Source organism: Pseudomonas sp. GW823-FHT06B06 (assembly GCF_058795195.1).
The window spans coordinates 169,042-226,712 of the sequence record NZ_JBXAHO010000005.1 but is presented as its reverse complement, the minus strand read 5'-3'; the positions used below and the strand labels follow the sequence as shown (position 1 = coordinate 226,712).

General features: G+C 60.0%; 47 protein-coding genes (2 of these 47 only partly in view). 25 read left to right on the top strand and 22 right to left on the bottom strand.

Annotation, left to right across the window (positions count from 1 at the left end):
• The 4 genes from AC1Q8Q_RS06830 to metG form a co-directional block, all read right to left on the bottom strand.
• A protein-coding gene (locus AC1Q8Q_RS06830; protein ID WP_083349730.1) for an RnfABCDGE type electron transport complex subunit D crosses the window boundary here: on the bottom strand, positions 1-807 show its 5' portion. 180 nt of this gene lie to the left of the window's left edge; only the first 807 of its 987 coding nucleotides appear in the window; the start codon lies at positions 805-807; its stop codon lies beyond the left edge, outside the window.
• Positions 794-1,804: an electron transport complex subunit RsxB gene (rsxB, locus tag AC1Q8Q_RS06825; protein ID WP_033044492.1), complete on the bottom strand. Its 1,011-nt coding sequence runs from the start codon at positions 1,802-1,804 to the stop codon at positions 794-796. The genes AC1Q8Q_RS06830 and rsxB overlap by 14 nt, the downstream gene beginning before the upstream one ends.
• Positions 1,801-2,370 (bottom strand): Rnf-Nqr domain containing protein, encoded by a 570-nt coding sequence (locus AC1Q8Q_RS06820; protein WP_020799902.1) that lies wholly within the window; start codon positions 2,368-2,370, stop codon positions 1,801-1,803. Before AC1Q8Q_RS06820 ends, rsxB begins: the two co-directional genes overlap by 4 nt.
• Before the next feature lie 325 nt (positions 2,371-2,695).
• Positions 2,696-4,747 (bottom strand): methionine--tRNA ligase, encoded by a 2,052-nt coding sequence (metG, locus tag AC1Q8Q_RS06815; RefSeq protein ID WP_033044251.1) that lies wholly within the window; start codon positions 4,745-4,747, stop codon positions 2,696-2,698.
• Between the two features lie 153 nt (positions 4,748-4,900).
• Here metG and apbC point away from each other — a divergent pair, with 153 nt between their 5' ends.
• On the top strand, positions 4,901-5,995 hold the full coding sequence (gene apbC, locus AC1Q8Q_RS06810; RefSeq protein WP_020799904.1) for an iron-sulfur cluster carrier protein ApbC: 1,095 nt from the start codon (positions 4,901-4,903) through the stop codon (positions 5,993-5,995).
• 145 nt (positions 5,996-6,140) lie between these two features.
• Here apbC and AC1Q8Q_RS06805 read toward each other — a convergent pair whose 3' ends face one another.
• A complete protein-coding gene (locus AC1Q8Q_RS06805; RefSeq protein ID WP_033044250.1) occupies positions 6,141-6,899 on the bottom strand; it encodes an SDR family oxidoreductase in 759 nt (252 codons plus the stop codon).
• Between the two features lie 166 nt (positions 6,900-7,065).
• Between AC1Q8Q_RS06805 and AC1Q8Q_RS06800 the strand changes: the two genes are divergently transcribed.
• The 4 genes from AC1Q8Q_RS06800 (at position 7,066) to groL (ending at position 10,578) form a co-directional block, all read left to right on the top strand.
• Positions 7,066-7,797 carry a HugZ family pyridoxamine 5'-phosphate oxidase gene (locus AC1Q8Q_RS06800; RefSeq protein ID WP_492614915.1) on the top strand — a complete coding sequence of 244 codons (732 nt, stop codon included), beginning with the start codon at positions 7,066-7,068 and terminating at the stop codon, positions 7,795-7,797.
• Between the two features lie 66 nt (positions 7,798-7,863).
• Positions 7,864-8,340, top strand: a complete 477-nt coding sequence (locus AC1Q8Q_RS06795) for an FxsA family protein (RefSeq protein WP_020799907.1) — start codon at positions 7,864-7,866, stop codon at positions 8,338-8,340.
• Between the two features lie 248 nt (positions 8,341-8,588).
• Positions 8,589-8,882 carry a co-chaperone GroES gene (locus AC1Q8Q_RS06790; RefSeq protein WP_020799908.1) on the top strand — a complete coding sequence of 98 codons (294 nt, stop codon included), beginning with the start codon at positions 8,589-8,591 and terminating at the stop codon, positions 8,880-8,882.
• A 49-nt stretch (positions 8,883-8,931) separates the two neighbouring features.
• Positions 8,932-10,578 (top strand): chaperonin GroEL, encoded by a 1,647-nt coding sequence (gene groL / locus AC1Q8Q_RS06785; RefSeq protein WP_020799909.1) that lies wholly within the window; start codon positions 8,932-8,934, stop codon positions 10,576-10,578.
• Positions 10,579-10,769: 191 nt separating this feature from the next.
• Here groL and AC1Q8Q_RS06780 read toward each other — a convergent pair whose 3' ends face one another.
• Positions 10,770-11,513 (bottom strand): phosphatase PAP2 family protein, encoded by a 744-nt coding sequence (locus tag AC1Q8Q_RS06780; protein WP_020799910.1) that lies wholly within the window; start codon positions 11,511-11,513, stop codon positions 10,770-10,772.
• Positions 11,514-11,732: 219 nt separating this feature from the next.
• On the opposite strand from AC1Q8Q_RS06780, the gene colR reads away from it, so the two are divergent.
• From colR to AC1Q8Q_RS06755, 5 genes are all read left to right on the top strand, one after another.
• Positions 11,733-12,416 carry a two-component system response regulator ColR gene (colR, locus tag AC1Q8Q_RS06775; protein ID WP_020799911.1) on the top strand — a complete coding sequence of 228 codons (684 nt, stop codon included), beginning with the start codon at positions 11,733-11,735 and terminating at the stop codon, positions 12,414-12,416.
• The gene (locus tag AC1Q8Q_RS06770; protein ID WP_020799912.1) at positions 12,406-13,689 is read left to right on the top strand and encodes a sensor histidine kinase; all 1,284 of its coding nucleotides are present in this window, start codon (positions 12,406-12,408) and stop codon (positions 13,687-13,689) included. The genes colR and AC1Q8Q_RS06770 overlap by 11 nt, the downstream gene beginning before the upstream one ends.
• Before the next feature lie 151 nt (positions 13,690-13,840).
• Positions 13,841-14,509 carry a class I SAM-dependent methyltransferase gene (locus AC1Q8Q_RS06765; protein WP_033044253.1) on the top strand — a complete coding sequence of 223 codons (669 nt, stop codon included), beginning with the start codon at positions 13,841-13,843 and terminating at the stop codon, positions 14,507-14,509.
• 3 nt (positions 14,510-14,512) lie between these two features.
• The gene (locus tag AC1Q8Q_RS06760) at positions 14,513-15,226 is read left to right on the top strand and encodes a lipopolysaccharide kinase InaA family protein (RefSeq protein WP_042955730.1); all 714 of its coding nucleotides are present in this window, start codon (positions 14,513-14,515) and stop codon (positions 15,224-15,226) included.
• Between the two features lie 2 nt (positions 15,227-15,228).
• Positions 15,229-15,456, top strand: a complete 228-nt coding sequence (locus AC1Q8Q_RS06755; protein ID WP_020799915.1) for a hypothetical protein — start codon at positions 15,229-15,231, stop codon at positions 15,454-15,456.
• A gap of 174 nt (positions 15,457-15,630) precedes the next feature.
• On the opposite strand, the gene AC1Q8Q_RS06750 is transcribed toward AC1Q8Q_RS06755, so the two are convergent.
• The 9 genes from AC1Q8Q_RS06750 to AC1Q8Q_RS06710 form a co-directional block, all read right to left on the bottom strand.
• Positions 15,631-18,654: a multidrug efflux RND transporter permease subunit gene (locus AC1Q8Q_RS06750; RefSeq protein WP_168758905.1), complete on the bottom strand. Its 3,024-nt coding sequence runs from the start codon at positions 18,652-18,654 to the stop codon at positions 15,631-15,633.
• A gap of 14 nt (positions 18,655-18,668) precedes the next feature.
• Positions 18,669-19,817, bottom strand: a complete 1,149-nt coding sequence (locus AC1Q8Q_RS06745) for an efflux RND transporter periplasmic adaptor subunit (RefSeq protein ID WP_168758904.1) — start codon at positions 19,815-19,817, stop codon at positions 18,669-18,671.
• A 179-nt stretch (positions 19,818-19,996) separates the two neighbouring features.
• Positions 19,997-21,097: a DUF1513 domain-containing protein gene (locus AC1Q8Q_RS06740; protein ID WP_492614914.1), complete on the bottom strand. Its 1,101-nt coding sequence runs from the start codon at positions 21,095-21,097 to the stop codon at positions 19,997-19,999.
• 14 nt (positions 21,098-21,111) lie between these two features.
• On the bottom strand, positions 21,112-22,176 hold the full coding sequence (locus AC1Q8Q_RS06735; RefSeq protein WP_168758903.1) for an imelysin family protein: 1,065 nt from the start codon (positions 22,174-22,176) through the stop codon (positions 21,112-21,114).
• Between the two features lie 26 nt (positions 22,177-22,202).
• Complete coding sequence (locus AC1Q8Q_RS06730; RefSeq protein WP_492614913.1) at positions 22,203-23,630, bottom strand: di-heme oxidoreductase family protein; 1,428 nt, start codon at positions 23,628-23,630, stop codon at positions 22,203-22,205.
• Positions 23,631-23,858: 228 nt separating this feature from the next.
• Positions 23,859-25,214 (bottom strand): imelysin family protein, encoded by a 1,356-nt coding sequence (locus tag AC1Q8Q_RS06725; protein ID WP_168758901.1) that lies wholly within the window; start codon positions 25,212-25,214, stop codon positions 23,859-23,861.
• Positions 25,215-25,370: 156 nt separating this feature from the next.
• On the bottom strand, positions 25,371-27,422 hold the full coding sequence (locus AC1Q8Q_RS06720; RefSeq protein WP_020797458.1) for a putative bifunctional diguanylate cyclase/phosphodiesterase: 2,052 nt from the start codon (positions 27,420-27,422) through the stop codon (positions 25,371-25,373).
• Positions 27,423-27,749: 327 nt separating this feature from the next.
• Positions 27,750-30,158, bottom strand: coding sequence for a glucose/quinate/shikimate family membrane-bound PQQ-dependent dehydrogenase (locus tag AC1Q8Q_RS06715; protein ID WP_168758900.1), 2,409 nt, complete (start codon positions 30,156-30,158; stop codon positions 27,750-27,752).
• A 213-nt stretch (positions 30,159-30,371) separates the two neighbouring features.
• Positions 30,372-31,739, bottom strand: a complete 1,368-nt coding sequence (locus AC1Q8Q_RS06710) for a carbohydrate porin (protein WP_492614912.1) — start codon at positions 31,737-31,739, stop codon at positions 30,372-30,374.
• A 260-nt stretch (positions 31,740-31,999) separates the two neighbouring features.
• On the opposite strand from AC1Q8Q_RS06710, the gene AC1Q8Q_RS06705 reads away from it, so the two are divergent.
• Both AC1Q8Q_RS06705 and AC1Q8Q_RS06700 read left to right on the top strand, forming a co-directional pair.
• A complete protein-coding gene (locus tag AC1Q8Q_RS06705) occupies positions 32,000-32,230 on the top strand; it encodes a VF530 family protein (protein WP_020797453.1) in 231 nt (76 codons plus the stop codon).
• 1 nt (position 32,231) lies between these two features.
• Complete coding sequence (locus AC1Q8Q_RS06700; protein WP_020797452.1) at positions 32,232-32,867, top strand: Pr6Pr family membrane protein; 636 nt, start codon at positions 32,232-32,234, stop codon at positions 32,865-32,867.
• 156 nt (positions 32,868-33,023) lie between these two features.
• On the opposite strand, the gene AC1Q8Q_RS06695 is transcribed toward AC1Q8Q_RS06700, so the two are convergent.
• Both AC1Q8Q_RS06695 and AC1Q8Q_RS06690 read right to left on the bottom strand, forming a co-directional pair.
• Positions 33,024-33,815 carry a siderophore-interacting protein gene (locus AC1Q8Q_RS06695; protein ID WP_168758898.1) on the bottom strand — a complete coding sequence of 264 codons (792 nt, stop codon included), beginning with the start codon at positions 33,813-33,815 and terminating at the stop codon, positions 33,024-33,026.
• Entirely contained in the window at positions 33,812-34,387 is a 576-nt protein-coding gene (locus tag AC1Q8Q_RS06690; protein WP_020797450.1) for a PadR family transcriptional regulator, read from the bottom strand. The genes AC1Q8Q_RS06695 and AC1Q8Q_RS06690 overlap by 4 nt, the downstream gene beginning before the upstream one ends.
• An 804-nt stretch (positions 34,388-35,191) precedes the next feature.
• On the opposite strand from AC1Q8Q_RS06690, the gene AC1Q8Q_RS06685 reads away from it, so the two are divergent.
• From AC1Q8Q_RS06685 to AC1Q8Q_RS06665, 5 genes are all read left to right on the top strand, one after another.
• Positions 35,192-35,680, top strand: coding sequence for a CS1 type fimbrial major subunit (locus AC1Q8Q_RS06685; RefSeq protein WP_492614911.1), 489 nt, complete (start codon positions 35,192-35,194; stop codon positions 35,678-35,680).
• A 109-nt stretch (positions 35,681-35,789) separates the two neighbouring features.
• Complete coding sequence (locus AC1Q8Q_RS06680; RefSeq protein WP_492614910.1) at positions 35,790-38,312, top strand: TcfC E-set like domain-containing protein; 2,523 nt, start codon at positions 35,790-35,792, stop codon at positions 38,310-38,312.
• Positions 38,313-38,349: 37 nt separating this feature from the next.
• Positions 38,350-39,090: a hypothetical protein gene (locus tag AC1Q8Q_RS06675; protein ID WP_020797447.1), complete on the top strand. Its 741-nt coding sequence runs from the start codon at positions 38,350-38,352 to the stop codon at positions 39,088-39,090.
• 3 nt (positions 39,091-39,093) lie between these two features.
• Positions 39,094-39,594 (top strand): CS1 type fimbrial major subunit, encoded by a 501-nt coding sequence (locus AC1Q8Q_RS06670; protein WP_168758896.1) that lies wholly within the window; start codon positions 39,094-39,096, stop codon positions 39,592-39,594.
• 30 nt (positions 39,595-39,624) lie between these two features.
• Positions 39,625-40,842 (top strand): hypothetical protein, encoded by a 1,218-nt coding sequence (locus AC1Q8Q_RS06665; RefSeq protein WP_492614909.1) that lies wholly within the window; start codon positions 39,625-39,627, stop codon positions 40,840-40,842.
• A 73-nt stretch (positions 40,843-40,915) separates the two neighbouring features.
• Here the strand turns inward: AC1Q8Q_RS06665 and AC1Q8Q_RS06660 are convergent, their stop codons facing one another.
• Positions 40,916-44,041 (bottom strand): transglycosylase domain-containing protein, encoded by a 3,126-nt coding sequence (locus tag AC1Q8Q_RS06660; protein ID WP_492614908.1) that lies wholly within the window; start codon positions 44,039-44,041, stop codon positions 40,916-40,918.
• Between the two features lie 471 nt (positions 44,042-44,512).
• Here AC1Q8Q_RS06660 and AC1Q8Q_RS06655 point away from each other — a divergent pair, with 471 nt between their 5' ends.
• The gene (locus AC1Q8Q_RS06655; protein ID WP_083349714.1) at positions 44,513-45,934 is read left to right on the top strand and encodes an amino acid permease; all 1,422 of its coding nucleotides are present in this window, start codon (positions 44,513-44,515) and stop codon (positions 45,932-45,934) included.
• A gap of 137 nt (positions 45,935-46,071) precedes the next feature.
• Here AC1Q8Q_RS06655 and AC1Q8Q_RS06650 read toward each other — a convergent pair whose 3' ends face one another.
• The gene (locus AC1Q8Q_RS06650) at positions 46,072-47,199 is read right to left on the bottom strand and encodes an OpgC family protein (RefSeq protein WP_033045130.1); all 1,128 of its coding nucleotides are present in this window, start codon (positions 47,197-47,199) and stop codon (positions 46,072-46,074) included.
• Between the two features lie 248 nt (positions 47,200-47,447).
• On the opposite strand from AC1Q8Q_RS06650, the gene AC1Q8Q_RS06645 reads away from it, so the two are divergent.
• The 3 genes from AC1Q8Q_RS06645 to AC1Q8Q_RS06635 are packed head-to-tail and all read left to right on the top strand — an operon-like array spanning position 47,448 to position 50,269.
• Complete coding sequence (locus AC1Q8Q_RS06645) at positions 47,448-47,822, top strand: GtrA family protein (protein WP_020800893.1); 375 nt, start codon at positions 47,448-47,450, stop codon at positions 47,820-47,822.
• Positions 47,819-48,760: a glycosyltransferase family 2 protein gene (locus AC1Q8Q_RS06640; protein ID WP_168758892.1), complete on the top strand. Its 942-nt coding sequence runs from the start codon at positions 47,819-47,821 to the stop codon at positions 48,758-48,760. The genes AC1Q8Q_RS06645 and AC1Q8Q_RS06640 overlap by 4 nt, the downstream gene beginning before the upstream one ends.
• Positions 48,761-50,269, top strand: a complete 1,509-nt coding sequence (locus AC1Q8Q_RS06635) for a glucosyltransferase domain-containing protein (RefSeq protein ID WP_492614907.1) — start codon at positions 48,761-48,763, stop codon at positions 50,267-50,269.
• A 24-nt stretch (positions 50,270-50,293) separates the two neighbouring features.
• Here the strand turns inward: AC1Q8Q_RS06635 and AC1Q8Q_RS06630 are convergent, their stop codons facing one another.
• Both AC1Q8Q_RS06630 and AC1Q8Q_RS06625 read right to left on the bottom strand, forming a co-directional pair.
• Positions 50,294-51,913: an FMN-binding glutamate synthase family protein gene (locus AC1Q8Q_RS06630; protein WP_033045133.1), complete on the bottom strand. Its 1,620-nt coding sequence runs from the start codon at positions 51,911-51,913 to the stop codon at positions 50,294-50,296.
• A gap of 109 nt (positions 51,914-52,022) precedes the next feature.
• Positions 52,023-52,826, bottom strand: a complete 804-nt coding sequence (locus AC1Q8Q_RS06625; RefSeq protein WP_033045134.1) for a helix-turn-helix transcriptional regulator — start codon at positions 52,824-52,826, stop codon at positions 52,023-52,025.
• A gap of 118 nt (positions 52,827-52,944) precedes the next feature.
• Here AC1Q8Q_RS06625 and AC1Q8Q_RS06620 point away from each other — a divergent pair, with 118 nt between their 5' ends.
• From AC1Q8Q_RS06620 to AC1Q8Q_RS06610, 3 genes are all read left to right on the top strand, one after another.
• Positions 52,945-53,766 (top strand): carbon-nitrogen hydrolase family protein, encoded by an 822-nt coding sequence (locus AC1Q8Q_RS06620; protein WP_492614906.1) that lies wholly within the window; start codon positions 52,945-52,947, stop codon positions 53,764-53,766.
• A gap of 183 nt (positions 53,767-53,949) precedes the next feature.
• Positions 53,950-54,384 (top strand): NUDIX hydrolase, encoded by a 435-nt coding sequence (locus AC1Q8Q_RS06615; protein ID WP_168758887.1) that lies wholly within the window; start codon positions 53,950-53,952, stop codon positions 54,382-54,384.
• A 24-nt stretch (positions 54,385-54,408) separates the two neighbouring features.
• Entirely contained in the window at positions 54,409-55,047 is a 639-nt protein-coding gene (locus AC1Q8Q_RS06610) for a LysE family translocator (protein WP_033043244.1), read from the top strand.
• Positions 55,048-55,183: 136 nt separating this feature from the next.
• Here AC1Q8Q_RS06610 and metR read toward each other — a convergent pair whose 3' ends face one another.
• Complete coding sequence (gene metR / locus AC1Q8Q_RS06605) at positions 55,184-56,101, bottom strand: transcriptional regulator MetR (protein ID WP_020800752.1); 918 nt, start codon at positions 56,099-56,101, stop codon at positions 55,184-55,186.
• Between the two features lie 109 nt (positions 56,102-56,210).
• On the opposite strand from metR, the gene metE reads away from it, so the two are divergent.
• On the top strand, positions 56,211-57,671 hold the 5' portion of the coding sequence (metE, locus tag AC1Q8Q_RS06600) for a 5-methyltetrahydropteroyltriglutamate--homocysteine S-methyltransferase (RefSeq protein WP_492614905.1). The gene runs 852 nt beyond the window's last position; 1,461 of the gene's 2,313 nt are visible here — the first part of the coding sequence; it begins with the start codon at positions 56,211-56,213; its stop codon lies beyond the right edge, outside the window.

The following is a 57,671-nucleotide window of genomic DNA, read 5'->3' as shown; positions in this document are numbered from 1 at the left end:
GGACACCGGTTCAGTGACGATGAAGAAAGCGCCGAGCATGCTGGCACCGGTGAGCAGATGAAACAGCGGTGATCCGTGGGAGTCTGAGCCCGAACCGTTCCAGCACAACAGGCTGATGATGAACAGGCTGGCGAGCATGCCAACCGGTGCATGCCAGCTGAATACGCGGCGTTGCAGCAAGAACGCGCCCCCGGCGAGAAAGGCCAGGTTGACCCATTCCACGCCATGGCCACCGAACTGACCAAAGGCCGGATTCGCCGCGAACAGTTCATCCATGGTCAGGCTTTTGTTGATCCGCAGGCTGTCCAATGCCGTGGCCCGGACCCAGGCGTCCGGGTCTTGGCCTGCGCCGAACACTTGCTGCACGCCACCCCACAGGTCCATGCCGTGGGAGGCTGGCCAATGGGTCATCTGCTGTGGAAAGGTCACCATCACCAGGGCGAAACCCAGCATTGCCGGGTTGAACGGGTTGCTGCCGACCCCGCCATACAGGTGCTTGCCCAGCAACATCGCAAACGCCGCAGCACTGATCGTCAGCCACCAGGGACAATAGGGTGGCAAGGCCAGGGCCAGTAGCGTGGCACTGACCAGGGCGCTGCCATCGCTCAAGGTCGGCTTGAGCGCGCGCTTGCGCAATCGCAGCACCGCCGCTTCAAAGGCTAAGGCACTGACACCAGCGAGCGTCAAGTTGATCAACACCCCCCAGCCATAGAACCAGAACAACGCCAACACGCCTGGCAGCGTCGCCAGCAGAACCAGTTTCATCGCCTGCTGCAGACGTTCGTCCGCCGATTCAAGGGGCGGCATGTGCATCCACCTGGCGTTCGGCTTCGCTCAGGGCTCGCTCCAGGGCTTCGATCTGCTCGATGGGAGCCGCACTCGCCTGGGCTTTCTTCAGCTCGGCACGACGCATGGCTAGCTGGATCTTTGCGCGTTTCAGGTCGGCGTCGTTCGCCACAGCGGCGACAGGCGCTACGGCTGGCGGCGCAACGCGTTCCAGTTGGGCCAAGGCTTGCTCGGCGGCTTCGAACTGCTGTTGCAGCACAATCAACTGCGATTGCTGTTCGAAGGTCGGCGGATGACCGAAGGCCTTGAGCGACTTGTTCAGTTGCGCCCGGCTCATCGCCAGGTCGACCTTGGCTTTTTTCAAGGCGGCATCGGCGTTCGCGGCCTTCTGCGCGCGCACGCGTTCGAGGGCTGCCTGCACCGGGTCGAGCGCCACTTCACTGGGTTGGACGGCCCGTTGCGCACGGGCTTCTCGCTCGGCAATTTTTTGTTGCTCTTCACGCTGCAAACGGGCGTTGCGCTGCTCGAAACGGCGCCGTGCATGATTGCGCTTGGCGGCTCGCGCCCGTTGTTCTTCCAGGCTGGAGGCCAGGCCACCGACAATCGGCAGCACGCCGCTCAAGGGCAGCGGATGCATTTCGATGCAGTCCACCGGGCATGGCGCCACGCACAGGTCGCAACCGGTACATTCATCGATGATGACTGTGTGCATCAACTTGGCCGCGCCGACGATGGCGTCAACCGGACAGGCCTGAATGCATTTCGTACAACCAATGCATTCCGCTTCACGAATATAGGCGATCTGCGCCGGAGCCGAGCCGCGACTGGTGTCCAGTTCCAGCACCGGCACGTTCAACAGTTCGGCCAGGGCAATAATGGTTTCACTGCCACCAGGCGGGCATTTGTTGATCGGCTCACCGCTGGCGATGCCTGCGGCGTACGGCTTGCATCCGGGGTGGCCACACTTGCCGCATTGGGTCTGCGGCAAAAGGGCGTCGATGCGTTGAATCAGACTCATGTTTTGATTAGCCCGCTGAATCCGAGAAAGGCCACTGCAATCAGGCCGGCGCCGATCAGGTCGATCGGCAGGCCGCGAAAGGGCAGGGGCACATCGTTGTCGAGTGTGCGCTGGCGCAGGTCCTGGAACAGACTCAGTACCAGCCAAAAGCCCAGCCCGGCACCGATGCTCAAGGCTGAGGCGTGAAAAAATCCGTTGTTCTCCCGGGCGTTGAGCAATGCCACGCCGAGCACCCCGGCATTGCACAGCAGCAACGGCCAAAGACCTTCGAAGGACAGTGTCGAAAACACCCGTGCAAGCAACTTCAACAACGGGCCGATCAGCAGCGCACTCAATGGCAGGAACACGAACAGGTGCAGCGCGGTCAACGCCAACGGTACCAGCAGCCATTGATAGATCACATAGCCAAGCACCCCGGTAACCAGCATCAGGCAAGTCGTCGCGATGCCCAGGGCATGCACCTGGCGACGTTCGCTGCCCAACAGGGGATCTACACCCAGCGGCCAGTGCAACACGAGGTTGTTGAGCAGGGCGGTACTGATGAGCGTAAGCAGGGTTTCGGTCATGATAGTGCTTTGTGGCGAGGGGATTTATCCCCGTTCGGCTGCGAAGCAGTCGTAAATCCGAACAACTCGGTCTGTTTGAACGGTTGCTGAGGGCTGCTTCGCGGCCCAACGGGGCGGTGCGACGTCTCGATGAATCCCCTCACCACATATTTCTTGCTCGCCTTAAAATTGTCTTAAGTGAACAGCATTACGGCAAGAACGGGGCTTTTTCAACGCAGCCGTCTAAAAAGTTTATGCATTATCCGGCAAGGACGGAGGGTGGGCCAGACATGAAAATCCCACAGTCGCGCCAGGCACGACTGTGGGATCGGTTTACCGCAGTGCCTTACTTGATCCGCTGACCAGGCTTGGCGCCGCTGTCAGGGCTCAGCAGGTAGATTTCTTCACCGCCGGGACCTGCCGCCATCACCATGCCTTCGGAAATGCCGAACTTCATTTTGCGCGGCTTGAGGTTGGCGATCATCATCGTCAGTCGGCCATTGAGTTTGGACGGGTCCGGATAAGCGCTCTTGATCCCGGAGAATACATTGCGCTGCTCGTCACCGATATCCAGGGTCAGGCGCAACAGCTTGTCTGCGCCTTCCACGTGCTCGGCCTTGACGATCAGGGCGACGCGCAGGTCAACCGCGGCAAAGGTGTCGAACTCGATCTCCGGCGACAACGGATCCTTCGCCAATTCGCCATTGCCCGCAGGTAAAGCCTCGCCGGTGTCGGTCTGGCTGGCGGTCAGGTCTTCTTTCGAAGCGTCGGTCATGGCCTGCACTTTTACCGGGTCGATACGGGTCATCAGCGGCTTGAACTCGTTCAGCTGATGGTTGGCGAGCAAGGTCGCGTGGTCGTTCCAGGTCAGCGGCGCGACGTTGAGGAACGCCTCGGCATCGGCGGCCAGCAGCGGCAGCACCGGCTTGAGGAAGATCACCAGTTGACGGAACAGGTTGACGCCGGTGGCGCAGATGGCCTGGACTTCTTCCTGCTTGCCTTCCTGTTTGTTCAGCGACCAAGGTGCCTTGTCGGCGATCCAGGCGTTGGCGCGGTCGGCCAGGCCCATGATCTCGCGCATGGCGCGTGCAAAGTCGCGGGCTTCATAGGCGTCGGCAATGCTTGGTGCGGCAGCCAGGAACGCTTCGGTCAGCTCCGGCGCGGCGTTGGTCTCGACCATCACCCCGGCATTGCCCTTGTTGATGAACCCGGCGCAACGGCTGGCGATGTTGACAACTTTGCCGACCAGGTCGGAATTGACCTTCTGCACGAAGTCTTCGAGGTTCAGGTCGAGGTCGTCGACGCCACGGCTCAGCTTGGCTGCGTAGTAGTAACGCAGGTATTCCGGCGACAGGTGATCCAGGTAGGTCCGGGCCTTGATGAAGGTGCCACGGGACTTGGACATTTTCTGGCCGTTGACGGTCAGGTAGCCGTGCACGTTGATGCCGGTCGGCTTGCGGTAGCCCGCGCCTTCGAGCATCGCTGGCCAGAACAGGGCATGGAAGTTGACGATGTCCTTGCCGATGAAGTGGTACAGCTCGGCGGTGGAGTCCTTGCCCCAGAACGCGTCGAAGTCCAGCTCCGGCGTGCGGTCGCAAAGGTTCTTGAAGCTCGCCATGTAGCCGATTGGTGCGTCCAGCCACACGTAGAAGTACTTGCCCGGCTCATCGGGGATTTCAAAACCGAAGTACGGCGCATCGCGGGAGATGTCCCACTGTTGCAGGCCCGCATCCAGCCATTCGGCGATCTTGTTGGCCACGGCGTCTTGCAGGGTGCCGCTGCGGGTCCAGGCCTGCAGCATTTCCTGGAAGTCCGGCAGCTTGAAGAAGAAGTGCTGGGAATCCTTGAGCACCGGAGTGGCCCCGGAAATCGCCGACTTCGGATCCTTCAGGTCGGTCGGTGCGTAGGTCGCGCCGCACTTTTCGCAGTTGTCGCCGTACTGGTCCTCGGTGCCGCATTTCGGGCAGGTGCCCTTGATGAAGCGGTCGGCCAGGAACATTTTCTTTTCCGGGTCGAAATACTGCGTGATCGAACGCGTGGCGATGTGCCCGGCGTCGCGCAGCTTCAGATAGATCTGGCTCGACAGCTCACGGTTTTCTTCGGCGTGAGTGGAGTGGAAGTTGTCGAAGTCCACCAGGAACTCGGCAAAGTCGGCGCTGTGTTCAGCCTGGACGTTGGCGATCAGTTGTTCCGGTGTAATGCCTTCCTTTTCCGCGCGCAGCATGATCGCCGAACCGTGGGCGTCGTCGGCGCAGACATAGATGCATTGGTTGCCGCGGTGCTTCTGGAAACGCACCCACATATCGGTCTGGATGTATTCCAGCATGTGGCCAAGATGGATCGAACCATTGGCATAGGGCAGGGCACTGGTGACGAGGATCTTGCGTGGCTCGGACATGGGGCTCGGCTACTTGATGAAACGGAGGTCGGCCACTATAAAGCGCCGGCAAAGATATTTCACCCCTGCAAATCGTTGCCAGGCATGCCGTCCGGAAGACAGAAGGGGTAGGATACCCGCCATCTATTCCCAGTCTTGTTTTCGGAGTTGCCCATGAGCGCCGTCAATCGCGCAGCGGTGGAAGCCGTCCTTCGCCAATACACCGACCCCTATCTGAACCAGGATCCGGTCAGCGCCGGCTGCGTGCGCCACATCGAGATCCAGGGTGAGCGCGTCAGCGTGCAGCTGGAACTGGGTTATGCCGCCGGCTTGTTCAAGAGCGGTTGGGCGCAGATGCTGCAAATGGCCATTGAAGGCCTTGACGGGGTCAGCGCCGCCCGCGTCGATATCACCAGCGTGATCGCCGCGCACAAGGCCCAGGCACAGATCCCGGGCCTGGCCAACGTCAAGAACGTCGTGGCCGTAGCGTCCGGCAAGGGTGGCGTGGGCAAATCCACCACCGCGGCCAACCTCGCGCTGGCCCTGGCCCGCGAAGGCGCCAAGGTCGGGATCCTCGACGCGGACATCTACGGGCCGAGCCAGGGCATCATGTTCGGTATCGCCGAAGGCACCCGGCCGCAGATCAAGGATCAGAAATGGTTCGTGCCGATTCAGTCCCATGGTGTCGAAGTGATGTCCATGGCGTTCCTCACCGACGACAACACGCCGATGGTCTGGCGCGGGCCGATGGTCTCCGGCGCCTTGCTGCAACTGGTGACACAAACCGCGTGGGGCGACCTGGATTACCTGGTCATCGACATGCCGCCAGGCACCGGTGACATCCAGCTGACCCTGGCACAGAAAGTCCCGGTGGCCGGCGCGGTGATCGTGACCACGCCACAGGACCTGGCATTGCTGGACGCACGCAAGGGCGTGGAGATGTTCCGCAAGGTCAACATCCCCGTACTGGGCGTGGTGGAAAACATGGCCGTACACATCTGCTCGAACTGCGGGCATGCCGAACATCTGTTCGGTGAGGGTGGCGGTGTGAAACTGGCCAATCAGTATGGCGTCGAGCTGCTGGCGTCGCTGCCGCTGGCGATGGCTATCCGCGAACAGGCCGATGGCGGCAAGCCAACGGTCATCGCCGAACCGGACAGCCCGATTGCACTGGTTTACCAGGAACTGGCCCGCCATGTCGGTGCGCGGATCGTGTTGCAGGAAGCCGCCACGCCGGCGATGCCGAATATCACCATCAGCGACGATTGATATCTGCCGGATAACGCCGGTACCTGTGGGAGCGGGCTTGCTCGCGAATGCGGATTAACATTCAACAGTATTGTTGACTGAACCACCGCTTTCGCGAGCAAGTCGAATCGTCGCACCGCCGCTCCCACATTGGTTTAGGGGGGCTCTAGATGCGCAACCCGCCATCCAACTCCAGAATCCGACCGGTGTAATAGTCGTTCTCAAAGATGTAGGCCGCCGAATGGGCGATTTCCTCAGGCTTGCCCATGCGCTTGAGCGGAATCCCCGACGTCATTTTCTCCAGTGCTTCAGGTTTCATGCCCAGCGTCATTTCGGTTTCGATGAAGCCCGGTGCAATGCCGGCCACCCGGATGCCATAGCGCGCCAGTTCCTTGGCCCAGGTCACGGTAGCTGCCGCGACACCGGCCTTGGCGGCGGAGTAGTTGGTCTGGCCAACATTGCCGGCGCGGGAAATCGACGAGATATTGATGATCGCGCCGCTGTTGTCGAGCTCGACCATTTTCGCCGCGACTTCACGGGTGCACAGGAATACGCCGGTCAGGTTGACGTCGATGACCGCCTGCCATTGAGCCAGGGTCATCTTGGTCATTTCGCCATCCTTGACCTTGAGCAGCAGGCCATCACGCAAGATCCCGGCATTGTTGATCAGGCCATGAATAGCACCAAAGTCGCTGGCGACCTGGGCGACCATATGGCTCACTTGCTCTTCATTGGCGACGTTGCACAGATAGGCGCGGGCTTCGACGCCCAAGGCCGTGCAGGCAGCGACGGTGTCGTCGAGCTTTTCCTGGTTCAGGTCGACGAGCGCCAGTTTTGCGCCCCTGGCGGCCAAATACTCGGCCATGGAGCGGCCTAAACCCTGGCAACCGCCCGTGATAATGATTACTTTGTCAGTGAGTTTCATTCGCATGCCCCCGGTGGCAGGTCTGGTTGGTTTTGCTTCTTGAGTGCCTCTCGATCTGCGCCCGAACTGGCCACGGCTGCACATGAGAACTACCCCGACGGCATGCTGGAACTTTCATCAGCAGCCTGTCCGTTTTTGCGACGGATTCTTAATAAGGAGTCATAAATTGAGCGTTGAAGCGGCTAAGCATGCACGAGAATTGCTCCTCAAGGAATACCGTGGGGTGCTCTCCACACACTCCAAGTCAATGCCTGGTTTCCCGTTCGGTTCCGTGGTTCCGTACTGCCTGGACGAGCTCGGCCGGCCGCTGATCCTGATCAGCCGCATCGCCCAGCACACCCACAATCTGCAAAAAGATCCGAAATGCTCACTGTTCGTGGGCGAGCGTGGGGCCGAAGACGTCCAGGCCGTTGGTCGCCTGACCTACCTGGCCGAAGCGCAACAGGTCGAAGACGTTGCCGCCATCGAAGCGGCCGCCGAACGGTACTACCGCTATTTCCCGGATTCGCAGAACTATCATCAGGCCCACGATTTCGACTTCTGGGTGCTCAAGCCGGTGCGCCATCGCTACATTGGCGGGTTTGGCGCGATCCACTGGGTCAACGAGCTGCCCCTGGCCAACCCGTTTGCCGGCAAGGCCGAGGCGAGCATGATCGAACACATGAACGCCGATCACGCCAAAGCCATTGCGCATTACGTCGAACTGGCCGGCTTGCCGAAAACTTCGCCGGCGACCCTGGTGGGCATCGACAGCGAAGGCATGCACCTGCTCATCGGCCAGGGGCTGCACTGGCTGCCGTTTCCAGCGCCTTGTAATACGCCGACACAAGTGCGCGAGGCCTTGGTTTTCCTGGCTCATGCCGAACATTGGCCGAAAAAGGCAGTGGCTGACGCTTGAATTCACGAAATGGCGACGTCATCTAAGGATTACTGGCAAGGCATTCTTGCGTTGAGGAACCATTTGATGCGCCCTTTTTTGTTGCTCTTTCTGCTGTTCCCGGTGTTGGAGCTGTTCGTATTCGTCAAGGTGGCAGGGTCGATCGGGTTTTTCCCGGCCCTGCTGCTGATCATTCTCGGCTCGATGTTCGGTGTGTTCGTGTTGCGCGTTGCCGGGTTGGCCACCGCACTGCGTGCCCGTGAAAGCCTGAATCGTGGCGAATTGCCAGCCCAGACCATGCTGGAAGGCCTGATGTTGGCGTTGGCCGGTGGCTTGTTGATTCTTCCGGGTTTCATCAGCGACGTGATCGGCCTGGTCATGCTGATGCCGATCAGCCGTCGCCTCCTGGCCAATAAAATGCGCCAGCGTGCCGAGGAACAAGCGATCCGCCAGCGTGCGTTCGCCGACGACCTCCAGCCCCGTGGGGGCCCTGCGCCGCGCGAGCCTCTGGGCCGCGAGCCGAACGTGATCGAAGGCGAGTTCGAACACCGCGATACCAAGTAACAGCAATATCGACACGGCACCTTCGGGTGCCGTGTTCGTTTTCGGGCGATCACCGTAAAAATTTTTCGATCTGCGCCCTTGTAATAAGCTTGTGCGCCCTTATGTAACGGTCACCGCAAGGTTTCTGGTGATCACGCCAGACAGACTTCCGCGGTTCGCTCGACGAACCGCACCCGGCACCGCCGGACTTTGTTAAACCCGCCGGGACTACACCGGCCGATGAAAACCACAATTAGGAGAGATCGACAATGAAGCTTCGTCCTCTGCATGACCGCGTCGTCATCCGTCGCAGCGAAGAAGAAAAGAAAACCGCTGGCGGTATCGTCCTGCCAGGTTCGGCTGCTGAAAAAGCCAACAGCGGCGAAATCCTCGCTGTCGGCACCGGCCGCGTACTGGAAAACGGTGAAGTGCGTGCACTGTCCGTGAAAGTGGGCGACAAGGTTGTGTTCGGTCCTTACTCCGGCAGCAACACTGTGAAAGTCGACGGCGAAGACCTGCTGGTAATGAGCGAGAACGAAATCCTCGCTGTTGTCGAAGGCTGATTCCCCGCTCATTTTCCCGTTACTACAAAGTATTTAAGGAATATCGATCATGGCTGCTAAAGAAGTTAAATTCGGCGATTCCGCCCGCAAGAAAATGCTCACCGGTGTCAACGTCCTGGCTGACGCAGTAAAAGCGACCCTGGGCCCGAAAGGCCGTAACGTGATCATCGAGAAGAGCTTCGGCGCTCCGACCATCACCAAGGACGGCGTTTCCGTAGCCAAAGAAATCGAACTGGAAGACCGTTTCGAAAACATGGGCGCGCAGCTGGTCAAAGACGTTGCCTCCCGTGCCAACGATGACGCAGGCGACGGCACCACCACCGCTACCGTTCTGGCTCAATCGATCGTCAACGAAGGCCTGAAAGCCGTCGCTGCCGGCATGAACCCGATGGATCTGAAGCGCGGTATCGACAAAGCGACCATCGCTATCGTCAAAGAGCTGAAGGCCCTGTCCAAGCCATGCGCTGACACCAAGGCTATCGCTCAGGTAGGTACCATCTCCGCCAACTCCGACAACTCCATCGGCGACATCATTGCTGAAGCCATGGAAAAAGTCGGTAAAGAAGGCGTGATCACCGTCGAAGAAGGCTCGGGCCTGGAAAACGAACTGTCGGTTGTTGAAGGCATGCAGTTCGACCGTGGCTACCTGTCCCCGTACTTCGTCAACAAGCCAGAGACCATGGTCGCTGAGCTGGACGGCCCGCTGATCCTGCTGGTCGACAAGAAGATCTCGAACATCCGCGAAATGCTGCCAGTACTGGAAGCCGTTGCCAAAGCCGGCCGTCCACTGCTGATCGTGGCCGAAGACGTTGAAGGCGAAGCCCTGGCGACTCTGGTTGTGAACAACATGCGCGGTATCGTCAAAGTCGCAGCCGTCAAGGCGCCTGGCTTCGGCGACCGTCGCAAGGCCATGCTGCAGGACATCGCCGTTCTGACCGGTGGTACCGTTATCTCCGAAGAGATCGGCCTGAGCCTGGAAAGCACCACCCTGGAGCACCTGGGTAACGCCAAGCGCGTAACCCTGTCCAAGGAAAACACCATCATCGTTGACGGTGCTGGCGTTCAAGGCGACATCGAAGCACGCATCAACCAGATCCGTGCCCAGGTTGCCGAGACTTCCTCGGACTACGACCGTGAAAAACTGCAGGAGCGTCTGGCCAAGTTGTCCGGCGGCGTTGCAGTGATCAAGGTTGGCGCTGGTTCCGAAGTTGAAATGAAAGAGAAGAAAGCCCGCGTTGAAGACGCCCTGCACGCTACCCGTGCAGCCGTTGAAGAAGGCGTGGTGCCTGGCGGTGGCGTGGCCCTGATCCGTGCTCTGGAAGCACTGACTCAACTGAAAGGCGACAACGCCGATCAGGACGTGGGTATCGCTGTACTGCGTCGCGCTGTTGAAGCGCCGCTGCGCCAGATCGTTGCCAACTCCGGCGACGAGCCAAGCGTAGTGGTCGACAAGGTCAAGAACGGCGAAGGCAGCTTCGGCTACAACGCTGCGACTGGCGAATACGGCGACATGATCGAAATGGGTATCCTGGACCCAACCAAGGTCACCCGTTCGGCTCTGCAAGCTGCAGCGTCCATCGGCGGCCTGATCCTGACCACCGAAGCTGCGGTAGCTGACGCACCGAAGAAAGACAGCGGTGCTGGCGGCGGCATGCCAGACATGGGCGGTATGGGCGGCATGGGCGGCATGATGTAAGCCAGCCTTACCCCTGTATAAAAAAACCCCGCCTGCGTAAGTAGGCGGGGTTTTTTATTGCCCGGATTTTGAAGTGCAAGCGATTCAGTGTGGGAGCGGGCTTGCTCGCTAAGACGGTGTGTCAATCACCGGGGAGGTTGACTGATCTACCGCCTTCGCGAGCAAGCCCGCTCCCACATTTGATCTGTATTTCAGGCACTGACCGGCTGTGCTTCGAGCTCTCTCTCGGCCTTGGAAGTGGGTCGATAAAGGATGTAGTAATACGACCCCAGGCAAATCAGCCAGCAGAATACCGCCGTCCACACGTTGTGCGAGAAGAAGTGTGCTCCCTGCAGCATCCGGCCGATGGAAAAAACCGAGCCCAGGGCGAAGGCGAAAACAAAGGCCGCACGCGCCATGCGCGGACGGCGATCACGCAACACGAAGAACAGTGCAAACAGGGTGAAACCGGTCGCGGCGTGACCGCCAGGCCAGCAACGCCCCGGTTTTTCTGTAGCCGGACGCGGGCTCAACAATTCGCTGTAGGTCTCGTGACCGCCGAATTGCTCCAGGCTCCACGGGCATTGCACCGCCGTCACCGCTTTCATCGGCGTGACAAAGGACGTCGCCAGCCCCAGGGACAGCACCAGGCAGCCCAGTTCCCGCTTGAACGGCTTGAGCCGGGGCAGAAAGAACGAACCGGCAAAACCGAGGATAGCCAGCACCGAGAAGGCGATAACCACTTGCTTGGCCCGATCATGCAGGACGGTTTCCAGGAAATAACTGTGCCGGCCGATGAAGTCCCCGGCGACCGGATCGTAGAACAGCCTGGCCAGGTCCATGTCCAGGGTCGTCAGTTCAAGCAACACCAGAATGATTGCCGCAACGGCGGGAACACCCAGGCACACCCAGAAGTTGAGCGGGCGAGAAGCGGGGCGTGCAGAGATCGAAACCATGGTCAATCCTTGGTCAGTGAAATGTTCTTGAATACGCAGCCGCGCGGAGTCTGGGCTCGACCCTGTCGTCAACCCGTGAACCGATAGTGAAAAAAACGTTGGGGCTTGATCCGACGATTTCGCCCAACCGACGACTGCACGCAACCCTGGCCCTGAATCACGCTTGGCCTTAAGCTGCGCGGGCCGAGACGGCCGTTATTGTGTACGGAGAAGATGCCCATGCGAATTTTATTGGTTGAAGACAACCGCGATATCCTGGCTAATCTGGCCGATTACCTGGGACTCAAGGGCTATACCGTGGATTGCGCACAGGACGGTTTGTCGGGCCTGCATCTGGCAGCTACGGAGCATTACGACTTGATCGTACTCGATATCATGTTGCCTGGCATCGACGGCTACACGCTGTGCAAACGCCTGCGCGAAGATGCCCGGCGCGACACGCCGGTGATCATGCTCACTGCCCGTGATCAACTGGACGACCGGCTGCAAGGCTTCAAGTCCGGTGCCGATGACTACCTGATCAAACCCTTCGCCTTGTCTGAACTGGCGGCGCGGATCGAAGCAGTGATGCGTCGCACCCAAGGTGGAGGTCGCCGGACCTTGCAGGTGGGTGACCTGAGCTATGACCTCGATACGCTGGAGGTCACCCGCGAAGGCCGATTGCTCAAGCTCAACCCGGTGGGCCTGAAGTTGCTGGCGGTCCTGATGCAGAAAAGCCCGCATGTACTGCGCCGCGAAATTCTCGAAGAGGCCCTGTGGGGCGATGACTGCCCAGACAGCGACAGCCTGCGCAGCCATGTCCATCAATTGCGCCAGGTGATCGACAAGCCGTTCGCCAAACCGCTGCTGCAAACCGTGCACGGTGTGGGTTACCGCCTGGCCGAGGGGCGTGATGGAGTTTAAACAGAGCCTCGCTCAACGGATCATCATTGCCTTTGCGCTGATGAGCGCACTGGTGGCGGGCGCCTTTGCCATGGGCATCGTTGCCACCGTGCACCTGGTGGAAGAAAAATTGATCTCGGCGGGCCTGGGTGGCGATTTGCAGCGCCTGTTGCTGATGGACAGCGTTTCGGACTGGAGCCATCGCCCGGAACCGGACCAGTTGTTTTATTTCAGCGGCGGGCGGGGCGATTTCGAGTTGCCCAAGGATTTGCGGCACCTGGATCCAGGGTTTCACGAGGTTTTTCGCGAGCAGCTGTCGTACCACGCGATGGTCGAGGTGGTCGATGGTCGGCGCTATGTGCTGTTGCAGGACCAGAGTGACTTCGAAGAGCGCGAGCGAGTGCTGTTTGCCGTGGTGCTGGTGGGCTTCGTGCTGAGCCTGGCGCTGGCGGTGTTTCTCGGCTGGGTGCTGGCGCGCAAGGTAATGGCACCGGTAGTAAGGCTGGCGCGTCAGGTACGTCATCGCGATCAGCTACTGGGTCTGGCACCGCCACTGGCGCCGGATTATGCGGCCGATGAAGTGGGTGAGCTGGCCGTGGCCTTCGACGCTACCCTCGGCCGGTTGCGCCAGGCGCTGACCCGTGAGCGCATGTTCACCAGTGACGTCAGCCATGAACTGCGCACGCCCTTGATGGTGTTGGCCAGTTCCTGCGAGTTGCTGTTGGAAAACCCCGGGATCGACCAGCGCGGCCTTGCCCAGGTCGAGCGAATTGCCCGCGCCAGTGAAGAAATGCGCGAGTTGGTACAAACTTTCCTGATGTTGGCCCGCGCTCAGCGCGAAGACGCCGGCATGTCTGCGCAGCAAACGCTGGATGAAGTGGCCGACGGCTTGATCAACCTGTGGCGCGAGCCGATCGAGGCCAAGGGGCTCAAGCTGATTGTCGACTGGGGTGGTCCCCACACTACTCGGTATAACGCAACGCTATTGCACGCGGTCATGGGCAACCTGCTGCGTAACGCATTGCATTACACCGACCGTGGATTTATCCGGCTGAGCCTGATGCCCACCGGGTTCACGGTCGAGGACAGTGGCGTGGGTATTCCCGAGGAAAAACGCGAAGCGATGTTCGAACCTTTTGTGCGAGGCAACGAGAAACGCGGAGAGGGCCTCGGGCTTGGACTATCGTTAGTACAACGGATCTGTGAAAACCAGGGCTGGAGCGTCAGCCTGACGACCATGGAACCCAATGGCTGTCGTTTTCAGGTCCAGTTCAATGCGTCGACTGTGAGTTGATGGTCGCTGGACGGTTGGTTGAGATTGCCGCCTTGTAATACCTCGAAACGTTTCGAGGTTTTCATCACGAAATTTTCACAATCGCATGACCTGACCCTCACACATCACTGCCTAAGGTGGTTGGAATCAGAAGCTCAGGAGATTGATGATGGTGGATGGCCCGATCAAACTGGATTTTTCCAACAAGTACGACGATCAACACGCCAAACGTTACCTGCAAAAACACAAGGATGGCGTCGGCCGCCGCCTGTCCCACTGGCGTGACGTACAAATGGCGCGCAAGGCGCTGGCGTTGGTCGGCGAGCCGGGCCTGGTTCTCGATCTGCCCTGCGGTGCGGGGCGTTTCTGGCCAATGCTGGCGGAGAAACCCAACCGCGTGATCATCGGTGCCGACAACTCCGAGTCCATGATCAAGATCGCTACACAGTCGCAACCGGCTGAAGTGGTGAAACGGGTACAACCCTTGCAGACGTCCGCGTTCGACATTGCGTTGCCGGATAACGCTGTCGACAGCATTTTCTGCATGCGTTTGCTCCACCACATCGGTGAAGCCCAGCATCGACTGGCGATCTTGCGCGAATTCGAGCGCGTCAGCCGAGACAGCGTCATCCTTTCACTGTGGGTCGACGGTAACTTCAAAGCCTGGAAACGCAAGCGCGCGGAGAGAACCCGTGGGCAGGAAGGTTACCAAAATAGATTTGTGTTACCGGCGGCTACCGTAGAAAAGGAGTTTGAGCAGGCTGGTTTCCGTATTCAGGAACGTATCGACTTTTTGCCGCTCTATGCCATGTGGCGAGTTTATGTATTACGCAAGAGGTAACAGATGGTAGAGCAGTGTGCAGCAGGAACAGGCGTCGCCTCCCAGGACCGATTCGATTACTTCTGGAATCAGCGCGGAGAATGGGTGGAAGAGCCCAACGTCCGGCGCGGTGGCGAGAGTGGCGTGCAGCGTCTCATGGACAGTGATGGACAACTGCTCTACGTAAAACGCCAGACCGGCCATATCCATCGGGGTCTTTTGCACCCTTTCGGACGGCCGACGGTGCTGCGCGAGCGTGATGCACTCACCGGCTTGCGCCTGCTCGATGTGCGCGTCCCGGAAATCGTGTTCTGCGAAGCGCAACGCGATCCCGTGCACAAGTGGCGCGCCTTGTTGGTGACCAAGTCTTTGGACGGCTTCGAGGAAATCGAACGTTGGTACGAAAGCGGCGGACGCGAGCGTCATGGTGAGGCTGTGCACGATCGCGTGCTCAAGGACCTGGCCGAGAACCTGGCGCGGATGCACAAGGGGCGTTGGCAACACAGCTGCATCTATATCAAGCACGTATTTGTTCGCGTCACCGGTGAGGGTGAGGCAGCCAAAGTCGAAGTTGCCTTGATCGATCTGGAGAAGTGCCGGCAGCGCTTGACCGCTCGCCAGGCGGCGGCCCATGACATGAAGCAGCTGCGCCGCCACTCGTCATTCAGCCCGACGGACTGGAAGAAACTCGTCTATTTTTATGAGACGGCGTTTGGCAGCGCTATCAAAGGTTTATAGCAATGAAACTTGAAGTTGCGCGAGGTTTGTTTCTGGTAGGAGCCTTGGCAGTTGCTTCACTCGCGGTGGCGGCATGGGAGCAGCCCCGCACGCAAGTCTTAAGTTCAGTACACAGTGGCGAGCACTGTCCGTTGCCACGGGTTGCCAAGGCATCCGTGGCCACTCAACCCGATCATGATTTGTTGCTGTTCATGTTCGGACTCTCTCAAGGATTGAGGCCGCAAAGTTGAACACAATGAAGCCCAAATAAAAGGCCTCGCTGATGCGAGGCCTTTTTTGTTGCGCAGTGCAGATCGTTCCCACGCTCTGCGTGGGAATGCAGCCCGGGACGCTCCGCGTCCCAAATCAAGAGCCGAACGCGGAGCGTCCGTAGAGGCATTCCCACGCAGAGCGTGGGAACGATCTTAGCGAGAGGATTTGGCCAGCAGCGTATACACGCACGGCAACACAAACAGCGTAAACAGCGTCCCAATCGACATCCCGGTGGCAATGACTGTACCGATATCGAACCGGCTCACCGCGCCGGCCCCCGTGGCGATGATCAACGGCACCATGCCGAATACCATTGCCGCCGTGGTCATCAATACCGGGCGCAGGCGAATGGCCGCGGCTTCCTCCACCGCTTCGCGGGGCGTCAGGCCCCTGTCCTTGCGCAGCTGGTTGGCGAATTCGACGATCAGGATGCCGTGCTTGCTGATCAGGCCGATCAATGTAACCAACCCGACCTGGGTATAGATGTTCATGCTCGACCAGCCGAGGAACAGCGGCAGCAAGGCGCCGCAGATCGACAGCGGGACGGTCACCAGGATCACCAGCGGATCGCGAAAGCTTTCGAACTGGGCCGCCAGTACCAGGAAGATGATCGCCAGTGCCAGGCCAAAGGTCACCCATAGTGCACTGCCTTCCTGGACGTATTGCCGCGATGCACCGGCATAGTCGAAGGCAAAGCCCGCCGGCGCTTCTTCCCGGGCGATCTGACGCACGGCGTCGATGGCCTCGCCCATGCTGACCAGCGGCACCCCGGAAAGAATCGCCGAGTTGAGTTGCTGGAACTGGTTCAGTTGCCGAGGGCGCGCCCGGTCGGTCACGGTGATCAGGGTCGAGAGGGCGAGCAGTTCGCCCTGGGTGTTCTTGACGTAGTAGTTGTTCAGCCAGTCAGGGTTATCCCGGAAGGGGCGTTCGACCTGGGCAATGACTTTGTAACTGCGGCCATCCACGGTGAAACGGTTGATTTCCGCCTCACCCAGCAACGTCGCCAGTGTCCCGCCCAAATCCTGCATCGACACGCCCATCTGGGCCGCCTTGGCACGGTCGATATCCACCACCACTTCAGGTTTGTCAAAGGCCAGGTCGACGTCGACGAAGGCGAATTTACCGGACTCCATCGCGCGTTTTTTCACCCGGTCGACCACTTGCAGCAGTAACTCGTAATCGTTGGCCGTGTTGACGACGAACTGGAACGGCAGACCCTCGCCGGTACCCGGCAGGGAAGGCAGGTTGAAGCCGAATACCTGCAAGCCTGAAATGCTCTCCAGCTTGGCCTGAACCTCGGGCAGGATCTCCATTTGCGTGCGACTGCGCTCGTTCCAGGGCTTGAGAAGGAAACCGCCAATACCCGATTGCACACCGTTGAAGCCGTTGATCTGGAACGACGAGTAGTACTCGGGAAACGCCTTGAAGATCGTGATGAACTCGTCGGTGTAGGTGTTCAAATAGTCGAGGTTGGTCGGTTGCGGTGCACTGGCCAGCATGAAAATGATGCCCTGGTCCTCATCCGGCGCCAGTTCCGACTTGGTGAACTTGAGCAGCACGGGAATCAGGCACAGCACGATCACCGCGAACACCAGCACCACCGGCCGGGTGTTGAGGGTGCCGTGGAGCATTGTCTGGTATCGGCGCTTGAGGCTTTCGAAAATCAGGTCCAGGCGATGGGCCAGGCCCGTGGGGTTTTCGTCGTGACGCAGCAGCAGGGCGCACATCATCGGCGACAGGGTCAGGGCGACGATGCCGGAAATCACCACCGCACCGGCCAGGGTAAGGGCGAACTCCTTGAACAGCGCCCCGGTAAGGCCCGTGAGGAAGCCGATCGGCGCATACACCGCCGCCAGGGTGATAGTCATCGAGACCACCGGCATGGCGATCTCCCGGGCGCCCTCGATGGCGGCATCCAGCGGCGTCTTGCCTTCCTCGATGTGGCGGTGGATGTTTTCCACCACCACGATGGCATCGTCCACCACCAGGCCGATGGCCAACACCATCGCCAGCAGGGTCAGCAGGTTCAGCGAGTAACCCATCATCTGCATGAAGAACATCACGCCGATCATGGACAACGGAATGGTGACCACCGGGATCACCACCGAGCGCAACGCACCGAGGAACAGGAACACCACCACGATCACGATCAGCACCGCTTCAAACAGGGTCTTGATCACTTCGTTGATCGAGGCCTGGATGAACAGCGTCGCGTCGTAGGCGATTTCCGCCTTCAGGTTCGGTGGCAGTTGGGCCGTAAGCTCCGGCATGATCTTGCGCACTTCCTTGATCACGTCGAGGGGGTTGGCCGCAGGCGTGGCCTTGATGCCGATGTACACCGAGGGCGTACCGCCGAACGAGCTGATGGTGTCGTAGTTTTCCGCTCCCATCTCGACCCGCGCGACATCGCGCAGCAGCACGCGACTGTCACCTTCGACCTTGAGCGGGATCGCGGCGAAGGCTTCGGCTGATTTGAGCTCGGTATTGGCGCTAATGCTGGTGACCACGTACTCACCTTTCACTTCGCCCGCGGCGGAAAGGAAGTTGTACTGGCGCACCGCGTTGGTCACGTCGCTGGCGCTGAGGCCGAAACCGGCCAGCTTCACCGGGTCCAGCCACAGGCGCATGGCGAAGACCTGGTTGCCGAGAATCTCGGCTTCGGCCATGCCCGGCAAGGTTGCCAGCTTCGGCTGGATGACGCGCGACAGGTAATCGGTAATCTGCGGGTTGCTCAGCTCCTTGCTGGAGAAGCTGATGTACATCAGCGCCGAGGCGTCGGCAGCTTCCTTGCTCAGCACCGGGTCCTCGGCATCCTGGGGCAGGCGGTTCTTGACCTCGTTGGCCTTGGCCAGCAGTTCGGTGAACAAGCGGTCGCTGTTGGAGCCGATGCGTGCGTAGATCGAGATCACCGAGAAATTCTGCCGACTGACCGAAGTCATGTAGTCGATACCTTCGGCACTGGCCAGGCTCTGTTGCAACGGTTGCGTGATGTAGCCCTGGATGGTTTCGGCGTTGGCCCCGGGGTACGCGGTGGTGACCGTGATCAGGGCGTTTTCCATTTGTGGGTACTGGCGCAGCGGCAGCGTGCTCCAGGCCTGGAAGCCCAGCAGCACAATCAACAGGCTGACTACGGTGGCGAGCACCGGGCGACGGATGAATGGGTCGGTAAAAGCCATTGGGGGTTCCTTGATCAGTCAGCGCGTGGCTGACTGTTCTTTTCGGCCAGGGTCTTGTCGTCGCTGATGGCGATGTGCGCACCGTTGTCCAGTTTGATCTGGCCGGCCGTGACCACCTTTTCGCCGTTCTGCAGACCTTTGGTAATCACCACCTGCCCGTCGCGGCGTTCACCGGTTTCAATGAACCGCCGTTCAGCGATCAGGATCGGCTGGCCCTTGTCGTCTTTTTCGAGGCTGCCGTCTTCAGCCTTCTTCTCTGCAACGACATACAGGGAGTTGCCGTAGAGCGTGTAGGTGATCGCGCTTTCCGGCACGACGATGCTCGGCCGCGGGTTGGGCAACATCACCTGCAGGTTGGCGAACATGCCTGGCAGCAGCTTGCCATCGGGGTTGGCCAGGGTCGCGCGGACCTGCATGTTGCGCGTGCTGTTTTCCAGTTTCGGGTTGATCGCACTGATGGTGCCGGGGAAGGTCTGGGACGGATACGCCGCGACGATGATTTCAACCGGCTGGCCAATGGCGATCTTTGGCACCGACTGCTCTGGCACGAAAAAGTCGACGTAGAGGCTGCTGAGGTCTTGCAGGGTGGCAATCATGGTGCCACTGGCCAGGTAGTCGCCAACGTCCACCTGACGAATGCCGATGGTCCCGTTGAAGGGGGCAACGATGCTTTTTTTGCCCAGCGCGGCCTTGAGTTGGTTGACCGTGGCCTTGCTCTTTTTCAGTACCGCCGACAGTCGATCGAACTCGCCTTTGGAAATGGCCTGGCTGCCCACCAGCTGGCTTCCGCGACCGTAATCGAGTTGGGCCAGGCCGAGGTCGGCCAGGGCGGTTTCGAGGAACGCGCTTTCCACGGCGCTGTCCAGGCGCAGGAGGGGTTGACCGGCTTTGACTTTCTGCCCGGACTCGAACTGCAGGTCAACGACCGTACCATCGGTCTCCAGGCTCAGGTCTACGCCTTGCAGCGCCTTGAGGGTGCCTACGGTAGGCAGCCTGGCTTGCCAGGGCCGTTCGATGGCCGTGGCCACGGCGACGCTGATCGGCGGTTTTGGCGCGGAGAAGCCCTGAATCATCGTATAGATGGAGAAGGCTTTGTAACCGGCCAGGACCAGCACGATCAACAGTACAACACCCAACATGATCAGCATGCGGCGACGCAGCATATTTCCAGTTCCTTGGAGAAATCAGGTGAGACAGTGGGGCACATTACCGCGAGTGGGAAGGGGAATCCAATGGCTGATTTTTGTCGGTTCCGGAAAAGATCGCAGCCTGCGGCAGCTCCTACAGGTGTACACATGACCCTGTAGGAGCTGCCGCAGGCTGCGATCTTTTTGGGCCTGACTCAAGCCATCAGATGCAGATGGTTGTCCCAGAGCCCCGCCGGCAGATCCAGCGGTTTGGCGAGCAGATTTGCCTGGCGGCAATCGTAGTACCGGCAGCGTCCCTGGCCCGAGGTCACGACGAATCCGTCGGCCACCGCGCCCACTCCGGCGCAATCGGGCAGTGGCGCGTCCAGGCGCACTTCGCCGCTGTCCAGGTCCCAGATGAAAAAGCGGTTGCCCCGAGGCGCGGTCAGCGCGACCAGGCGCAAGTCGCTGTGCACCGCAACGCTGGCGGTGTAGTGCCCCATGGCTTGCAACTGATGCTCCGGCACCGGGAACGCCACGAACGGCTGGCCCGGACGCTTGATCGCCAGCAGCTCCGAATGCTCGTGGGCTGCCCCCATGAATTGCTGGCCGGCGACGATGGTGCCATCGCTGGCAATGCCCAGGTGACGCACGCTGTTCATCTGCTGGCCGAGGGTTTCCTTGCTCAGCAGGGTGCCGTCGCGTTGCATCAGGACCAGGCTCGGCTCCATGGCATTGAGGTTCATCTCGACCCGGCTTTCGGCTTCGGTGCGGATGCCGCCGTTGGCCACCACCAGGGTCTCGCCATCGGGCATCCACGACACTTGATGCGGGCCGATGCCGTGGGTGGAAATCTCACCGCTGTGCACCAGGCGTTCGCCTTCGAACGTGTACACGCCGAGCAGGCCGCGACCCGGATCGGTGGTGTCGTTTTCGGTGGCGTACAACCAGTCACCGCTGTGGTGAATCACCGCATGACCGTAGAAGTGCCGGTTCGGCTGAGACGTCACGGTTTGCAGGAGCGTGCCGTCACGCAGGTCGATCAGGTAGCTCTCGGTGCCCGGACGCCGGGCAACGAACAGCGCGATCGGCAGCGTCGGGTGATTGATGATGTCATGGCAGCGCTGGCCGACCTGGGTGGCAAACACCCGGGTGCCGTCCAGCCGGTAACCGACGGCGTAGTGCTTGCCGTCGGTATCGTCCCGCGCCGAGAGCAGCAGTGGGCTTTTATCCTTGTGCCTGAACAGCGTCCAGCCGCCCAGTGACACCGCACCCAGCAGCAAACTCCCTAATTTCAGAGCCTGGCGTCGCAGCATGGAACTCGCCCTCATCAGTCACCGTCGTTGGCGTTGAAGCCCAGTTGGATGCCCAACGCCTTCGCCAGCTCGCCTTCGTGCAGGCGGTGGACCACGTTGATGCTGTCGTAGAGATCATTGAGTTGCTGGCGACCGGCGTCGTCGTTGAGCATTTCGGTCAACGAGCGCTGGCTGCTGGCGAACAGTTTCAACGAAGCGGCGTAGGCCGCGTCGATCTTGTCGGCCAATGGCTTCTGGTCGCTTGGCAACAGGCCGCGCAGGCCTTTGTTGTCGACACCTTCCCATACCGTTCTGGCCGCAGCGAGGCTGGCCTCCAGGGCGGTCAGGGACGACTGGCTGCGCCAGGCATCGGCCTGGAACGGCTGCGGCACGCCTTTGCTCTGGCGGCCCATCGGTGTGCCGAGCTTCTTCTTCAAGGTATCGAGGGCGGTCACCTGCACGCGCAACAGATCGGCGATTGCTTCGTGGGAGTCGGCGTAGCGCTGGTTCGGGAACTTGCTCATCTGCGCGAGCATGCCGTCGGTGTTGTTCCAGCTTTTGAGGATTTCTTCGGCCAGCTGTTTCTGACGCTCGCCAATGGCGATCAGCAGCGGGCAGTACTTGGCCTTCTGCTCGGCGTTGGCCACATCAGGCTTGCTGTCGAACAGGATGTATTCGTAGGCCGACAGGCCTTGGACCACCACGCTGGATTTGGCCAGTGCAGCAGCATCGATCTGCGGTTGTGCAGTGACCAGTTGCTCGACCTGGCGGCCGACCAGGTTCTTCTTGTCGGGCCAGAACTGCACCTGCCAGGCACGGTTGCCCTCGGCCAGCGGACCAATCAGCAGCGGTTGCAGTTCGGCCCAGGCTTTTTGCGCGTGCAGGAAGTCGGCGCGGGCGGTTTCGAGATTTGCCTTGCCTTCGCAGTAGGCGAGGGCGCTGACGGCCAGCTGGCGGTCGGCTTCAACCCAGCGGGTATAGGTCGGCAGAATCACCGACTTGGCGATCGCAGCCGAAGTGACGGCCTGCGGGTCCTGTGGCGAGCAGGCGCCCAAGGCTAGCGCGGCAAGGCTGGTGAACAACAATTTGGGACGGAACATGTCGGGCTCCCGCGGGAAGATGGGTATTAAAGGGAATTCAAGAACGCCAACAACGCAGCGCGCTGCTCGGCATTGAAAGACAAAACCTGTTGTTGCGCCGCTTTTGCCTCGCCGCCATGCCAGAGCACAGCTTCGAGCAGGTTGCGGGCGCGGCCGTCGTGCAGGAACTGGGTGTGGCCACTGACGGCTTGAGTCAAACCAATGCCCCACAACGGCGGGGTACGCCAGTCGCGCCCTCCGGCCTGGAATTCGGTGCGGTTGTCGGCCAGGCCATCGCCCATGTCATGCAGCAGCAGATCGCTGTAGGGGCGAATCACTTGATTGGCCAATTCAGCTTCGGCGGCGTCGGCGGCGGTGGTGTACTTGGGTGTGTGACAGGACTGGCAACCGGCCTGGTAGAACAGGGTCTTGCCGGCCAGCACTTGCGGCGTGCCGACATCGCGGCGCGCCGGTACGGCGAGGTTACGGGTGTAGAACAGCACCAGGCGCAGGATGTTGTCGCTGACTTCCGGCTCGCCATCGGGGCCGTTGCCACTGGGTGCCTGCTTACAGGCCGTTTGCGCGTCGGTGCAGTCGTCAAAGGGCCTCAGGTGGGTCGTGAGGCCCATGTCACCGGAAAACGCATGGACATTTTGTTGATTGAGGTTCGGCTGCCCGGCTTTCCAGCCAAATCGCCCGAGCACGGTTTTCTGCTGCATATCATCCCAGACCCGGTTCGGGCGCCCGGCGATGCCGTTTTTCGCTTTGGCCTGCGCGTCCGCATTCGCCAGGATGGCCTCTTCAGGAATGGCTTCCAGCAAGCCCAGGCCGATCATCGGAGGTGCGACACGGGCCGAGAAGCGCGTGTCGGGGTGCATCGGGCCGTAGTTCAGCTGGGTGATGTTCAGGCTCGGCTTGCGCAGTTCCACTTCGGTGCCGTCCTTGAAGCGAACCATCACCGGCGAGTAGTCGACCCGCACCTTGCCTTCCGGCGTCACGCCGGGCACGGCCATGTCCTGGAACTGCCCGCCATACACGGGCTCCGGTACGACACCCTGTTGCTCGATGACTTTGGCGTAGGCTGGGGTGTCGGGAATCGACAGGCGTATCAGCATCGACACGGCATTGCGCGCATCTGGCGCAGGCGGGTGACCGCGGCCGTCCTTGATATGGCAGCCCTGGCAGGCATTGGTGTTGAACAGCGGACCGAGGCCGTCGCGAGCGGTGGTGGTCGACGGAGCGATCACCCAGGGATTACGAAAAAAGCTATTGCCGACACTGAAGTCCACACGCCGCGATGGCGGCAGGTTAGCGGAGGGCAGCGAAAAGGCGTTCTGATCGGTCTTGCGCACGGTCGTACCGCCGCCGGAGCGGGCTTCACCGGGTTCAGCCTGGGTGAATTTCGGGGCGTCATCGCAGGCACTCAGGCCCAGGGCCAACAACAGTGCGGACAAGCGAAGAGGCAGCGAGGGCATCAGACATCCTGCAAGACGAGCAAAACAAGGGCGCAAAGTCTAACAGGGGATGGGAATTTGAATAAGAGGAATTATCGTTCGCTTAGGCAGATGATCGTTCCCACGCTCCGCGTGGGAATGCCTCAACGGACGCTCCGCGTTCGGCTTTTGATTTGGGACGCGGAGCGTCCCGGGCTGCATTCCCACGCAGAGCGTGGGAACGATCGGCAACCGAAGAGCCTGCGGTGATCAGAACTCGTGATCAGCGTTGTCCGGGTTCAGGTCGCTGATGCCCAGTTTGCCAGCGGCGGCTTCGATCGAACCGGTCTGCTTGACCAGGGAGGCGATGGCGTCACGGACGATCTGGTTGCCGGCGGTGTTGCCGGCAGCGATCAACTGGTCGTAGTGCTCACCCTTGTTGGCGTGGTCGACGATGACCTGCATCTTGGCTTCGGTGGCAGCCAGGTCGGCTTTCAATGCGGTGTCTGCCGCTGGATCGACCTTGGCCACCAGGGACGACAGGCTGGCGCCGGTCATCTTGCTGCCGTCGACACGGGTGTATTCGCCCAGGTACACGTTACGAATGCCTTTGGCATCGTAGAACTGCGAGTTGTGGGTGTTGTCGCTGAAGCAGTCGTGTTCGTCTTCCGGGGAGTTGGCTTCCAGGGAAACCTTCATGCGCTCGCCCGCCAGTTCGCCCAGGGACAGGCTGCCCATCCCGAACAGCATTTTGCGCAGGCCGCTTTCAGCCGGTTCCGCTTCCAGGGTGGCGCGGTAGTTGTCGGCCACGTTCGGCTTCCAGTTACCGACCATTTCTTCCAAGTCGCTGACCAGCAATTGAGTCACGGATTTCAGGTAGGCGCGGCGACGATCGTTGTGGCCGCCAGTGGCGCCTTTGCCTTCCAGGTAGTCGGAAGCTGGACGGTTGCCGGCGCCAGGGCCGGTGCCGTTCAGGTCCTGGCCCCAGAGCAGGAATTCGATGGCGTGGTAGCCGGTGGCGACGTTGGCCTCGGAACCGCCCAGCTCGTTCAGGCTGGCGAGTTTTTCCGGGGTGATGTCCTTCACGTCGACCTTGTCTTCGCCGACCTGGATTTCAGTATTGGCGATGATGTTGGCCGTGGCGCCGGGGTTACCCAGTGCGTGCTCGTAGGATTTGTCGACGTAGTCGATCAGGCCTTCGTCCAGTGGCCAGGCGTTCACTTGGCCTTCCCAGTCGTCGATGATGGTGTTGCCAAAGCGGAACACTTCGCTCTGCAGGTAAGGAACGCGAGCAGCGATCCAGGCGGCCTTGGCGGCTTTCAAGGTGTCGGCGTTCGGCTTCGCGAGGAAGGCGTCGACGGCGCTTTGCAGGGTTTTCGCAGTAGATTCGGCATCGCTGTAAACGGCGAAAACCATGTCGGCATAGTGCGCGACAACGGCTTTGGCGGCCGCTTCGTCGACTTTGCTGGCAGCGGCAGGCGCAGCAGCTGGTGCGACTTGGGCCGCAGAAGTGCTGGCCGCTGGCGCAGGAGCGGCCGCTTGTTCTTTGTCTTTGCCTTCACCGCAACCGGCGAGGGAAATTGCGATGGCCAACAGACTGGCGGTAGCCAGAGGCATACGAATCATGGCGAACATCCTGCTTCGAGAGGGGGTGGAATAACGCGTCCGGCGCGCAAAAGTGACACATAATGCAAATCTTTCGCATTATGTGTAAAGGGTTGCGGTTGGAAATATTTCTTATTCACTCTGTAGGAGCGAGCATGCTCGCTCCTACAGGGGGGGTTACAAGATTGCCGCGTTACTGCGCTGGGCTTGCTTCAGATAAGCCACCAGCTCGCGGGCCGGCAGGGGCTTGCTGTAGAAGTAGCCCTGACCCTCGTGGCAGCCTTCGGAGATGATGTAGGCCTCCTGCTCCAGGGTTTCCACGCCTTCGGCGATCACCTGCATGCCCAGGCTCTTGCCCAACTGAATGATGGCGCGAACGATGGTTGCGTCGTCATCGTCATCGAGCAGGTCCTGGACGAAACTCTTGTCGATCTTGATCTTGTCCAGCGGCAGGCTTTTCAGATAACTCAGTGACGAATAACCGGTGCCGAAATCGTCGATCGCGATCAGCGCACCGGAGCGGCGCAGGCTGAGCAGATGCTGGGCGGCGGTGCTGATGTCTTCCATCAGGCCGGTTTCGGTGACCTCCAACTCCAGGCTGCGTGGCGGCAGGCGATACATCTGCATCAGGTTGTTGATCACCCGTGGCAACTCGGCGTGGTGCAATTGCACGGTGGAAAGGTTCACGGCCATGCGCATGTCGCTGAAGCCCTGGTCGTGCCAGTCGCGCAATTGCTTGCAGGCCTGGTCCAGCACCCATTCACCAATGGCGATGATGGTGCCGTTCTGCTCGGCCAGCGGAATGAACAGGTCCGGTGGTACCAGCCCGTGCTCGGGATGCTGCCAGCGAATCAACGCTTCGACGCCAACGACCCGGTGATCGCGGTAGCTGATCTGCGGTTGGTAGACCAGGTAGAACTGGTCGCGGACCAGTGCGTCGCGCAGGTCTTTTTCCAGCTCGCGACGGCGGCGCATCTCGGTGTCGACGCTGGCGATGTAGAACTGATAGCGGTTGCGCGAGCGCGTCTTGGCCAGGGTCATCGTCTGTTCGGCTTTTTGCAGCAGCTTCTCGGTACTGTTGCCATCTTCGGGGAACAGGGTGATGCCAATGGTGGCGCGCAGGCGGATCTGCTGATGATCGAGGGCAAACGCCGCTTCCAGGTCATCGAGGATGCTTTGGGCCAGTTCGGCGGCTTCGTAGGGTTGTTCGATATCGGCCTGCACCAGGGCGAACTGGTCGCCACCCAGGCGGGCGAGGGCGCCCAGGCGTCCACTGTGCGCGCGCAGGCGATCGGCCAGGGCCAGTAGCAGCTGGTCACCGGTCTGGTAGCTGAACTGTTCGTTGATGCCCTTGAAGTCATCGAGCCCGACGCACAGCACCGCAACCCGGCGCTGCAACTTGCCGGCATCGACGAGGATCTTGTCCAGCTGCGTTTGCAATTGCTGGCGGTTCGGCAGGCCGGTAAGGAAATCGTACTGGGCCATGCGCAACAGGCTGTTTTCCGCTTCGTGGCGCAGGTGCGTGTTGCGCTCGATGGATTCGAGCAACTGGTTGGCGGTGTTGATCCACAGCCCCAGTTCGTTCTTCTCGTGCCCCTTGAGCAATGGAATCTTGTGCTCGCTGGGGCGGTCGGGATTGATTTCGGTCAGGTGCTCGATGATTCGCGACAGGGGTTTGGTCAACAGCCAGTGATAGACCAGGTACAGCACCAGGCCCATCGCCAGGGCACGCAATACCCCGGAAATGAAGATGATTACCGAACTGACGATAAAACCCTTGCCGTAGGTGGCGGTGTCGAGGGTAATGCTCAGGTCGCCGTAATACTCGCTGTAAGGGCCGCGTCCCACCAACTGGGTGGTGAAGGTGCGTTCCTTGCCGAGGATCAGGTCGGTCAGCCAGCGACTGCTGGACTGCTGCAACTCACGGGATTTTTGCGCCAGCATGGCTTCGTTGGGATGGCCTATGGAGGCCTGACGCACCGCATCATCCTGGAACAGGCCTTCGATTACCTGCATACCCATTTCCCGATCCAGGCTGTAGACGGCCTGGGTCGAAGGGTCGCGGAACATGTCGAGAATGCGTTCGGCATCGCTGGCGACGGCCTGGCGTGTTTTATAGGCATCGAAAACAATCTGCGCGCAGCTCAAGACCACGCCGACGATCAATGCCGACAGGAGCACGACCCGGAGCAACTTCACCGACAAGCTGTTCTTGAGTTCCAGCTTCAAAGGGTAATTCCTTGTTCCGTGCGGGTAGCATCAAGTTGCCATGAGTATTGGCAATCCCGTGGTGGCAGTCAAAGGGACAATCCATCCTGCGGGATAATGCCAGCAGCTTGGCCGATTTGCTGTGTCTGGGGCAATTGCCCGATCAGTACTGTGTCGGTAGTCGAGTCCTTCAACTTGAGGGGATTGGGACAAAATTTCCTTTCGTTTGATGTTAGACCGCTGTGGCGTTGAGGCAAGGCCCCGGGTGCTGCTTTTGGACTGGTAGCTCGCCCACAAAAAAGGCGACCCCCTTGCGAGGGTCGCCTTGGCACTAGCTACGGTTGTTACTTATTCCGACAGCTTGTAGGCAATCACATAGTCGCCCTGTTTGGTGCCCAGTGAACCGTGGCCGCCAGCCACGACCAGCACGTATTGCTTGCCGTCCTTGCCGGTGTAGGTCATCGGCGTGGTTTGCGCGCCTGCGGGCAGGCGACCTTCCCACAGTTGCTTGCCGTTTTTCACGTCGTAGGCCCGCAGGTACTGGTCCAGGGTGCCGCTGAGGAAACCGACGCCACCGGCGGTGATGAAGGTGCCGCCCAGGCTTGGTACGCCCATGCTCAGCGGGATCGGAACCGGCGAGCTGTCGCGCACGGTGCCGTTCTTGTGCATCCAGATTTTTTCATGGGTGGTCAGGTCGATCGCGGCCACGTAGCCCCACGCTGGCGCCTGGCACGGCAGGCCCATTGGCGACAGCAAGGCTTCGAGCACCACGCCGTACGGCGCGCCCTTGTTGGGTTGCACGCCTTCGGTTTCGCTTTTGCGCGGGCCTTGGGCGGCGATTTCGGCGGCCGGGATCATTTTCGACTTGAACGCCATGTAGCTCGGGTTCACGAACGCGATCTGACGCACCGGGTCAACCGAGATGCCGCCCCAGTCGAACACACCGAAATTGCCCGGATAGACGATCGAACCCTGCAGCGATGGCGGGGTGAACGGGCCGTCGTAGCGCAAGGATTTGAAGTCGATCCGGCAGATCAGTTGGTCGAACGGCGTGACGCCCCACATGTCGCGCTCTTGCAGCGGCGGTGGCATCAGGTTCAGGTCGGATTTGGGTTGCGTCGGCGAAGTGTGGTCGCCTTCCACCGCGCCTTGCGGTACCGGCACTTCGTTGATCGGCACGATGGCCTGGCCGGTGCTGCGATCCAGCACATAGATGCTGCCTTGCTTGGTCGACGCCAGGACGGCCTGCTTCACGCCGTCGGCGGTCTTGAGGTCCATCAGGGTCGGCTGGCCGCCGACGTCCATGTCCCACAGGTCATGGTGAGTGAACTGGAAGTGCCAGCGCACTTTGCCGGTGGCGATGTCCAGGGCGGTCAGGCCGGCCGCGTGCAGTTCCGATTCAGGGGTACGAGCGCCGCCGAACTGGTCCGGGGTCTGGTTGCCCATCGGCAGGTACAGCATGCCGAGTTTTTCATCGACCGCGAATACGGACCACATGTTTGGCGAGTTGCGGGTGTAGGTCTTGCCCTCGGCAATCGGCGTCGTGTCGTCGGGGTTGCCGCTGTCCCAGTTCCACACCAGTTTGCCGGTGTGCACGTCGAACGCGCGGATCACGCCGCTTGGCTCGTCGATGGAAACGTTGTCGGTGACGTGGCCGCCAATCACCACCAGGTCCTTGGTGACCGCGGGTGGCGAGGTGGAGTAGTAACCGCCGGCCGTGAAACCGCCGATGTTGGCGCGCAGATCGACCTGGCCCTTGTCGCCGAAGTCCTCGCACATTTTGCCGGTGTCGGCGTTCAGCGCGATCAGGCGGGTGTCGGCGGTCGGCAGGAAGATCTTGCGCGGGCAAGCGCTGGCCGGGGCCGGACTGGCGGAACCGGTCGGGCTCTGTTCGGAGGCATACACCGCGTCATCGTGATAGGTCACGCCACGGCAGGTCATGTGCGCCCAACCCTTGAAGTTCGCCGCATTCTGCGTCGACAGCTTCGGATCGAAACGCCAGATTTCCTTGCCGGTGTCCGGGTCCAGGGCGATCACCTGGCTGTGCGGCGTGCACACGTAGAGCATGCCGTTGACTTTCAGCGGGGTGTTTTCGGCGGTGGTTTCGCCCGGGTCGTTCGGCCCTGGCAGGTCACCGGTGCGGTAGGTCCAGGCCGGTACCAGTTTGTTGACGTTCTGCGGGGTGATCTGCGCCAGCGGCGAGTAACGGTCGCCATGGGCGCTGCGGCCGTAGGAGTTCCAGTCACCGTCGGGCATGGCCGGCGCGGTGTTGGTCATGCCCGGCACGCTGTCGCGGTCCAGTTGGCCCTTGATTTCGCCCGGGTTGGTGAACTGGCTGGCCAAAGCGGTCGCGCCTGCGATCACCACAGCCACGCTCAGTGCGCCGGTGCCCAAGGGGGCGGCGCCATCACGCAGCAGCGGACGACGAAACCACGGCAGCAACATGACCAGGCCCAGCGCGAACAGCATTGCCAGGCGCGGCACCAGCTGCCACCAGTCGAGGCCGACTTCCCACAGTGCCCAAACGGTGCTGGCGAACAGTACCAGCGCGTACAGGCCCAGCGCGGCACGGCGCGCGGCGATCAGCAGGATGCCGGTCAGCGCAAGACCGATACCGGCCAGCAGGTAGTAGAGCGAGCCGCCGAGCATGCTCAGCTTGATCCCGCCGGCCAGCATGGCCAGGCCCATTAGCAGAAGCAGTATGCCGAGCAGGGTCGGCAACAGACGGCTTCGACTCAAAGCACCCTCAGTGCTCATAGTGTGGTTCTCCGTTACGTTTCAAGTGGTCCCGCGCAGGTTCACTGTAGATGACGATCCCGCGGGGGCGTGGTTCATATAACAGGTGTTCAGTCGATGTAATCCCTTGTGGGAGCGAGCCTGCTCGCGAAAGCACTGTGTCATCCGACGCTAATGTTGGATGTGATGGCCTCTTCGCGAGCAGGCTCGCTCCCACAGGGGTTGTGGTGTTGGTTAGAAGGACGACTGGATCTTGATCCCGCCAATCAGCGCGTCATCGACCTCGTTCACGCCACCGGGGTGGCGGATGTATTGCAGGTTCGGGCGCACCGTCAGCCAGTTCGTGACGTGCACGCCGTAGTAGAGTTCGGCGCTGTATTCGGTGTCTTGGGGCGGCAGGTAGGCCGGGTTGTCGTAGTCAAAGACAGCATTGGCCTGATTACGCGCCTCGGCATTCTTGCGGTACGCCGGGTTGACGTGCACGCGGGCCATGGCGAAACCGATGTCATCCCTGGCGCGGGCATCGAACAGGCCTTTGTAGACGAGGCCGGCCTGGACATAGTTGTCGATGGCGTTGGTCTTCTTGTCGTGCATCGTGCCATTGGCGAACAGGCTCAGGCCTCGGGAATGGTCGCTGGCAATGCTGGTGACTTGCTGCTGCAGGCCGAGCCAAACACCGTGCTTGCTTGAGGCGCTGCGATAAGCCTCGCCACTCAGCGCGGCGGGCTGGCCGTTGCTGTCTTTGTAGACATCGGTGGCGTCGGCGTTGCTGTAGTAGTAGCCGGCACGGTATTCACCCGGCAGGCCGTTGAACTTTGGTGTCCACACCAGCTCCACCGGCAGGATGGCCCCTTGGGTGCCGCTGCCGCTGAGCTTGAAGCCGTTGTCGCGATCGAGGTTCGACGGGTTTTGCTCATAGGCGCCAACCTGTGCGTACAGTTCGGGCGTCAGGTGATACTTGACCCGCATCGCCCACTGGCTGACGGGCCAGTTGTACCAGATGTCGCCCACCCAGTTGCCGACCTGGGAGCCGCAGAACGCCAGGTTCTGGAAGTCGCAGGGAAAACTGTTGAAGTCTTCGCCTTCGCCGAAACGGCCGACCTTGATGTCGAGCGTCTGGTCGAGGAACTTCTGCTGGTACCACATCTGCGTCAGGCGCGTGGTCTGGCCACGGCCCCAGACTTCCTGTGCCGAAGTGAATCCGCCCACTCGCGGGTCATTGATCCGGTCGTTACTGATGTTGTTGCCGCTGCGCTTGGTGATGGTCAGCTGGAACTCTGCGTCATCCCAGCCAAGGATTTTCTGCAGGTCCAGGTGAGTGCCGAAACCAAACTGATCGCTGTAGTGAGCGGTGTGATCCTGGTCGTAGCCGCCCTGCAGATTGCTGCCCATTTCGCCGGTGTAGTCGATCTTGAAATCGTAGCCCTTCGCCGAAAGATCACTGCGGGTGCCGTTCCAGTCGCCAAGCATCCACGGGGAGTCGCTGTCGAAGGCGGGCGCCGCCTGGGTGCACGTAACGAGGCTGAAAGCGCCTAGGCCTGTGAGCAGGCAAACAGTAGTCTTGAAGACAGCGCTGTCTTTGGGGAGTCGTAAATCAGGCATAGAGAAGAAATTCTTGATCTTTTTCTGGGGAATGAACGTAAAACGGCAGACGCAAAGCAGAGGAGGAAACGTTTCAGCTAAAGCGGGCGTAAGGATAATGTTCTGTTACAAATAGAGAAAGGTCTTTTCCTGACATGCATCCTTTCGGATTCGGTAACAGTCCTTGTAGGCGCTGGGGCAGGATGCGATCTTTTGGGTTTCACCTACATTTAACGTAAGGTGCGCGGCTTCCAATTCCCACTCCTGCTCGAAGGCTTGGCATGAACGAACACAACCCCGATCCGCTGCACGGCGTCACCCTGGAACAGATCCTCAATGCGCTGGTGACCCATTACGAGTGGTCGGGATTGGCCGAGCGCATCGATATACGTTGCTTCAAGAGCGATCCGAGCATCAAGTCGAGCCTGACGTTCCTGCGCAAGACCCCGTGGGCACGGGAGAAAGTGGAGCGCTTATACGTGAAGCTGATGCGCACCAAGCGCCCGGTTTGACATGCCACCCAAGGAAGGCGTGCAGCGACGCTTGATGACGTTGGCGGCCGTGCTGGGCTGGGCCGGGCTGAGTATTCAGCTGTACCTGATTTTTTTTGCGCGCTGGAGCATCGGCGCCAGCCTGCTGGGCGGGCTGATGAGTTTTTTCAGTTTTTTCACCGTGCTGAGCAACACCCTGGTGGCGACCGTGCTGACCTGTGCAGCCACGTCCCGCGAGTCGGCGGCGCGTCGCTGGTTTCTGCAGCCGGGGGTCAGTAGCGGTGTTGCCGTGAGCATCGTGGTGGTTAGCCTGGCCTACAACCTGCTGTTGCGGCATTTGTGGCATCCGCAAGGCTGGCAATGGCTGGCCGATGAGCTGTTGCACGACGTGATGCCGCTGCTGTTTCTTCTGTATTGGTGGTTCTGTGTGCCGAAAGGCACCTTGCGTCTGCGGCACATTGCGCTGTGGCTGATTTACCCGTTGCTGTACTTCGCATACACACTGCTTCGCGGGCACGTGTTGGCGGCTTATCCCTATCCGTTCATTGATGTGGACAAGTTGGGTTATCCACAGGTGTTTTTGAATGCCGGCGGATTACTGATGGGGTTTGTGGTGATTGCTTTGTTGTTGATGGCGCTGGATCGTCGGTGGCGGTGACCACTGGGCTCTCAGATGTACCCGATCTACTGTGGGAGCGAGCTTGCTCGCGATGAACCTGAGAGCACCCTGGGGTGTCTGGTACCCAGCGTCATCGTTGACGACCATCGTCGGAACGCCGCCCGGAGCATGCTCGCTCCTACAGTTCAAACCTCATTACTCCTCGTCGCTGTCGTCCAGCCGCCAGTAGCCGACGGCCTTTACGAACTGTTCGTTCAAACCGTGCTTGTCGAGCAACACCCGACGTATCTGCCGCGACACCTTGCTCTCGGTTGCCACCCACGCGTACAGGCTGCCGGCTGGCACCTGGATCTGGCGCACGGTGCTCAACAAATGGTCTTTGCCCCCTTCGCGCAGCACCCAGATCACATTGACCTCGGCAGCGCTTTGCAGCACTTGCTGTTCCTTGCCATTTTCCACTTCGATCACCACCAGCGCCTTGCGATTGGCCGCCAGGCCTTCAAGGCGTCGGGCGATGGCGGGCAGGGCGGTCTCGTCGCCGATCAGCAGGTAGCTGTCGAAGATATCCGGCACGATCATCGAGCCCCGGGGCCCGCCGATGTGCAGGAACTGCCCGGGTTGGGCCTGTTCGGCCCAGGTCGACGCAGGGCCGTCGCCGTGCAGCACGAAATCAATATCCAGCTCCAGGGTGTCCAGGTCGTAGCGCCGCGGGGTGTAGTCGCGCATGGCAGGCATCGGGCCGTTGTCTTTGCCGGCGCCGAGTACCAGGGTTTCCAACGCCGCCTGTTGCTCCGCGTTCTGCGGGAACAGCAGCTTGACGTGGTCGTCGGTGCCGAGGCTTACGAAGCCGGCCAGCTCAGGCCCACCGAGGGTAATGCGGCGCATGCGTGGCGTCAGGTCGACGACGCGCAGCACCTCCAGGCGCCGTCGTTTTATTTCATGCATCACGCGGTGAATGGTTTGGGAAGGCACGATAACGTCGGTCATTCGGCTGGCTCCTGGGCAAATTGAACGGCGGGGCCGTCGACAATGGCTTTGGCGGTGTTGTTGAGCAGGTTGGCGACACGCTGGATCTCTTCGGCACTCCAGCGTCCATGGTGCAGTTGCAAGGCATGACGCAGGTTATGCACCGCCTCGTGGATCTGCGGCGGGCGATCGTGGCCGCGCAACGAGCGCTTGCTCACATCGATGCGTGTGCGCACGCCGTCCAGGGCAATCGCTTGTTCGGTTAAAGACAGACGTCCGGCGTCGGTCACGCTGTAGCGTTTTTTGCCACCCTCGGCATCGCCCTGAATCATTTCGCTCTCTTCCAGAAAGGTCAGGGTCGGGTAGATCACCCCTGGGCTGGGGCTATAGGCGCCGTCGAACATGCCTTCGATCTGGCGGATCAAGTCATATCCGTGGCAAGGCTGCTCGGCAATCAGCGCCAGCAGCAGCAATTTCAAGTCGCCGGGGGCGAACACCCGGGGGCCGCGGCCGCCGCGTTCGCGCCCGGGACGTTTTTCGAAGCCGTCACGGCCGTCGCCGTGTTCGCGGTGCGGGGAATGATGGTCTCTCATTTTTTCCTTCTCCTGTGATTTCTAGATACAACGTAAGATATATCTTATGCAGTGCGCAAGCTTTATTGACCGACGGTCGGGAGACCAGAAGCTCCGCCGGTCTGGCGGGAGAAGGGAGTGTTGGTAATTTTAGAGTGACTAAAATAATTATCAGGTTCCAACTGTTGTTGGTAATGAGTTAATGAATAAGTAGTACACTTCTTACAGAAGTTGTTTTAGTTCTTTTCTGTGTGTTTTTATTGCGAAAACTGGACTGCCCCTACCAAACCGGACACCAACTCCCCGTTACATTGATGCTGCCGCATAGCAATACGGCCTTCGTGCCGACGCGGCACGCCGGGTTGTTTGATCCGACGTTCAAGCAAAAGGTTTGTTGTCACGTATCACCCGGTAAACCCGTTTCAACAATGGCCAGCTTCTGCTCTGGGCTCCAGCGGCGCCGCCGCTCCTGGGCCAAAAGCTCCCCACTCTTGTCGTCGCTATTAGTCATAAGCCCTGTTTGCCTATCCCCTATCGTAAGGGGGGAACGGTGTCCTGTCGGTCATGGGGCTCGTTCAAAAAACTGTGTGTAGGATATGGCTGATAGGTAAATGTCTTACTCTGTTGTTTTTCGTGCTTTTTCCACGGGTGCGTGGGGTACTTTAACTACATCTTGCATGGAGTTTTCGTACTTACTTTCCTAGGATTTTGGTTGATCATTGTTGGCGTCGAAAGTTGAGCAGGAATGCCATCACGCTGGTTGCTGGCACGGTTCATTAAAACTTTCCACAGACCAATCCTTTGAAAAAAAACAGGTACTCAACAATGTTCAAGAAGTTTGCAATCGCCGTCCCGACGACTCTCCTGGCCCTCAGCTCTTCGATGGCGTTCGCTGCGGATGAAGCGCGCTCGTCCATCAACATCAGCGCCTTTATTCCCACCAACACATTCCACGCCCAGCCGGTGAATCCTGAATTCGGTAAAGATGAAAAATTGGCCTACGACGTGGTAAATGAGAAATTGAGCACGCTGCGTGCGACTTACGATATCCGCCACACTCTCGGTTCGGTCAACGCTTATGTGGAAGGTGGTCCGCAACCCCTGCACAACGGCACCAACTTCATCGCACTGACCTACGCCTTCAACGGCGTAACCTTGAGCGGTACATCCCAGGAAGTGGTCAGCGATGCCGCATCCAACGGGGGCATGCGGGCTGATCTGGTGATTACCCCCGCCCAGCCGCTTGTTGCTCAGACAGGTCTTTACACGGCCAGTCCGGTCGTGATCTTCGACGCCGTTCCACGCATCAACTAAGTCGGCCATGACTTAAGGCCCAGCCTTATTCGTTAACACTTACCGGTCGATGGGTAACCAGTGCCTGTCGATCGGGTTTCAACGAATTTATCTTCAGAGTATTTCGTTCATGTTCCCGATGACTCCCATCGCGGCGGCGCTTGCCCTGTGTTTTTGCGCAACTGCCGTGGCCGCGCCCATGGAAAACGGCCACACACCTCGAAGTTTGCTGGCGCAGGCCAAAGGCTTGCCGAAGGGTTTCGAAGAACACTTCTTCGATGTGCCGATGGCGGTGCGCGTGGAACTTGACCAACAGTTTCTTGGTGAAGCGATGATTGTGCTGACGCGCGACGATCGCGTCACTTTGGTTAACTTCGTCGATGTCAGCGACAGCACCATCAAGCCCAGTGAGCGCGACACCTGGGCTAACTATCTGAAGCAGGGCGTAGCCTTGGGCGGCTGTCAGGCGAAATGCCCCGAGCAGCTGTTGGCTGTGCATTACAGCCTTGAAAATTCCCTGGTGTCGATCCTCACGGAAAACGCCGAGCGTGACGGTGAGGTACAGCGTTACTACAACCTGCCGGAGCACGGCAGCACCGGGTTGATCATACGCAACCAGTTGAACCTCAATGGCGGTCAGAATCAGGACCTTGGCGGACGCTACGGCCTGGACGCCAGCAGCAGCCTGGGCAACTGGACCCAGGCGGTCAACTTGCAACTGTCTCGACTCGGTGGCCTGGACAACAAGCTCTACCACGCCGTGTACGAACTCTTCACTCAACGCGAACTGGAAGGCAACTTCCTGCGCCTGGGTTATTTCACGCCGACTTCCGAAGGCTTGACCCGTCAGCCCCGCGCCTTTGGCATCAGCCCCGACACCGCGCTGGGGGTGATGTACGGCAGCTCCGACAGCCTGGCCATCAACAACCCGAAACCGGCGGTGTACCCCATCTATGTCACCGCCAATCGACAGGGTTCGGTGGAGATTTACCGCGACGGTTTGCTGATCAACACCCAGGCCGTGCCAGCAGGGTTGCAGACCCTCGATACGCGTGCGCTGCCGGGCGGCATCTATGAAGTGGAAGTGCGCCTGATCGAAGACGGCCAAATCACTTCCAGCACCCAGGAACTGGTCTACAAACCGAGCAACTGGCGCAACCATGAGGAGCGCTGGCGCTACAACCTGTTTGCGGGTCGCGAATCGAAGTTGCTCAGCAACTGGGAAGAGCAGGACGACGGCGACATGACCGCCGGTGCGGCGTTTAACTACCTGTTTCACCCACGCGTAATCCTCGGCCTGAACGCTCGCCAGGTGCGCGACTCGCTGCAATACGGCACCTCGGTGGACTGGGCCATCGTCAATAACGCCAGCCTGTTCGCCAACGTCTACAAGACTCAAGACTACGGCACCGGCCTCGATGTACAGGGCCTTTATTCCTACGGCAGCGGCAGTCTCGTCGCCAGTCACACCCGCAGCTGGCTCGACACCACTCGGCTCTACGACACCTTGCCCGATGGCACGCGGGTGCGGCAGCGCAATGTGTTCGTCGGCCAAACCAGCAATTCGTCGCTGTCGATCAATCACCGAGTCACCACTAAAAGCTCAATCAACGCCCGGGTGTCCCACAGTGAAGGCAACATCAACGGCACGGGCGTGGACCTGGGCTGGAGCCAGCGCACTCAACTGTTTGGCAGTGATGCCAATTGGCGCCTGTCGCTGTTCGATCGGCCGGGCAGCGTGAGTTCGGGAGACGACCGCAATCGCGGCATCGACTTGAGTGTGAATATCGCGTTGGGCGGTCCCGGTGAACAGATTTCCGGCAGCATTGGCACCCGCACCGCGAGGGAAGGCGGGCGCGATAACAATGCCTCGATCACCTATCGCAAAACCCTGCAGGACCATGTGCTGCAAAGCGTCTCCGCCTCGGCCATCACCGATACCTATGGCATCGGCTTGAATGCCATGGCGACCATGAGTTCGGACCTGGTCAATGGCGACGGCTTCATCCAGCGTTCGTCCTTCAACAACGACCTCACCGGCGGCTTGAACCTCGAAAGCACCGTGGCCGTCGGCGGGCAAAAAATGGTCATGACCAGCCAATACCACCGCAACGGTGCCGGGATGATCATCGACGTGGAGTCGGACATCGAGGACATCGCCTTGCGCGCCGATGATTTGAGCGGCGGCAGCGCGATACTCAAGCCAGGGCGCAATTTCGTGCCGATCACCGCCTACAAAAGTAGCTCGGTCAGTTTCGATTTCGAGGGTAACCACGTTCCCGCAGCCACCATCCAGCCGGCTCGTTCCAGCTATCACCTGAACAAAGGGGGGGTGGAATATCGCCAGGTGAAAGTGATGAGAACCCTGACCGTGCTCGGTCGCTTGATCGACCCGCAGGGCAACCCGCTCAAGGGCCACCACATCATCAACCACGCCAGTCGCGGGGTGAGTGAAGTGGACGGCTTCTTCTCCATGGAAATGAACGCCGGCTCACCGACCCTGGAGGTGCGCCACGGCAACCAGTTGCTGTGCCAGTTCCGTCTCGACCCGAGCGATGGCCGCACGGAAAACAACGTGCTGATGATCGGCGATCTGCGTTGCACGCCGGATACGTTGGCGGATGCGACGTTCAAGGCTCGAACTGCGGGTTAACCCCCGGCAAACCGGATTAATTAACGAGGTAGGGACGATGAAACGTCTGTTGGTATTAGTTGGTTTTTGTTTGTTCACCCAAACGGCTCACGCTAGCCCGAGCATCAATATCGGTACCGTCTACGACTATCTGGACGGAGATAAAAGCACCTTCCTGAAACGTGTGTTCAATGGCGGCGACAGTACGGCATTCGTCAAGGTCAACATCCTCGAGATTCTCTACGACGCCGATGGCAAGTCGCAGGAAGTACCGCTTCAATCCAATGCCGATGGCAGCTCCCGCGACGGCTTGATGGCCAGCCCGGCGCGGTTGATCGTGCCGGCCAACGGCATGCAGGGCACGCGTTTGCTGTACATGGGCGAGCGTGACCGGGAGCGGTATTTCAGGGTGCGTTTTGTACCGGTGGTGCCGGAGAAGGAAGACGCGTTCGCGCTGTCCAGCGAAGAACAGGAAGACTACAAAAAGTCGCTGTCCGCCGGTGTCACCGTGCTGGCAGGTTATGGCGCGGTGTTTTTCGTGCGGCCCAAGGAAACACGCTTTGACAGCGCGGTTGAAAACGCCACAAGCACCTATCGGATCCGCAACAACGGCAACTCCGTTGTGGTGATCGATGAGTTCAAGGACTGCGCGGTCAAAAACGATCAGGACTGCCAGCCCACGACCAAGCATCACATCCTCGCAGGTCGCACTTTTGAGTTCGAAAAGCAGGCCGGTCGCGAATACCGCTTCACCTTGGTCGAAGGTGAACGCAGCAAAAATCTCGACGTGAAGGGCTGACCCATGAACAGGAAACTGATCCAGGTCTTGTTGTCGGCCGCCGTGATGGGGGCGAGCGCGGGTGCCTTCGCCGCCCGGGAAGAGCACACCTTCGACGTGTTCGTGACCATTCCGACCCCGGCGTTTTACGTCATCCCCTCAGACCCGGGCTGGATTCATCGCGAGCAGCAACTGCCGTGGAGGCTGGCGACGTCGACACTGGGCAGCCTGCGCAAGTACTTCGATGTGAAGAATGTTGCAGGCTCGATCGAAGCGCGGCTTGACGGTCGCCCCTATCTGTCTAACGGCACCGATGCCGATGACATCGCCTTGCGTGTGCTGTTCAACGGCAAATTGTTGAGCGAGCACGAGAGCGGCGAAGTGGTGTCCCTGACCGATGCAGCACCCGGAAAACGCGTGTTGCTGGAAATTCTCCCGATGCCGCCTGCCAACGGGGTTTACAAGCCCGGCAGGTACTTTGGCAGCGTCAACATGGTTTTTAATGCGGTGTTGCCCGATGCTTGATCCCGAGCCTGGAAAAGGAGTGCAGTAATTATGGAAAAGCTCAGAAAAATCATCCCGCTGAGCGGTGTGGTATTGGCGTGTGCGTTCATGCAATCCGCCATCGCGGCCACCGTTGATATGACCGCAGTGTTCCGTCCCGATCCGGCGAACCCGATGAAAAATGCCTTTATCAATACAACGCCTCAGGGCGGATATTGCGGGGACCATCCTGAATACTGCGAAGACGGCGTTTTCAGTATTGCGTTGCCCATTCGCTTCAGGTCGATAGGGCTGATTCAGGCGATGCATGAGCAACGTAAGGGCGCCATGTTCAAGGTACCGTCGTCATGGAAAGACCTGACGGTCATTCACGATGGCACCGGTGAAACCGAGACGGTAAGAATGCGTGTTAACGGCATCGGCGCTGCTTACAGAATTAAAAGCCCGCTTCCCGTAGGTGTCTGGGACAGTTCGTGGGTCAATGCGCCATCGCCGTGTCGTTACGGCGGGGTAGGCTACGGCAATGCCACGTACTATGCGTTTTTTTGGAGAGTGCCGGCCGACGCGGGTGTCTGTGCCAAGCAGGCCTACAAGGACATTACTGAAGACTACCAGTTCGCTTACGAGAACACCGGGTTCACCTACGAACTGATCACGCCTAACCCACTCAAGATGTCGGCAGGCACCTATAGGGGGGTCTTGAACTACTCGGTCGGGCCCCAACAGGATTTCGACATGGGCGATTTGATGTTGCCTGACGACAACCTCATAACGCTCAACTTCGCTTTGAATGTCGAGCACACCTTGAAGGTGGATATCCCCCCTGGCGGCAACCAAGTGGAGCTCGTTCCGCCGGGAGGCTGGCAGTCCTGGCTGACCCAGGGGCGCAAGCCAACCCGGTTGTTTCGCGATCAAACCTTCAACATTTCCTCGTCTAGCCGTTTCAAGATGCAGCTTCAGTGTGAAATCACCGGACTTTTCGATTGCATGATTCGCGACCCCGTTTCCCAGCGAGCCGCCGTGGTGCAACTGAGCGTCAGCTTGCCCAACGGCTTGACGGATCTCAGTGGTCAACCGGTCACTCGTCGTCCTTTGCATGTCGGACAGGTGAACGCCCAGGAATTCAAACCCGGCTTTTATGTAGATCGTGCGCCCGGCACCCTGCATTTCGAAGTTGCACCTTATTACGTGGACTACATGATCAAGGCAGGCGAAGCTTCCAAATTCAGGGGCAATATCACCGTGATCTGGGATTCCGAAGTGGGATAGATAACGCGTGCCCTGAAGGCGTGACGGCCTTCAGGGCGAGGTCTGCCAAAAATAACCGAATGACCACCCGCGATCAGCGTCGGGCGACTTCAACAGGCAGGCATTCGGTGTGACTTCCCGGTTGCAGGTACGGCGTCAGGATCGGTGCCATGCCTTTGAGCACTTGCACCGGCAACGCCGAGGTGAACTTGAACGCTTCGGCCGAGCGCCCCGGCACGAAGGCTGTCAGGGTGCCGAAATGGGTGTCGCCGATGTAGAACACGAAGGTCGCCGTCCGGTTGATCGACTTCGAGCTAAGAATCCGGCCGCCCGAACCGATGGCTTCGATGCGGTTGTCGCCGGTGCCGGTCTTGCCGCCCATGGCCAGCGGCTTGCCGTCTGGCGTGGTGAAGCTACCGGCGACGCGCTTGGCCGTACCGGCGTCCACCACCTGTGACAAGGCTTCGCGCATGGCCTTGGCAACCTCGGACGGCATCACCCGTTTGCCGACGTCCGGGTCATTGATCAGTTTGGTTTCATAGGGCGTGTTCGCTGCGAAGTGCAGGCTGTCGATGCGCAACGTCGGCATGCGCACACCGTCGTTGAGAATGGTGCCGATCAGCTCGGCCAGTGCGGCCGGACGGTCGCCGGAGCTACCGATGGCGGTGGCCAGCGAAGGCACCAGGTGATCGAACGGATAGCCCACTTGCTGCCAGCGCTGGTGAATGTCGAGGAAGGCTTCGATCTCCAGAATGGTGCGGATTCGGTTGTCGCGGGCGCCCTTGTGCCGACTCTTGAACAGCCAGCTATAGACTTCCTGGCGCTCGAACTGGCTGGCTTTGACGATGTCCTTGAACGTGGCGTCCGGGTGGGTCAGCAAATAGCCCATCAGCCACAGGTCCAGAGGGTGGACCTTGGCAATGAAGCCCTGGTCGGGCAAGTCGTAGGTGCCGGGTCCATAAGCCAGGTAAAGGCGTTCGAGGCGCTCGTCGGTGAGTTTTTCCTTGTCGATGCTGGATTTTTCGCCGGTGAGGTGCGAGCGCACAAAGGTGTTGAAGCTCTGCTGGCTGGCCTGCGGCAGCAGGTAGCGGTGCACGGCGGCCAGGCGGATCGGGGTCGGGCGCATGCTGTCGAGGAAGGTCTCGAGTCGCGCCTGGGTGTCCTTGTTCTTGTATTTTTTCCAGAACTTGAGCAGGAACGACGTGCCTTCGCGGTCGGCAAACGAGGCCAGGTATTCCTGGCGGCGAGGGTCGCGGTCGTCCTTGAGCAATTCGGCCCGGTTGTTGGGGCCGGAATACGTGGTGTAGCGCACCAGGTCGCGCATCAGGCGAATGAACGGCAGGTTGATCGACTCCCGCAGGGCGTCGCGCAGGGTCGGGTTGCGACCGTTGTCTTCCTTGCGGAAGTTATTGAACGTGTGCAAGCCGCCACCGGTGAAAAATGCTTCGCCGGGGCTGGCGGAATACTTGCGATCCAGCGCGGCGCCGAGCATGGGTTGCAGGCTGTGGTCTTTGTTCTGGATCAGGTAATCGACCACCCAGCGGCTCAGGCGATCCTGTTCCGGTATCTCGACTTTCTTCAGGTCCGGGACGGACATCTCGCCGTATTTGTCATGCAACTCGGCAATGATCTGCAGGTAAGTGGTGAGCACGCGCATTTTCGCCGTGGAGCCCAGTTCCAGCTTGCTGCCTTCATTGATGTCGAACGGTTGATCGGTGCTGTCGGTTTGGACCCGCACCCGTGAGCCATCCGGTGTCAGCTCGAACAGTGTGAAGCTGTAGCGCACCTGGGTGGTGCTGGTGGGGGTCAGCAAGCGTTCGCCCATCAGGCCGATTTCAGCGGCATAGGCCGGGTCGGCCAGGCGTTTGAGATAGGCTGTGGCCTGGGTTTGCAGCTCGCCTTGCAGGGTGCTGGTGGCCGAGAGGTCAAGCCGATCGAGATCGTACAATGGACGATTGAGCAACCCGGCCAGGCGGCTGCGGGCCACGCTGATGCCCTTGTTGGTTTCGATTGGTTGAATGGTCGGTTGGGTCGCCCAGTCGCGATACGTGACTTTGCTGGCCAGGGCCGCGGCGGCAAAGGGCGCATCGATCACGCCGTTTTGTGCCAGCAAACGAATGTGACTGTCGGTGAGGTCGGCCAGTTCATCGTGGCCTTTGGTCAAGTAATGGGACGGGCGGCGCTGGGCAATCATCAACGACAGCATCTCGCGCAGGGCCAGGCCTTTTTCCGCCATGCTTTTTGGATCCGTGGCGTCGCTCGCCAGGGTTTCGTTGGCCTTGTTGAAGTCGGCGCCATACCACACGCGCAAACCTTCGGCCATGCCATGCACTTCACCGTGGCCCGGCACCGCCGACAGCGGCACGCTATTGAGGTAGTCGCGCACCACGTTCTGCCGAGCCTTGAGCGTTTGCGGGCCATCCTGGTAGGCGCGCACGGTGGCGGAAATCATCTGGCGAATTTTTTCCCCACCCGAGACGGTCAACCCATCGGGTGAATGCCGATACTTCTCAAGTTGCGTGGCCAGGGTACTGCCACCCGCCGATTGACCGGGCAGGTGCAGCATCTTGGCGACTTGGGTATACGCCGCCATGCCGAACCGTGGCCAGTCCACCGCCGGGTTGGCGAGGGGCTGGCTAGGGTCGAGCAAAAAGCGGTTTTCGATGAACAGCAAGCTGTTGACCACCACCGGCGGGATCGCCTCGAAGCTGGAATAGAGCTGTTGCGGATACTTGTATTGGTACAAGGGGTTGGCGCGGCAATCGGTGATTGACAGCCCAGCCTGGATTTTCTCCGCATAAGGCACGAACAGGCCCTTGTCTGTGTAGTCCATCAAAGCCTTGGAAAACCGGGTCTGGGCAGAAATGACGTAGTCACGCTTGATAAGGCGTGGCAGAAATTCGTCCAGCGAGCTGTAACCCAGGCGCAGGTCGAATGGGCCCGCGCCAGGGTAGTGAATGGCGTCGCTGGGACCGGGTTTGAGTTCATAACTCAGGGTCTTGGCAAACTTGCTGACCTCCCTGGCTTGAAACCTCGAGGTACGCATTTCCTTGGCCGCCGCCAGACCCACGACAATCGCAATGATTACCAACAAAAGCCAAAACGCTTTCCAGCCGTGCTTGACGCGACTGCGAGGGGGGTTTTCAGGTATTGGCGCTTCATCCACAGGTTCAGTCTGGACCACGGTTGTACTCGAATCGGTTTGCTGTAAAGCGCCCATAGTCGATTGATCCATTCACGCAGATTGATCGGACTTGTCTGAAGCTTAGTAGGCGCTGCCGCAGGCTGCGATCTTTTGATCTTGTCTTTTAAAAGCAAATCAAAAGATCGCAGCCTGCGGCAGCTCCTACAGGGTTGATCCAGAGCCCTCGAGAGGTTTAGCGGGGCATGACGACGCACCAATACCGTGCAATACTCGCCGCCGTTTCAAAAAGCGAAAATTCCTACAAGACCCAGATAATCCATCTCCGTGGATACCGCTTTCGCCGAGATTTACACCTGATTTTTGTGGTTTATAGAGTGAAAATCTCTGTCGCGAGCTTTTTATACTGCACCCCCCGCTGATCTCGCAGGTTTCGGACTGCAAGACGGTTCTGCCCACGAAGCAGAGTCGGTCAAGGCAGGCGATGGCTTATCGGTCAACGCTTCGCCACTCGGTGGATATATCCAATAACAATACGAGGTTGTACCCATGCCCGTAGGCAATCACCTGCCCCACGGCGAGACCGCTCAGGGCGGCCCGCTCAAACGTGAACTCGGCGAACGGCATATTCGCTTGATGGCACTCGGTGCCTGTATCGGCGTCGGTCTGTTTCTGGGTTCGGCCAAGGCCATTGAAATGGCTGGCCCGGCCATCATGCTGTCCTACATCATCGGCGGCCTGGCCATCCTGGTGATCATGCGTGCGCTCGGCGAGATGGCCGTGCACAACCCGGTCGCCGGCTCGTTCAGCCGTTACGCCCAAGACTACCTCGGCCCGCTGGCGGGCTTCCTGACCGGTTGGAACTACTGGTTCCTGTGGCTGGTGACCTGTGTCGCGGAAATCACAGCCGTGGCGGTGTACATGGGCGTCTGGTTCCCTGATGTGCCGCGCTGGATATGGGCACTGGCGGCATTGGTCAGCATGGGTTCGATCAACCTGATTGCGGTGAAAGCTTTCGGTGAGTTCGAGTTCTGGTTCGCCTTGATCAAGATCGTCACCATCATTGCGATGGTGTTCGGTGGCATCGGCATCATCGCATTCGGCTTCGGCAACGATGGCGTGGCCCTGGGGATTTCCAATCTCTGGACCCACGGCGGCTTCATGCCAAACGGTGTGCAGGGCGTGTTGATGTCCCTGCAAATGGTCATGTTCGCCTACCTCGGCGTGGAAATGATCGGCCTGACCGCCGGTGAAGCGAAGAACCCGCAGAAGACCATTCCCAGCGCCATCGGCTCGGTGTTCTGGCGGATCCTGCTGTTCTACGTCGGTGCGCTGTTCGTGATCCTGTCGATCTACCCGTGGAACGAAATCGGTACCCAGGGCAGTCCGTTCGTGATGACTTTCGAGCGTCTGGGCATCAAAACTGCGGCGGGCATCATCAACTTCGTGGTGATCACGGCTGCGCTGTCGTCCTGTAACGGCGGTATCTTCAGCACCGGGCGCATGCTCTACAGCCTGGCGCAGAACGGGCAGGCCCCGGCCGGCTTTGCCAAGACTTCCAGCAATGGTGTGCCGCGTCGCGCCTTGCTGCTGTCGATTGGCGCCCTGCTGCTGGGCGTGTTGCTCAACTACCTGGTGCCTGAGAAGGTGTTTGTCTGGGTGACGGCGATTGCCACCTTCGGCGCGATCTGGACCTGGGTGATGATCCTGCTGGCCCAGCTCAAGTTCCGCCAAGGCCTGAGCGCCAGCGAGCGTGCCGGCCTCAAGTACCGCATGTGGCTGTACCCGATCAGCTCTTACCTGGCTCTGGCATTCCTTGTGCTGGTGGTTGGCTTGATGGCGTATTTCCCGGACACGCGCGTGGCCCTGTATGTGGGGCCTGCGTTCCTGGTGCTGCTGACAGTATTGTTCTACGTGTTCAAGCTGCAACCGACCAATATCGCGCAGGGTGCGGTGCGTTCGGCTTCGTAAATCGTAACGCCTGAAATGCAAAAGCCCCGATCGAATTGATCGGGGCTTTTTTTCATCCTGTAAGAGCCGGCTTGCCGGCGAAGGCGTCCTTGGGCATTGCGCCGCACTTTCGGGTGCCTTCGCTGGCAAGCCAGCTCCTACAAGGCGGCTACCGCCGAAGCCGGTCGATTCAAGCGCTTGTTGAACTCAAGCCACGCCCCCAGCAACGCCATCAACCCGGCCCCCACCAACGCGGTAAAAATCTGCATGGCGAACGCATCGTCGGTCAGCGCATTGAGCATGTCCGCCAGAGGCGCCAGCAACACGCCCAGGCAGAAAATCTCCAACGAAAAACGCCCCATGCGACAGCTCTGCTGCGCCAGCCAGTTTTGCGTCCAGCCGGTGTTGGGCAACAGTTTCGCGGTGACGTAGGCCAACGCCAGGAAGTGCAGCAGACGCACAGGCGACAGGTTGGTCTTACTGATCGGGTACAGCAGATTGCCCAGGCTGGCGGGCATCAGGGCGTCGTGGACCTGAGGCCAGCGCCAGGCGATGGTCAGCACCGCGGCGATTACGCAATACACCGCCGCCATCATGAACAACGGCTGGCGCACCAGCGGCCGGGTGTCGGGCACGCGAGGGCGTTGAGCATGCATCGCCGCCGCACCGCCAAGGACAAACAGCAGTTGCCAGGCCACGGGGTTGAAGTACCAGACGCCATCCTTGATCGCTGCCAGGTTCCAGCCGAACAACGGCACCGTCATGTACAGCGCAAAGGACACCGCCACCACCGGCCAGGCCTTGCGTACCAATATCGGCAGCACCAGCGGCAAGCCCGCCAGCAGCACGATATACAGCGGCAGCGGGTCCATCAGGTTCGGTTTGAAACGCAGCAACAACTCATCGATCAGGGCCTGCTGAGGGTCGCTGATGAAATGATGCATGCCCATTTCTTCCACAAGGTCGCGGGTTTCCACGTGGCTGTTGGCGAAAAATACAATGCCCATCAGCATTGCCAGCAGGAAGATGTGCACCACATAGAGCACCCAGGCGCGGCGCAGGATTTTCACACAGGCGATCAAAAAGCCTTCGCGCGCCAGGACTTTGCCGTAGGCCAGTACGGCCGCGTAACCGGCGAGGAACACGAAGACTTCGGCGGCATCGCTGAACCCGAAGTTGCGCAGCGTGATTTGACCCAAAGGGTTGTGGGGCACGTGATCCCAGAAAATGAAGATCAGTGCCAGGCCGCGAAAAAAATCGATCCGGTGATCGCGCGCTAGCGTCATGACGTCAGGCTCGTAGACAGGTATTGAACAAAGGATTAGCCAAAGGCGCAAAAAGTTGCGCGCCACATATTGGCGGCGCGCAGGGTGGACTGATTCGCCGGCAATTGCAAAGGCGGGGTATTTCGGAATGTCTCCTGCCCTGATTGCAAGTCCTGACCGCTGGTCTGAAAGGTTGGCCGACCTGCGATTTCTGACAGTAGACAAGCTCAAATACCTGTGTATTCAGCGTTCTGTCGCAGGAGCGTTACATGAGGCTTTCATGCAAAGGCTTGTCCAGCTACACGGTGATTGGCGTTGCGAACACGCTGATTCACTGGCAGATCTTTTTTCTATTGAGCGTGGCTGCCGGCTTCACGCAAGCGGCCAGTAACCTGGCGGCCTTTTGCGTGGCGGCCTCGTTTTCCTTTTATATGAACGCGCTCTATACCTTTGACGCCAAGGCGTCGGTAGGCGGCTACCTGTCGTTCATGCTGGCGATGGGTGCGCTCAGCTTCGGCGTCGGTCATGCCGGCGATGTCTGGCGCTTGCATGGCCTGCTGACCGTGGCGTTGTTTTCCGGCCTGAGCCTGGTCCTGGGTTTCCTGTTTTCCAAATACGTGGTGTTTCGTGAGCGTGATTCATGAAGGTTTCGCTTATCGTCCCGGTGTTCAACGAAGAACAGGCGATCAACCTGTTTTACCAGGCGGTACGACGTGAGTTGAAACTCGACGGTGCCGAGGTCGAGATCGTGTTTATCAATGACGGCAGCACCGATGGCACCGCCGCACAGGCCGCGGCCCTGGCGCAGGTGGACGAACAGGTGATGCTGATCAATTTCTCGCGCAATTTCGGCAAGGAACCGGCGCTGTTTGCCGGGCTGGAATATGCCAGCGGCGATGCGGTCATCCCGATGGACGTCGACCTGCAGGACCCGATCAGTGTCATCCCGCTGTTGATCGAACAATGGCAACAAGGCGCGGACGTGGTTCTGGCCAAGCGCCGCGACCGCACCTCCGACAGTTACTTGAAGCGCCACAGCGCGGCGCTGTTCTATCACCTGTTGAATCGAATTTCCTACACCCGGATCGAAGAGAACGTCGGTGATTTCCGGCTCATGGACCGCAAGGTGGTGGACGTGATCCGGACCTTGCCCGAGCATCAACTGTTCATGAAAGGCGTGTTGTCCTGGGCCGGGTTCAACACGGTGGTGGTGGAATACGAGCGGGCCGAGCGTGTGGCAGGCAGTAGCAAGTTCAACGTCTGGAAATTGTGGAACCTGGCACTGGAGGGTGTGACGTCGTTCAGCACCGTGCCGCTGCGCCTGTGGACTTACGTCGGCGGCGGGATTTCGATTTTTGCGGTGCTCTACGCGGTGTACATGGTGCTGGACAAGATTTTCTTTGGGAACAGCGTGCCCGGTTACCCCTCGTTGATGACTGCTATCCTGTTTCTCGGCGGTGTGCAGCTGATCGGCATCGGTATCCTCGGCGAATACGTCGGCCGGATCTACATCGAAGCCAAGCACCGGCCGCGCTATGTGATCAAGGACATCGTTGGCGGCAAAGACAGGCGCAAACCCTAAATGGGCAGGTTCAGCGATTTCTTCATCAAGGAACTCACTCGCCGCCAGGCCTGGCTGTTTTTTCTGTTCGCAACCTTTGTGTATGTCCTGCCGCTGATCCTCGCGGATTTTCCCTACATCGATGACAACTGGCGTTCGCTCTCGGCCGGTATGGCCTGGGCAAAGGAAGGGCGATTGTTCGCCGAGTTGTTCTACAAAGCGCTGACCTTCAGCAACGGCGCGCCGAACATCTTTCCCCTGCCGCTGTTGATCGCCACCCTGGTCATGTCCTGGGCACTGACCAGCCTGACCTTTCATCACTTCCGCCAACCGACCGTTGCCTGTTGCCTGGTGCTGTTGCCGCTCTGGTACAACCCGTTCTTCCTGCAAAACCTGACCTATCAATACGACGGTCCGGTCATGACACTGAGCGTGGTGGCGGTGATCTACGCCATCACGTTTCATCACCCTTCACGTATTTTGCAATGGCTGGTGCCTTCCTTCCTGATCGCGCTGGCGCTGGGCTTGTATCAAGTCAGCATCAATGTGTTTCTTGGCCTGTGCTGTCTGGAAGTGCTCAGGGCAGTCAATGACCAAGTGGCCTGGGAGCGGTGGGGCGGCTTGATCGGCTGGAGGATCGCCCAGCTGCTTCTCGGCTGGCTGATTTACTGCGTCAGTGCATTTCCCTTCATGGGACAGGACCGCACGTTGCTGCTCAACGGGGGAACGCAGCCTTTGCTGCAAATCCACATGAACATCGCGCGAGTGCTGGAAAAAGTCGTGCTGCTGTTCCATGGCGGATTTTCCTGGGTGTCTGCCGGGTTGTTGCTGTGCGCCGTTGCCGGCGCTGTTTGTCTGGCATTGGAAATTATCAGGCGCAAGGACAGCGCAACCAAGAAGCTCCTGATCGGCCTGCTGTGTCTGCTGACCGTGCCGGTCTTGGTGTTGTTGGTGTCCGGTGTCGCGCTGCTCTTTCGCGACTTCAATGAAGGCGCCAGGACCTTGATGGGGTTTGCGGTGTTGCTGGTGCTGCTGTTCTATTTGAGTCATCTGGCGCTGGCAATGCTTCATGAACGCCTGCCACTGTTGTTGCTGGTGCCGCTGCTGGCCATGCTGTCGTTGTCGTTTGCCTATGGCCGGGTCCTGACGGTGCAAAAGGCCTTCGCCAGCAGTGCGCTGAGCAGCCTTGAACGCGACATCGCCAGCCATCAACCCTTGCGTGACGCCAAACGCATCTACATGTCGGTGACCTATTCCGATCACTGGCTGCTGGGAGCCGCGGGTTCGTTCAAGCAACTGCCGGTGTTGCATTATCTGCTGAACGTCGACTTCTACATGCTGGCTGAAAACCTGCCGAAAGTGGGCATCACCAACGTGGTGGCGGAGAAGGAGCGGCGCAACGCGACACGGGTGGGTTATCTAGACTACTCGCCGCTGGTGGAAAGCCAGTTCTACCGAATTTACCTGATTGGCGATTACGGCTTCATCGTCATGAAGGAGCCGGCCCCGATCAAATCGCTGCGTTGGTGACGCGCAATGTCGGGGCCGCGAAGGTCAGGCCGCCGCCACCTCATTGGGCTCGAAACTGTCCGCCCGTGCCATCTGCCACATCCGCGAGTAGAACTCGCCATTGATTTCACCGGTCAGCAACTCTCCTGGTTTAAGGAACACATGCAGCTGCGAGAACAGTTTGATCTCGGTCGCCGACATGCGCCGTACCAAGTGCTTGGCCGACAGCTGCGATGGGTGTTCAAGGCCCGCGGCGGCGAGCATCTCGGCCAGGCCCTTGAGGGTGTTGCGATGGAAGTTGTACACGCGTTGGGCCTTGTCCGGTACCACCAGCGCGCGCTGTCGCAACGTATCCTGGGTGGCGACGCCGGTCGGGCATTTGTTGGTGTGGCAGCTTTGCGACTGGATGCAGCCGATGGCGAACATGAACCCGCGCGCCGAGTTGGCCCAGTCGGCGCCGATGGCCAGCACGCTGGCGATATCGAACGCGCTGACGATCTTGCCGCTGGCGCCGAGCTTGATTTTGTCCCGCAGGTTCAATCCCACCAGGGTGTTGTGCACGAACAACAAACCTTCGCGCATCGGCACGCCGATGTGGTCGGTGAATTCCACGGGCGCGGCACCGGTGCCACCTTCCTTGCCGTCGACGACGATGAAGTCCGGGAGAATGCCGGTCTCCAACATGGCCTTGGCGATGCCCATGAACTCCCACGGATGCCCCAGGCAGAATTTGAAGCCCACCGGTTTACCGCCGGACAACTCGCGCAATTGCTGGATGAAATGCATCAGCTCTATCGGCGTGGAAAACGCGCTGTGGCGTGACGGCGAGATGCAGTCTTCGCCCATCAGAATGCCGCGGGTGTCGGCGATCTCCCGAGTGACCTTGTGCTTGGGCAGGATCCCGCCATGGCCCGGCTTGGCGCCCTGGCTCATCTTGATTTCGATCATCCGCACTTGAGGTGTTCGTGCTTGAGCGGCGAAGCGTTCCGGGTCGAAGCGCCCGTCGGCCGTGCGGCAACCGAAATATCCGCTGCCCAGCTCCCACGTCAGATCGCCGCCGTGTTCGCGGTGATAGGGGCTGATGCTGCCTTCACCGGTGTCATGGGCGAAGTTGCCGAGCTTGGCGCCCTGGTTCAGCGCGCGGATGGCGTTGGCGCTGAGCGAGCCGAAGCTCATGGCCGAGATGTTGAACACCGACGCCGAATACGGCTGGGTGCACTGCGGGCCGCCGACGGTGACGCGGAAACCGCTGGGGTCGCTCAAGGGGGCGGGACGCATCGAGTGGCCGATGAATTCAAAGCCGGACTGGTACACGTCGATCAAGGTACCGAATGGTTTGTCGGCACTCTCATTCTTGGCGCGGGAATAGACCAGCGAACGCTGGGCGCGGGAAAAGGGCAGGGCGTCGCTGTCGGATTCGAGCAGGTATTGACGGATTTCCGGGCGAATCGCTTCGACCAGGTAACGGATGTTGCCCAGGATCGGGTAATTGCGGCGCACCGCGTGGGGGCTTTGCAGTAGATCGAAAATGCCGATCAGGCTGAGGATGCCGGTAACGACAGTGATTGGCCAGAGCCAGTCGTGATCGAGGAAGGGCAGGCTGGCGAGGGTGAAAATTACGCAGACGGCAAAGAAGGCGTAGCGGCTCAGGAGTGACAGGCTCATACGGTTTCCTTGGGTTCGGACTCGGTTTTTAAAGATCGCAGCCTTCGGCAGCTCCTACAGGTGGGTGCATGGCTTGCCTTTTTAGGCGCTGCCGAAGGCTGCGATCTTTTCAGGCGTTTTGTGCCTGGAGAAAAATCGAAAACAGCTCGGACTGGGACTTGATCCCCAGCTTGCTGTACATGTGTTTCTTATGGACTTTCACGGTCTCGATCGAGATTTCCAGTTTGCGGGCGATTTCCTTGCTGGAGCAGCCGCTGAGCATCAAGCGCCCGACATCCAGCTCCCGGGCGGTCAATTGTGCGCCCATGAGTTGCTGCACCGAAGCTTCCAGTTGCACGCGCCAGTCGCCTTGTACCGGCGCGGGGGCAGAGGCCGCCAGCACTTCGTTGGTCTCGTAGGGCAGGCGCTGGCGCAACAACCCGAGCACCCAGGGCTGGATCAGCGAAAGCAGGGCAATCTGCTGCGCACTGAAGCGTTGCTGGCTGCCCAGTGACAGGCACAAGGTGCGATCGCCCTCCAGTTGGCAATTAAACTGTATTTCGTCGGCCACGACATTCACACGAAAGTATCGTTGATAGTACTCGGTGAGTTCGAACTGCTCCGGCGCGACTTCCGACAGGCGATACAAACCGCTGCGCGACTGCTCGCGGCAGGCGATATAGAACGGGTCGAGCAGGTACAGGCCGCGCAGGTAATCCTGGAACAGCGGGTCGGGGCTGGCGTCAATGCCTGGGCATTCAGCAAACACCTGTGGGTGCTGGTCGGCGCTGAACAGCAAGGCCACCCAGCTATCGCAGGGCACGTATTGATCCAGCAAGCGCACCAACTGCGTCCAGAAATTGGGCTTGTCCAAGGCATCGATCAATTGCCCGACCGAGCGGTGCCAGGCGATGTCGTCCAACGCGAGTGTCATGCCTCTACCCCTATCGTGTTACCCCGGCGGCGTGATTTTCGACCGCGTGCTTGCTGCGCATACTGGCGCACACACAACGACCGGGCAATCTTTCCGGCGTTCAGAACAAGGACTCCCCATGAAAGTCGAACTCGCCCAATTGGCGGGCCGTGACAATGACACGGCTTACAACCTCGAACGAGCCCTGGTGGCGATCAACGCCTGCGCTGCCGATACGCAACTGATCATGTTCCCGGAAAGCCACCTGATGGGCTTCCCGTGCGCGGAGTCCGTGGCCGAGGTTGCCGAACCGCTGGAGGGCCCGACCGTCAGTGCGATTGTCGCAGCCGCCCGTGATCGCAACATTGCCGTGGTCATCGGCACCAGCGAGCGCGACAACGGCCGGTTCTACAACACTACGTTGCTGATTACCCCCGAGGGTATCGCCCTCAAGTATCGCAAGACGCACCTGTGGCCGTCGGAGCGTGGCGTGTATGAGGCCGGTGATCGCTTCGCCACCTGCCTGTGGAACGGGGTGCGAGTTGGTTTGCTGATCTGCTACGACATCGAGTTCCCGGAAACCGCACGCGCCCTGGCGCAACTGGATGCCGAATTGTTATTGGTGACCAATGGCAACATGGACCCCTACGGTCCCACTCACCGCACGGCGATCATGGCCCGAGCCCAGGAAAACCAGGCGTTTGCACTGATGGTCAACCGGGTGGAAGAGGGCGATGGCGGTGTGTTGTTTGCTGGCGGCAGTGCGTTGGTCGATCCCTTGGGCACGCTGTTGTTCGAGGCCGGGCGCGACGAGGGGCAGTTTGCACTGGAGCTGGACCTGGAGCGGTTGACGGCGGCGCGTCGGGATTATCGATACCTGGAGGATCAGCGGCTGAAGTTGCCAGGGGAATTGGTCGAACATGCTTGTGGATTGCGGGAGCTGATGATTCCTGCGCGTTAACTGATCGTTCCCACGCTCTGCGTGGGAATGCATCAACGGACGCTCTGCGTTCGGCTTTTGATTTGGGACGCGGAGCGTCCCGGGCTGCATTCCCACGCGGAGCGTGGGAACGATCAACCGACTCCTACACAATCGGTGGCGGACATGTGATCCTTGGCGCTTTTGAGTCAAAGGCCTTTGTTCATGTCGACGTTTGCTGCCCAATCTTGCGGACTTATCCACATCGCCGCCGCCCTGTTGATCGGCCCGGACGGCCGTACGCTGCTGGTGCGCAAGCGCGGCACCCAGGCATTCATGCAACCGGGCGGCAAGATCGAGGCCCATGAGCAACCGGCCAGCGCACTGGCCCGGGAGCTGGAAGAGGAGTTGGGGCTGGTCATCGATCCGACGCAAGCCACTTTCCTCGGGCAGTTCTCGGCCCCTGCCGCCAATGAACCGGGTTTTGTCGTACAGGCCGAACTGTTTCTGCTGACCATCGACACCGATGTGTCCCCGGCCGCCGAGATCGAAGAGGTGCTCTGGATTGATCCGGGTACCGACGGTGGTGTCGTTCTGGCGCCATTGACACGGGACCTGATCCTGCCGTTTTATCGAGCTTCGCTGACCGCGACCGCCTGATCATTTACGCAAAGGACTTCGCCCATGATCCCGCTTCAAGACCTGCTGATTTTCGCCGCTGCCGCGTTGTTGATGGTGCTGACACCGGGGCCGAACATGATCTACCTGATCTCCCGTTCGATCTGCCAGGGCCGCAAGGCTGGGGTCACTTCGTTGCTCGGCGTGGTCGCGGGTTTCTTTGTGCATCTGTTCGCCGCCGCGGCCGGGTTGACCGCCGTGTTCCTGGCGGTGCCGATGGCCTACGAAGTGTTGAAGTGGGCCGGCGCACTGTACCTGTTGTGGCTCGCCTGGCAGGCGGTCAAGCCGGGAGCGCGTTCGCCGTTCGAAGCGCAACAACTACCACCGGATTCGTCGCGCAAGTTGATCACCATGGGTTTTCTCACCAGCGCCCTGAATCCGAAGATTGCGGTGTTCTACCTGTCGGTGTTTCCGCAATTCATCACCCCTGAGCACGGTTCGGTGTTCACTCAAAGTATCGTCCTGGGCCTGACCCAGATCAGCGTCAGTTTCTGCGTGAACCTGATGATCGCCCTGTTCGCGTCGGGCATCGCGTCATGGTTTATCAGCAATCCGACCTGGCTGGCATTGCAGCGTTATTTCATGGGCTTTGTGTTGTCGGCACTGGCGTTGCGCTTGATGCTCGAGCAAAAACGGATGGCTTGAGCAGCTTTTGTGGCGAGGGGACTTGTCCCCGTTGGGCTGCGAAGCGGCCCTGATACCCACGAGCAATGTTTGTCTGAAAAATTGCAGGGGAGTGCTTTGCACTCCAACGGGGACAAGTCCCCTCGCCACAAGGCGGTTAACGAACCGCGCTAACCCCATCCAGCGTCGAAAACGACGTGTCCTTGGCCGTCAGCAAGAAGTCCCGCATGTACGGCGCATCGAGCATGTCGGCCCGGATTGCCGCATACAGCGTCGCAAACAGGCCTTTCTCGCCCAGGCGCTTGGCCTTCACGTAGCCCCGTGAGCTGTATTCATGCAGCGCCCAATGGGGCATGCCGCACACGCCGCGCCCGCTGGCCACCAGTTGCATCATCATCACCGTCAGTTCCGAGGTGCGGACCTGGGCCGGTTCGACGTCGGCCGGTTCCAGGAAGCGCGTGAAGATATCCAGCCGGTCACGTTCCACCGGATAGGTGATCAGGGTTTCGCTGAGCAAGTCTTGCGGGACGATGTAGGCCTTGCTGGCCAGGCGGTGCTGGTTCGCCACCGCGAGCATCGCTTCATAGGTAAACAGTGGCACATAGGTGATCCCTACCAGCTCCACCGGGTCGGACGTCACCACCAGGTCCAGGTCGCCACGGGCCAAGGCGGGCAGCGGGGCGAAGGAGAAGCCCGAGGCCAGGTCCAGCTCGACTTCCGGCCAGGCGTCGCGGAACTGGTCGATGGTCGGCATCAGCCACTGGAAACAACTGTGGCACTCGATGGCCATGTGCAAGCGCCCCGCGGTGCCACCGGCCAGCCGCGCGATGTCGCGCTCGGCGGCGCGCAGCAGCGGCAAGGTGGCGTCGGCCAGTTGCAGCAGGCGCAAGCCGGCACTGGTGAAACGCACCGGCTTGGTCTTGCGCACGAACAACGGCATGCCCATGCGTTCTTCAAGTTCCTTGAACTGATGGGACAGCGCCGACTGCGTCAGGTGCAGGCGGTCGGCTGCATCCACCAGGCTATCGGCTTCGCGCAAGGCGTGCAGGGTCTTCAGGTGACGGATTTCAAGCACCGTGGGGCTCCATGAGAAAAACTTGTGATCAACACGAAAAGGTTGAGTTTGTCTCATGATGGCTTCGCTGTCGACAATAGCGCCATCTTTTACCCAGGAGCAATTCGACATGGCCGTAGCCCACACCCTTGGTTTCCCCCGCATCGGTGCCGACCGCGAATTGAAAAAAGCCCTCGAATCCTACTGGAAGGGCGACCTCGACCAACAGGCGCTGAAAAGCGTCGGTCGCCAATTGCGCGCCCGCCACTGGCAATTGCAGAAAGACGCCGGTATCGACCTGCTGCCGGTCGGCGATTTTGCCTGGTACGACCAGGTACTGACTCATTCCCTGGCCTTCGGCGTGATCCCCGAGCGTTTCGACAGCACCCGCGACGCGCGTGGCCTGCCGACCCTCGACACGCTGTTCGCCATGGCCCGTGGCGCCACGGCGAGCTGCTGCGGCGCGGAGCACGGCTCAGAGCAATACGCCCAGGAACTGACCAAGTGGTTCGACACCAATTACCACTACCTGGTCCCGGAATTCAGCGCTGACCAGCAGTTCACGCTGAGCTGGGAACAGCTGTTCGATGAAGTCGATGAAGCCAAGGCCCTGGGGCACACCGTCAAGCCGGTGATCATCGGCCCGCTGACTTACCTGTGGCAGGGCAAAGTCAAAGGCCAGGACTTCGATAAACTCGACCTGTTGGAACGCCTGCTGCCGGTCTACAACGAAATCCTCGTGCGTCTCGCTGCCCAAGGCGTGGAGTGGGTACAGATCGATGAACCGATCCTGACCCTCGACTTGCCGCAGGAATGGAAAAACGCCTTTGAACGGGCCTACCACATCCTGCAGTACTCGCCGCTGAAAAAGCTGCTGGCCACTTACTTCAGCGGCCTGCAGGACAACCTTGGCCTGGCTGTCGGCCTGCCGGTGCAAGGCTTGCACATCGATGCGGTGCGTGCGCCGGATCAACTGCTGCACGTGCTCGATCGCCTGCCAACCTACAAGATTCTCTCGGTGGGTCTGGTCAATGGCCGCAACGTCTGGCGCTGCGAGCTGGAACCGGTGCTGGCGCAACTGCAATTTGCCCAAGAGCGTTTTGGCGACAACCTGTGGGTCAGCACCTCCTGTTCGCTGCTGCACAGCCCGGTAGACCTGGAGCGTGAAGACAAGCTCGATCCGGAACTGAAAAGCTGGCTGGCGTTTGCGGTGCAGAAATGTGGCGAAATCGCGGTACTGCGCGATGCCCTGAATGATCCGCAAGCACCCAAAGTGCAAGCGGCGCTGGCTCAAAGCCGTGCCATTGCGACCAGCCGCGCCGAGTCGCCGCGTATTCACAAGGCCCAGGTACAGGCGCGGATCAACGCCATCGTTGCCACGGACAGCCAGCGTCATTCACCGTTTGCCAAACGCATCGAGCAACAGCGCGCACGCTTGAAGTTGCCAGCGTTCCCGACCACCACCATCGGCTCGTTTCCGCAGACTGGCTCGATTCGCCTGGCGCGTCAGGCCTTCAAGCAAGGCAAGCTGTCGGCCAACGATTACACCGATGCCATGCACCACGAAATTCGCCACGCAGTGCAGATTCAG

Excerpts from the sequence above, each read along its gene's own strand:
- AC1Q8Q_RS06715 (WP_168758900.1), bottom strand. The coding sequence starts at position 30,158 with ATGAGCACTGAGGGTGCTTTGAGTCGAAGCCGTCTGTTGCCGACCCTG.
- AC1Q8Q_RS06795 (WP_020799907.1), top strand. The coding sequence starts at position 7,864 with ATGCGCCCTTTTTTGTTGCTCTTTCTGCTGTTCCCGGTGTTGGAGCTG.
- AC1Q8Q_RS06695 (WP_168758898.1), bottom strand. The coding sequence starts at position 33,815 with ATGACCGACGTTATCGTGCCTTCCCAAACCATTCACCGCGTGATGCAT.
- AC1Q8Q_RS06735 (WP_168758903.1), bottom strand. The coding sequence starts at position 22,176 with ATGTTCCGTCCCAAATTGTTGTTCACCAGCCTTGCCGCGCTAGCCTTG.
- rsxB (WP_033044492.1), bottom strand. The coding sequence starts at position 1,804 with ATGAGTCTGATTCAACGCATCGACGCCCTTTTGCCGCAGACCCAATGC.
- AC1Q8Q_RS06645 (WP_020800893.1), top strand. The coding sequence starts at position 47,448 with ATGAGGCTTTCATGCAAAGGCTTGTCCAGCTACACGGTGATTGGCGTT.
- AC1Q8Q_RS06635 (WP_492614907.1), top strand. The coding sequence starts at position 48,761 with ATGGGCAGGTTCAGCGATTTCTTCATCAAGGAACTCACTCGCCGCCAG.
- AC1Q8Q_RS06705 (WP_020797453.1), top strand. The coding sequence starts at position 32,000 with ATGAACGAACACAACCCCGATCCGCTGCACGGCGTCACCCTGGAACAG.
- metG (WP_033044251.1), bottom strand. The coding sequence starts at position 4,747 with ATGTCCGAGCCACGCAAGATCCTCGTCACCAGTGCCCTGCCCTATGCC.
- AC1Q8Q_RS06685 (WP_492614911.1), top strand. The coding sequence starts at position 35,192 with ATGTTCAAGAAGTTTGCAATCGCCGTCCCGACGACTCTCCTGGCCCTC.
- AC1Q8Q_RS06790 (WP_020799908.1), top strand. The coding sequence starts at position 8,589 with ATGAAGCTTCGTCCTCTGCATGACCGCGTCGTCATCCGTCGCAGCGAA.
- AC1Q8Q_RS06640 (WP_168758892.1), top strand. The coding sequence starts at position 47,819 with ATGAAGGTTTCGCTTATCGTCCCGGTGTTCAACGAAGAACAGGCGATC.
- AC1Q8Q_RS06655 (WP_083349714.1), top strand. The coding sequence starts at position 44,513 with ATGCCCGTAGGCAATCACCTGCCCCACGGCGAGACCGCTCAGGGCGGC.
- AC1Q8Q_RS06625 (WP_033045134.1), bottom strand. The coding sequence starts at position 52,826 with ATGACACTCGCGTTGGACGACATCGCCTGGCACCGCTCGGTCGGGCAA.
- AC1Q8Q_RS06665 (WP_492614909.1), top strand. The coding sequence starts at position 39,625 with ATGGAAAAGCTCAGAAAAATCATCCCGCTGAGCGGTGTGGTATTGGCG.
- AC1Q8Q_RS06610 (WP_033043244.1), top strand. The coding sequence starts at position 54,409 with ATGATCCCGCTTCAAGACCTGCTGATTTTCGCCGCTGCCGCGTTGTTG.
- AC1Q8Q_RS06690 (WP_020797450.1), bottom strand. The coding sequence starts at position 34,387 with ATGAGAGACCATCATTCCCCGCACCGCGAACACGGCGACGGCCGTGAC.
- AC1Q8Q_RS06680 (WP_492614910.1), top strand. The coding sequence starts at position 35,790 with ATGTTCCCGATGACTCCCATCGCGGCGGCGCTTGCCCTGTGTTTTTGC.
- AC1Q8Q_RS06820 (WP_020799902.1), bottom strand. The coding sequence starts at position 2,370 with ATGACCGAAACCCTGCTTACGCTCATCAGTACCGCCCTGCTCAACAAC.
- AC1Q8Q_RS06770 (WP_020799912.1), top strand. The coding sequence starts at position 12,406 with ATGGAGTTTAAACAGAGCCTCGCTCAACGGATCATCATTGCCTTTGCG.
- AC1Q8Q_RS06740 (WP_492614914.1), bottom strand. The coding sequence starts at position 21,097 with ATGCTGCGACGCCAGGCTCTGAAATTAGGGAGTTTGCTGCTGGGTGCG.
- AC1Q8Q_RS06710 (WP_492614912.1), bottom strand. The coding sequence starts at position 31,739 with ATGCCTGATTTACGACTCCCCAAAGACAGCGCTGTCTTCAAGACTACT.
- AC1Q8Q_RS06670 (WP_168758896.1), top strand. The coding sequence starts at position 39,094 with ATGAACAGGAAACTGATCCAGGTCTTGTTGTCGGCCGCCGTGATGGGG.
- AC1Q8Q_RS06805 (WP_033044250.1), bottom strand. The coding sequence starts at position 6,899 with ATGAAACTCACTGACAAAGTAATCATTATCACGGGCGGTTGCCAGGGT.
- AC1Q8Q_RS06650 (WP_033045130.1), bottom strand. The coding sequence starts at position 47,199 with ATGACGCTAGCGCGCGATCACCGGATCGATTTTTTTCGCGGCCTGGCA.
- AC1Q8Q_RS06620 (WP_492614906.1), top strand. The coding sequence starts at position 52,945 with ATGAAAGTCGAACTCGCCCAATTGGCGGGCCGTGACAATGACACGGCT.
- AC1Q8Q_RS06615 (WP_168758887.1), top strand. The coding sequence starts at position 53,950 with ATGTCGACGTTTGCTGCCCAATCTTGCGGACTTATCCACATCGCCGCC.
- AC1Q8Q_RS06755 (WP_020799915.1), top strand. The coding sequence starts at position 15,229 with ATGAAACTTGAAGTTGCGCGAGGTTTGTTTCTGGTAGGAGCCTTGGCA.
- AC1Q8Q_RS06745 (WP_168758904.1), bottom strand. The coding sequence starts at position 19,817 with ATGCTGCGTCGCCGCATGCTGATCATGTTGGGTGTTGTACTGTTGATC.
- AC1Q8Q_RS06750 (WP_168758905.1), bottom strand. The coding sequence starts at position 18,654 with ATGGCTTTTACCGACCCATTCATCCGTCGCCCGGTGCTCGCCACCGTA.
- groL (WP_020799909.1), top strand. The coding sequence starts at position 8,932 with ATGGCTGCTAAAGAAGTTAAATTCGGCGATTCCGCCCGCAAGAAAATG.
- colR (WP_020799911.1), top strand. The coding sequence starts at position 11,733 with ATGCGAATTTTATTGGTTGAAGACAACCGCGATATCCTGGCTAATCTG.
- AC1Q8Q_RS06660 (WP_492614908.1), bottom strand. The coding sequence starts at position 44,041 with ATGGGCGCTTTACAGCAAACCGATTCGAGTACAACCGTGGTCCAGACT.
- AC1Q8Q_RS06760 (WP_042955730.1), top strand. The coding sequence starts at position 14,513 with ATGGTAGAGCAGTGTGCAGCAGGAACAGGCGTCGCCTCCCAGGACCGA.
- AC1Q8Q_RS06630 (WP_033045133.1), bottom strand. The coding sequence starts at position 51,913 with ATGAGCCTGTCACTCCTGAGCCGCTACGCCTTCTTTGCCGTCTGCGTA.
- AC1Q8Q_RS06780 (WP_020799910.1), bottom strand. The coding sequence starts at position 11,513 with ATGGTTTCGATCTCTGCACGCCCCGCTTCTCGCCCGCTCAACTTCTGG.
- apbC (WP_020799904.1), top strand. The coding sequence starts at position 4,901 with ATGAGCGCCGTCAATCGCGCAGCGGTGGAAGCCGTCCTTCGCCAATAC.
- AC1Q8Q_RS06675 (WP_020797447.1), top strand. The coding sequence starts at position 38,350 with ATGAAACGTCTGTTGGTATTAGTTGGTTTTTGTTTGTTCACCCAAACG.
- AC1Q8Q_RS06700 (WP_020797452.1), top strand. The coding sequence starts at position 32,232 with ATGCCACCCAAGGAAGGCGTGCAGCGACGCTTGATGACGTTGGCGGCC.
- AC1Q8Q_RS06730 (WP_492614913.1), bottom strand. The coding sequence starts at position 23,630 with ATGCCCTCGCTGCCTCTTCGCTTGTCCGCACTGTTGTTGGCCCTGGGC.
- AC1Q8Q_RS06725 (WP_168758901.1), bottom strand. The coding sequence starts at position 25,214 with ATGATTCGTATGCCTCTGGCTACCGCCAGTCTGTTGGCCATCGCAATT.